General features: G+C 65.6%; 49 protein-coding genes (1 of these 49 running past the window's edge). 25 read left to right on the top strand and 24 right to left on the bottom strand.

Going from position 1 to position 57671, the window contains the following annotated elements; all coding sequences use genetic code 11:
• Positions 1-470: 470 nt before the first annotated feature.
• The 3 genes from mcrC to ACX80L_RS06985 all read right to left on the bottom strand — a co-directional run bounded on the left by mcrC (position 471) and on the right by ACX80L_RS06985 (position 4871).
• Complete coding sequence (gene mcrC, locus ACX80L_RS06995) at positions 471-1523, bottom strand: 5-methylcytosine-specific restriction endonuclease system specificity protein McrC (RefSeq protein WP_459288601.1); 1053 nt, start codon at positions 1521-1523, stop codon at positions 471-473.
• Positions 1520-3763, bottom strand: coding sequence for an AAA family ATPase (locus tag ACX80L_RS06990; RefSeq protein ID WP_459288599.1), 2244 nt, complete (start codon positions 3761-3763; stop codon positions 1520-1522). Before ACX80L_RS06990 ends, mcrC begins: the two co-directional genes overlap by 4 nt.
• A 160-nt stretch (positions 3764-3923) precedes the next feature.
• The gene (locus ACX80L_RS06985) at positions 3924-4871 is read right to left on the bottom strand and encodes an endonuclease NucS domain-containing protein (protein WP_459288597.1); all 948 of its coding nucleotides are present in this window, start codon (positions 4869-4871) and stop codon (positions 3924-3926) included.
• A gap of 165 nt (positions 4872-5036) precedes the next feature.
• Here ACX80L_RS06985 and ACX80L_RS06980 point away from each other — a divergent pair, with 165 nt between their 5' ends.
• From ACX80L_RS06980 to ACX80L_RS06970, 3 genes are all read left to right on the top strand, one after another.
• The gene (locus ACX80L_RS06980; RefSeq protein WP_459288595.1) at positions 5037-6629 is read left to right on the top strand and encodes an HNH endonuclease; all 1593 of its coding nucleotides are present in this window, start codon (positions 5037-5039) and stop codon (positions 6627-6629) included.
• Positions 6630-6775: 146 nt separating this feature from the next.
• Positions 6776-7450, top strand: a complete 675-nt coding sequence (locus ACX80L_RS06975; protein WP_459288593.1) for a DUF7255 family protein — start codon at positions 6776-6778, stop codon at positions 7448-7450.
• Positions 7451-7500: 50 nt separating this feature from the next.
• Entirely contained in the window at positions 7501-8214 is a 714-nt protein-coding gene (locus ACX80L_RS06970) for a DUF6308 family protein (RefSeq protein ID WP_459288591.1), read from the top strand.
• Between the two features lie 216 nt (positions 8215-8430).
• On the opposite strand, the gene ACX80L_RS06965 is transcribed toward ACX80L_RS06970, so the two are convergent.
• The 3 genes from ACX80L_RS06965 to ACX80L_RS06955 all read right to left on the bottom strand — a co-directional run bounded on the left by ACX80L_RS06965 (position 8431) and on the right by ACX80L_RS06955 (position 10883).
• Positions 8431-8856: a hypothetical protein gene (locus ACX80L_RS06965; RefSeq protein WP_459288589.1), complete on the bottom strand. Its 426-nt coding sequence runs from the start codon at positions 8854-8856 to the stop codon at positions 8431-8433.
• Between the two features lie 64 nt (positions 8857-8920).
• Complete coding sequence (locus ACX80L_RS06960) at positions 8921-9517, bottom strand: NYN domain-containing protein (protein ID WP_459288587.1); 597 nt, start codon at positions 9515-9517, stop codon at positions 8921-8923.
• Positions 9518-10721: 1204 nt separating this feature from the next.
• Complete coding sequence (locus ACX80L_RS06955; RefSeq protein WP_459288585.1) at positions 10722-10883, bottom strand: hypothetical protein; 162 nt, start codon at positions 10881-10883, stop codon at positions 10722-10724.
• Positions 10884-11328: 445 nt separating this feature from the next.
• Here ACX80L_RS06955 and ACX80L_RS06950 point away from each other — a divergent pair, with 445 nt between their 5' ends.
• On the top strand, positions 11329-12381 hold the full coding sequence (locus ACX80L_RS06950; protein WP_459288583.1) for a hypothetical protein: 1053 nt from the start codon (positions 11329-11331) through the stop codon (positions 12379-12381).
• 40 nt (positions 12382-12421) lie between these two features.
• Here the strand turns inward: ACX80L_RS06950 and ACX80L_RS06945 are convergent, their stop codons facing one another.
• Positions 12422-12661: a hypothetical protein gene (locus ACX80L_RS06945; protein WP_459288581.1), complete on the bottom strand. Its 240-nt coding sequence runs from the start codon at positions 12659-12661 to the stop codon at positions 12422-12424.
• 195 nt (positions 12662-12856) lie between these two features.
• Between ACX80L_RS06945 and ACX80L_RS06940 the strand changes: the two genes are divergently transcribed.
• Together ACX80L_RS06940 and ACX80L_RS06935 are read left to right on the top strand one after the other, a co-directional pair.
• A complete protein-coding gene (locus tag ACX80L_RS06940) occupies positions 12857-18349 on the top strand; it encodes an NACHT domain-containing protein (protein ID WP_459288579.1) in 5493 nt (1830 codons plus the stop codon).
• A gap of 793 nt (positions 18350-19142) precedes the next feature.
• Positions 19143-20972, top strand: a complete 1830-nt coding sequence (locus ACX80L_RS06935) for a hybrid sensor histidine kinase/response regulator transcription factor (RefSeq protein ID WP_459288577.1) — start codon at positions 19143-19145, stop codon at positions 20970-20972.
• A gap of 75 nt (positions 20973-21047) precedes the next feature.
• On the opposite strand, the gene ACX80L_RS06930 is transcribed toward ACX80L_RS06935, so the two are convergent.
• On the bottom strand, positions 21048-21839 hold the full coding sequence (locus ACX80L_RS06930) for an alpha/beta fold hydrolase (RefSeq protein ID WP_459288575.1): 792 nt from the start codon (positions 21837-21839) through the stop codon (positions 21048-21050).
• Between the two features lie 102 nt (positions 21840-21941).
• Between ACX80L_RS06930 and ACX80L_RS06925 the strand changes: the two genes are divergently transcribed.
• Positions 21942-22442, top strand: a complete 501-nt coding sequence (locus tag ACX80L_RS06925; RefSeq protein WP_459288573.1) for an SRPBCC family protein — start codon at positions 21942-21944, stop codon at positions 22440-22442.
• Positions 22443-22466: 24 nt separating this feature from the next.
• Here the strand turns inward: ACX80L_RS06925 and ACX80L_RS06920 are convergent, their stop codons facing one another.
• Both ACX80L_RS06920 and ACX80L_RS06915 read right to left on the bottom strand, forming a co-directional pair.
• Positions 22467-22634 (bottom strand): heme-binding protein, encoded by a 168-nt coding sequence (locus tag ACX80L_RS06920; RefSeq protein ID WP_459288812.1) that lies wholly within the window; start codon positions 22632-22634, stop codon positions 22467-22469.
• A gap of 1041 nt (positions 22635-23675) precedes the next feature.
• Positions 23676-24113 carry a GlcG/HbpS family heme-binding protein gene (locus ACX80L_RS06915; protein WP_459288571.1) on the bottom strand — a complete coding sequence of 146 codons (438 nt, stop codon included), beginning with the start codon at positions 24111-24113 and terminating at the stop codon, positions 23676-23678.
• Between the two features lie 172 nt (positions 24114-24285).
• Between ACX80L_RS06915 and ACX80L_RS06910 the strand changes: the two genes are divergently transcribed.
• From ACX80L_RS06910 to ACX80L_RS06890, 5 genes are all read left to right on the top strand, one after another.
• Positions 24286-25149: a class II fructose-bisphosphate aldolase gene (locus tag ACX80L_RS06910; protein ID WP_459288569.1), complete on the top strand. Its 864-nt coding sequence runs from the start codon at positions 24286-24288 to the stop codon at positions 25147-25149.
• Positions 25150-25151: 2 nt separating this feature from the next.
• Entirely contained in the window at positions 25152-25973 is an 822-nt protein-coding gene (locus tag ACX80L_RS06905; protein ID WP_459288567.1) for an HAD-IA family hydrolase, read from the top strand.
• On the top strand, positions 25970-26602 hold the full coding sequence (gene dhaL / locus ACX80L_RS06900; RefSeq protein ID WP_459288565.1) for a dihydroxyacetone kinase subunit DhaL: 633 nt from the start codon (positions 25970-25972) through the stop codon (positions 26600-26602). Before ACX80L_RS06905 ends, dhaL begins: the two co-directional genes overlap by 4 nt.
• A gap of 44 nt (positions 26603-26646) precedes the next feature.
• Positions 26647-27642, top strand: coding sequence for a dihydroxyacetone kinase subunit DhaK (gene dhaK, locus ACX80L_RS06895; protein WP_459288563.1), 996 nt, complete (start codon positions 26647-26649; stop codon positions 27640-27642).
• A gap of 192 nt (positions 27643-27834) precedes the next feature.
• Positions 27835-28410, top strand: coding sequence for a hypothetical protein (locus ACX80L_RS06890; RefSeq protein WP_459288561.1), 576 nt, complete (start codon positions 27835-27837; stop codon positions 28408-28410).
• 50 nt (positions 28411-28460) lie between these two features.
• Here ACX80L_RS06890 and ACX80L_RS06885 read toward each other — a convergent pair whose 3' ends face one another.
• The 6 genes from ACX80L_RS06885 to ACX80L_RS06860 all read right to left on the bottom strand — a co-directional run bounded on the left by ACX80L_RS06885 (position 28461) and on the right by ACX80L_RS06860 (position 34966).
• Positions 28461-29159 carry a phosphoribosyltransferase gene (locus ACX80L_RS06885; protein ID WP_459288559.1) on the bottom strand — a complete coding sequence of 233 codons (699 nt, stop codon included), beginning with the start codon at positions 29157-29159 and terminating at the stop codon, positions 28461-28463.
• Positions 29160-29215: 56 nt separating this feature from the next.
• Positions 29216-29941: a hemerythrin domain-containing protein gene (locus tag ACX80L_RS06880; RefSeq protein ID WP_459288557.1), complete on the bottom strand. Its 726-nt coding sequence runs from the start codon at positions 29939-29941 to the stop codon at positions 29216-29218.
• A 225-nt stretch (positions 29942-30166) separates the two neighbouring features.
• Positions 30167-30793 (bottom strand): DUF4230 domain-containing protein, encoded by a 627-nt coding sequence (locus tag ACX80L_RS06875; protein ID WP_459288555.1) that lies wholly within the window; start codon positions 30791-30793, stop codon positions 30167-30169.
• Positions 30794-31479: 686 nt separating this feature from the next.
• Positions 31480-32487: an EcsC family protein gene (locus ACX80L_RS06870; protein WP_459288553.1), complete on the bottom strand. Its 1008-nt coding sequence runs from the start codon at positions 32485-32487 to the stop codon at positions 31480-31482.
• A gap of 290 nt (positions 32488-32777) precedes the next feature.
• Positions 32778-33536, bottom strand: coding sequence for a hypothetical protein (locus tag ACX80L_RS06865; RefSeq protein ID WP_459288551.1), 759 nt, complete (start codon positions 33534-33536; stop codon positions 32778-32780).
• 260 nt (positions 33537-33796) lie between these two features.
• Positions 33797-34966 carry a thermonuclease family protein gene (locus ACX80L_RS06860; RefSeq protein WP_459288549.1) on the bottom strand — a complete coding sequence of 390 codons (1170 nt, stop codon included), beginning with the start codon at positions 34964-34966 and terminating at the stop codon, positions 33797-33799.
• A 281-nt stretch (positions 34967-35247) separates the two neighbouring features.
• Between ACX80L_RS06860 and ACX80L_RS06855 the strand changes: the two genes are divergently transcribed.
• A complete protein-coding gene (locus ACX80L_RS06855) occupies positions 35248-36750 on the top strand; it encodes a GmrSD restriction endonuclease domain-containing protein (protein WP_459288547.1) in 1503 nt (500 codons plus the stop codon).
• Between the two features lie 38 nt (positions 36751-36788).
• Here the strand turns inward: ACX80L_RS06855 and ACX80L_RS06850 are convergent, their stop codons facing one another.
• A complete protein-coding gene (locus tag ACX80L_RS06850; protein WP_459288545.1) occupies positions 36789-36983 on the bottom strand; it encodes a hypothetical protein in 195 nt (64 codons plus the stop codon).
• 111 nt (positions 36984-37094) lie between these two features.
• Between ACX80L_RS06850 and ACX80L_RS06845 the strand changes: the two genes are divergently transcribed.
• The 6 genes from ACX80L_RS06845 to ACX80L_RS06820 all read left to right on the top strand — a co-directional run bounded on the left by ACX80L_RS06845 (position 37095) and on the right by ACX80L_RS06820 (position 42967).
• A complete protein-coding gene (locus ACX80L_RS06845; RefSeq protein WP_459288544.1) occupies positions 37095-37712 on the top strand; it encodes an FMN-binding negative transcriptional regulator in 618 nt (205 codons plus the stop codon).
• Positions 37709-39220, top strand: coding sequence for an amidohydrolase (locus tag ACX80L_RS06840; protein WP_459288542.1), 1512 nt, complete (start codon positions 37709-37711; stop codon positions 39218-39220). Before ACX80L_RS06845 ends, ACX80L_RS06840 begins: the two co-directional genes overlap by 4 nt.
• 45 nt (positions 39221-39265) lie before the next feature.
• Positions 39266-40117 (top strand): helix-turn-helix transcriptional regulator, encoded by an 852-nt coding sequence (locus ACX80L_RS06835; protein ID WP_459288540.1) that lies wholly within the window; start codon positions 39266-39268, stop codon positions 40115-40117.
• 99 nt (positions 40118-40216) lie between these two features.
• Positions 40217-40837, top strand: a complete 621-nt coding sequence (gene hxlB / locus ACX80L_RS06830) for a 6-phospho-3-hexuloisomerase (protein WP_459288538.1) — start codon at positions 40217-40219, stop codon at positions 40835-40837.
• A 41-nt stretch (positions 40838-40878) separates the two neighbouring features.
• A complete protein-coding gene (hxlA, locus tag ACX80L_RS06825) occupies positions 40879-41502 on the top strand; it encodes a 3-hexulose-6-phosphate synthase (RefSeq protein ID WP_459288536.1) in 624 nt (207 codons plus the stop codon).
• Positions 41503-41677: 175 nt separating this feature from the next.
• Positions 41678-42967 carry a M20 family metallo-hydrolase gene (locus ACX80L_RS06820; protein WP_459288534.1) on the top strand — a complete coding sequence of 430 codons (1290 nt, stop codon included), beginning with the start codon at positions 41678-41680 and terminating at the stop codon, positions 42965-42967.
• A gap of 55 nt (positions 42968-43022) precedes the next feature.
• On the opposite strand, the gene ACX80L_RS06815 is transcribed toward ACX80L_RS06820, so the two are convergent.
• The 3 genes from ACX80L_RS06815 to ACX80L_RS06805 are packed head-to-tail and all read right to left on the bottom strand — an operon-like array spanning position 43023 to position 47321.
• A complete protein-coding gene (locus ACX80L_RS06815; protein ID WP_459288532.1) occupies positions 43023-44318 on the bottom strand; it encodes an ArgE/DapE family deacylase in 1296 nt (431 codons plus the stop codon).
• Positions 44308-45633, bottom strand: a complete 1326-nt coding sequence (locus ACX80L_RS06810) for an MFS transporter (RefSeq protein WP_459267632.1) — start codon at positions 45631-45633, stop codon at positions 44308-44310. The genes ACX80L_RS06815 and ACX80L_RS06810 overlap by 11 nt, the downstream gene beginning before the upstream one ends.
• A 2-nt stretch (positions 45634-45635) precedes the next feature.
• Positions 45636-47321 (bottom strand): amidohydrolase, encoded by a 1686-nt coding sequence (locus ACX80L_RS06805; protein ID WP_459288530.1) that lies wholly within the window; start codon positions 47319-47321, stop codon positions 45636-45638.
• A gap of 106 nt (positions 47322-47427) precedes the next feature.
• Between ACX80L_RS06805 and ACX80L_RS06800 the strand changes: the two genes are divergently transcribed.
• Positions 47428-48627, top strand: coding sequence for a PucR family transcriptional regulator (locus tag ACX80L_RS06800; protein WP_459288528.1), 1200 nt, complete (start codon positions 47428-47430; stop codon positions 48625-48627).
• Between the two features lie 53 nt (positions 48628-48680).
• On the opposite strand, the gene ACX80L_RS06795 is transcribed toward ACX80L_RS06800, so the two are convergent.
• The 3 genes from ACX80L_RS06795 to ACX80L_RS06785 form a co-directional block, all read right to left on the bottom strand.
• A complete protein-coding gene (locus tag ACX80L_RS06795) occupies positions 48681-49154 on the bottom strand; it encodes a cupin domain-containing protein (RefSeq protein WP_459288526.1) in 474 nt (157 codons plus the stop codon).
• Between the two features lie 120 nt (positions 49155-49274).
• Complete coding sequence (locus ACX80L_RS06790; protein WP_459288524.1) at positions 49275-50402, bottom strand: hypothetical protein; 1128 nt, start codon at positions 50400-50402, stop codon at positions 49275-49277.
• Between the two features lie 109 nt (positions 50403-50511).
• Complete coding sequence (locus ACX80L_RS06785) at positions 50512-51552, bottom strand: LacI family DNA-binding transcriptional regulator (protein WP_459288522.1); 1041 nt, start codon at positions 51550-51552, stop codon at positions 50512-50514.
• A gap of 205 nt (positions 51553-51757) precedes the next feature.
• Between ACX80L_RS06785 and ACX80L_RS06780 the strand changes: the two genes are divergently transcribed.
• The 5 genes from ACX80L_RS06780 to ACX80L_RS06760 are packed head-to-tail and all read left to right on the top strand — an operon-like array spanning position 51758 to position 57250.
• The gene (locus ACX80L_RS06780; RefSeq protein WP_459288520.1) at positions 51758-53023 is read left to right on the top strand and encodes a M20 family metallo-hydrolase; all 1266 of its coding nucleotides are present in this window, start codon (positions 51758-51760) and stop codon (positions 53021-53023) included.
• A gap of 42 nt (positions 53024-53065) precedes the next feature.
• A complete protein-coding gene (locus tag ACX80L_RS06775; protein WP_133082623.1) occupies positions 53066-53821 on the top strand; it encodes a DUF5058 family protein in 756 nt (251 codons plus the stop codon).
• Between the two features lie 27 nt (positions 53822-53848).
• The gene (locus ACX80L_RS06770) at positions 53849-54577 is read left to right on the top strand and encodes a hypothetical protein (RefSeq protein ID WP_459288518.1); all 729 of its coding nucleotides are present in this window, start codon (positions 53849-53851) and stop codon (positions 54575-54577) included.
• A gap of 31 nt (positions 54578-54608) precedes the next feature.
• Positions 54609-55844 (top strand): amidohydrolase, encoded by a 1236-nt coding sequence (locus ACX80L_RS06765; protein ID WP_459288516.1) that lies wholly within the window; start codon positions 54609-54611, stop codon positions 55842-55844.
• Complete coding sequence (locus tag ACX80L_RS06760) at positions 55841-57250, top strand: amidase (protein ID WP_459288514.1); 1410 nt, start codon at positions 55841-55843, stop codon at positions 57248-57250. The genes ACX80L_RS06765 and ACX80L_RS06760 overlap by 4 nt, the downstream gene beginning before the upstream one ends.
• Before the next feature lie 20 nt (positions 57251-57270).
• On the opposite strand, the gene ACX80L_RS06755 is transcribed toward ACX80L_RS06760, so the two are convergent.
• Positions 57271-57671, bottom strand: the 3' end of a protein-coding gene (locus ACX80L_RS06755; RefSeq protein ID WP_459288512.1) for a hypothetical protein. 805 nt of this gene lie beyond the right edge of the window; only the last 401 of its 1206 coding nucleotides appear in the window; its start codon lies beyond the right edge, outside the window; the stop codon is at positions 57271-57273.

Raw genomic sequence — 57671 nt, 5'->3', positions numbered from 1 at the left:
GATGAACGGGACGACGCCACCGCCAGCGGCTCCCTGTCCTCCGCGACGAAGCGGTCCAGCCGGAGCCCGCCTCTCGGGGTCGGGACGGCCATACCGCGACACATCGAAAACCCCCGGAAAGGGCGAGATGACTGTCGCAAGCAGCACCTCACCCGGAGGTGGTCTTCAGGTCGCCATGCCACGTCGGGCTTCCCTAACGTCCTTGGTCAATACAGCCAGACAGCGCTCGTCGCGCCGACTGAATTATTTGTGGAGTCCCGTCTCAAAGACATCACCTTCCCGAGACGGGGCGAGTTCACCGAGGCTCAGCCGCTGATCGTGTCTCCTAATCCGGTCTCACAGCGGAGGTCTCATGAACGAGGTTCCTGAGAATGGCGGCCACCTCTTCGGGAGATCGGCCTGCACGACGGCCGAACGATTACCGCCTGCTCTTGCTAAGAAGCCCGATGTGTCAGCGACGGACGCTGGAGTCAGTCATCAAGCCATCTGGCTGAGTCTTCGAGCTGGGCTCTGAGATCGACCCACGGTTGGTCGAGGTTGAGCGTCCGAGCGCCGATCCGGTTGCCCTGAATCACGACATCCAGGTCTGGCTGTATAGGAGCGTCGGTGAGTGCGTACAGCAGCAGGCCGCTTACCGATCCGTCGCGGTTCACGTCAGCGTTCCTCACATAGGTCAGTACCTGGTAGAGGTTCGCCGAATGGATTGTCGGCTTACCCCACATGCCGACCTGCATCGATTGGCTGTAGTACTTTGCGTCGATGATCAGCGTCCGCCGTCCACGCCGGAGCGTCACGTCGGTGCGCATTGCTGGGAGCTGCTCGGCCCCGAGCGCCCTCGTCTCATCGAAGTCCCAGGCAACGGAGGACGCGGCGGGGGAGAGCTCGGGGTGGTGGGCGGTGTAGTAGCTGCGCAGGAAGCGCTCGTACAGCCTGCTCATCGCGTCGTCCGACACCCATGAAGCGAGCTTTGCTGCACCGGCGGCCTGGGTGGGCAAGAGCCCGCGCACGACCAGCTCGCAGACACCGAGCAGCAGCCGGTACGAGGAGTTCGCACGGTGGTAGGTGAGCCCGTTCCAGCGGATCGAAGTTGGTGGGACCAACGTCACCGCGTCCAGGTATGGCAGGAGCCGACGCAGCGCGTCCCTGCGCGGCGTGGAGACTTCCCCGTGGCGGATGAGGAGGACCATGACCGACTTGAGTGCCTGATTGTAGGGCGTGTCGGGTTCGTACTCGTCGAACTCGCACACCAGCTTGCCCCGGACCTTGGAGCGGGTGGCGACGGTCCGGGCGATGTCGATGCGGCCGCGCACGGTGGCTAAGTCGTCGCTGCGCCGCAGGTAGTCGCGGTGGAGGCCGCGTTTGACCTGTGCGCCGACGCCGCGCACGAGAATCTCCGCGAGCAAGTCGTGGAGGTGGTCAAAGGTCTCGGCCGTGATCCGGTCGCTGCCGTCGCTTCGAATCGCCCGGAAGGCGTAAGCCATCATCACGTACAGATTGCGGATGGCAATCGAGCGGTCGGTCATGTGAGCGCGGCCCGGAGCCTGACTGCCCATTCCTCGGCCGTGGCCGGTTCGTCGAACCAATACTCGTCCAGGAGGGGAATGAGTTCGTCCTCGATGACCGAGTGGAGCCAGGTATCCCCGCTCTCGCCTGCCGGGGGTCTGGAGAGGTAGCTGTGCCCGATCGCGAAGCCCTGGCCCAGTGCGGGGTCGGCGGCGATCGCCTTGTTGAGGTCGACGACCGCCGCGACGACGCTGTCGAACGGAGGGCTTCCCGCGTCCTGCTGCCAATGGGTGAACCCCTCCGTGTCGAAGCCCGGCCTCATCTCGAAAAAGCCAAAGCGACGGCGCAGCGCGTAGTCAAGTACGGCGAGGCTGCGGTCGGCGGTGTTCATCATGCCGATGATGTGCACGTTGGATGGTACGGAGAACGTTTCGTTCTTGTACAGGAGGCGGAGGTCGTGCCCGCGCTTGTCGGCTTCGATGAGCATAAGCAGCTCGCCGAAGATCTTGGAGATGTTGCCGCGATTGATCTCGTCGACGATGAAGAAGTACGGCCGGTCGGCGTCGTCTGCGCGGGCTTCTTCGCAGAACCGGTAGAACGGTCCTTCGGCGAGGACGAAGCCGCCCGTTTCTGTGGGGCGGTACCCCATCATGAAGTCCTCGTACGAGTAGCTTTGGTGGAACTGGACCATCTGGACGCGGCGCGGGTCCTTCTCGCCCATGATCGAATACGCCAGTCTCTTGGCTGCGAAGGTCTTCCCGACGCCTGGCGGCCCCGCGAGGATGACGTTCTTCTTGCGCGCCAGCAGGGAGCGGAGACGCTCGTACCGTTCCTCGGGCAGGTAGACCTCCCTTAGGAATGCGGCCCGGTCGTAGGGCGGAAGCGGCGCCGCCGTGGCGGGCAGGGCGGGCTCGTTCTCGCCGGTGACGAGCGTTTCGAGCTGCTCGACATAGTCCTGATACGGAGTGATGTCGGTGAGCGTCTTGAGAGCGGCGTTTCCTGGGTGCTCCCAGGACCCCGTGTGCGTCCACTCCACAGAACGGACATGGATGTACGACCCACGGTCGGGCTCAAAACGGGCGGCGGAGGTGACCTCGCCGCGCCCCAGGATCTCCTTTCGTCCGCGCTTTGCGAAGACGATGTCGCCCGCGGCGATATCATTCTGGAACTGCCACACGGCGAGGACGTCGTTTCTCAGTGACCCGCCGGTCCCGTCGGGGTCGAGCGCTTGGCGAATCGCTTCACGGCTCGGGTAGGTGTTGAGGTCGTCGAGCTCGTCCCAGCCGATCGCCATGATGTCTTCGGATGAGAATGTCCCCCATTCCGATGCCTGCGCGCCGGGGGAATAGAGCCAGTAGTGCCGTGGACGGGGATCGCCCAACTCAGCAGTCCCGGCATCTGCCGAGGTAGGCTCAGCCCGGGATGGGTCCCAGAGCTGCGCCACCGCCGGCGTCCAGAAATGGAACGGCCCCTCAACCTCGACGGTGAGGGACGAGCGGATCGCGAGGAGATCGCGATCAATCGAGGCCGGGTCGTTCCCCGTCGCCCCGCCAACCCGATCGGCCAGGCCATCGCGGATCCTCGACTTCATTGGGGCCGACGAGATCGGTTCGAATGTGTCCGGGCGGACGAGAAACTGAAGCGCGTTGCGAATGTCGGACCGGTCGCTGCCGGAAGCGAGCATGACACGCTGCAGCTCCCACGGATCGGCGCGTGAAGCCTCGCGCTCCGTCTCCGCCAGGCCGTTCCAGTGGCGCACGAAGGTCGCGGCCCAGATGATGTGCCGCCACAGCGCCTGGTTGTACCCCATACCTCCATAGAATCCTGCAGTCCGGGCGGGGCGGGCCAGCCAAGACGACATCGGCTCCGGGATCGTCACGGGGGAGCGGAGGTGGGTCAGCACCCGCTCGACGTGAGCGCGCCGGGTCTGGGGCCGGGCCGAGAATAGCGGATGCTCGCGGAGGAACACGAGCTCGGCTGCGAGGAACACCACCTCCCGGGACGCGCCCTCAAGCTGCTGGTCGAACTTGTCCCATTGGCGCCGCTCGGCCCCGAGGATCGGGTTGTCCCCGAGCCTCGAGCGCAGGTCCTCCGCTGCCTCGGCCGTCCAGATTGTCGCCGTCGGGTCGATCACAGACCGTCCGTCGCCGAGCATATGCGCGATCACCTCACCGGCCTCGCTAGCGATCTTCATGTCAGGCGCCGGGCGTGATGTCGTGACCCGAGCTTTTGCGTCGGTGTCGAAGTGATTTTCGGGCATGTCTGCATTCTGCCGGATTGGTGCCTGTCCCGCGTGCAAGGCCGCGGCGGCTATCGCTCGTCATTGTCCCGTCGGGCCAACCTCCGTACCGACGCGGGGAGCTCTCGGCCGGCCTTCTTCATGGCCGGTTCCTCCCTGCTTGCTGCCGCTGACTGGGGCGTCAGTTGGCTTCGTAGGATCGACGGGTAAGTTCTTCCACGATCGGCCACCAGGTGGTGTCGCTGATTCTAAGCTCGAGGTCTCCGGTGCCGAAGTGTCCGATGTTGCTGACGTCCCGGCTGAACCCTTCTCGGAGCTCGACGGTTTTCGGGTCCAGTTTGAGGTAGATCAGCAGGTTCTTTGACGTGGGGTGCACCTCGACACAGGCGAAATTCTTGAGTCGGCGGAATGCGAAGTAGAGAGATCGTTCGTTCTTTACGACGTCGTCGCCCAGCGCGAGGGCGAAGGTTTCGAACTGGTCATACAGGGCCGAGAGCTTCTCGTCGGCTTGAGCGAGGAGTTCGCTCACCGTTTTGGAGCGCGTCGCCTTCTTCGCCGGAGCAGTCGCCTCAGAGGCTGCCACCGGTGGTTTGGACTGTTTCCTGCTGGCAGAGGTGGTTTCGGTGGTCACTGTTGTGACGAGTTCTATGGCGAGGAGATCCTGGCCGAAGTCCCGGTACCTGACAAGTTCAACGTTCCGGTCGATCTGGCGCACCGCGTACTCATCGTAGCGGGTGAAGTCGTTCGCGACGCAGATCAGTCGGGGCGCCGACCAGTCGATGCTCTCAGAGGCTCCCGATCCGAGCTGTGCCGCAACGAGGATCTGGAATTCTCCCCGATGGTCCATCAGCCAGTCGAGATAGAACAGGCCCTGGTTGATGACGTTCTCATTGACGGCTCGTTTGTATTCGAAGATCACGGGCGAGCCGTTCTCGTCGATGCCGAGCGAGTCAATCCGGCCGCGGTGGACCTTACCGGTGCTGTACTCGCGGGCGAGGAAACGGACACCGAACATAGTCTCCATGTTCGCCTCGATGAGCTTCTGCAGATCCTGTTCCAGGGCCACAGCGCGCGAGGTCAGCTCTGCGGCATGACCTTGGTCGATATGAAACAGTTTCAGATCCGGCATGCACCCACCCTGCCATATACATTCCGCCGGGAGGCGTAGCGGACAACAGGATACTCGCGCGCCCTATTGAGTAGTAACTGCCGGGTTTCAACAACTTCTCGGGAGGCTGCTGTCATCAGCTCTTTAGGCAGGAAGACTTGTGTACAGGAAGCCTAAGCTGGTGCAATGCCGGTATCAGGTCACAGGAAAAGGTTCGTCGATTCCGCTTTCTGGGTGAAGCAGATGCTTCCCACCATCGACTTCGCGGACGAAGAGATGACCTACAAGATGAAATCCGCGGCGAAACTGGCGGCCGCCCGCGACCTGCTTCAGGCCGACGATCCCGAGTGGGCAGCGGTGTTCGCGGGCGCGTTCGAGGGCTCCAACCTGTTGAACTGGCGCTACACCGACGAGCTCGTCCGTGCCGCGAAGACACGACCCGAGGTGCTCGTACCCCTGCTTCGGCTTCTGTGGGACGGCAGCCTCTCGGAAGCATCCTTCAACCGCTTCGTCAGGGACCTGCGGACCCATAGTGCGGGCTTGACCCCTGGGATCGGCACGGCCGTGGCCTCGGTGCTGCTGATGGCGCGTGGAGCCGCCGATCATCCTCCCTACCGCCCACAGGCAGTCCGCCGGTTCTGGCGGACCATCGGCTGGCCGGCCACCCGAAACGATGTGAACCCGTATCTGGACTACCAGAACTTCCGGAGGTCCCTGGACGAATTCAGGACGATCGCATCCGCCAATGCACTGCCCGTCGTGGATCTGCTCACCGCCCAGGGGTACATGTGGCTGATCACTGAGTGGGATCCACGGACGGTCCTCCCGGCCTCGGAGATCGCGACGTTCCGTGCCTGGCGGGGAGACCCCTACACGGGCGCTTCCTCGGAGGGCGTACAAGCTTCGGCCCGGCGGCTGCGGATCTTTGAGCGGATGGAGGAGAACGCAAGCCGGCTGTTCACCCGCGGTGACCTGGCCGGCCTCACCGTGGACGGTCAGCCGGCCGCGATCCTGCCCTCCTCAGACCCAGTGGTGATCCCCCCGAGGTTCGACATTCCGGTCTCCCTGAGACTGTCACCATCGGCCTCGCGCATTGGCCTTGCCCGCGCTGTTGATGACGCGGGGATGCTCCGATACCCTCACGAGAAGCGGGGCAAAACGAATAGGGCGGACCAGGGCCTGTTATCGGCCCTGGAGGCACGCGTCCCCCTGGTCGTATTCGCCCCCATGGATGGCAGCACGTATCAGGCCGTGTTCCCGGTGTATGTGCACCGATACCTGCATCGTGATCGGGTCTTCGCACTCGACGTCAGCGGAGCCTACCTTTCCCTCCGGGCTGGTATCGCGCCGGAGTACGAACGTCGATGGACCCTCGGGACGACACGGCAACGACTGCATCAGCCCGTGTTCCGCCGGGACGTCCTTCAGGCCTACAACAATCAGTGCGCGGTGTGCGGACTTGGTATCGCCGGTTTGCTGGATGCGGCCCATATCGTTCCCGACCGGGACGACCAGGGCATCGCCTCCGTCATCAACGGACTCGCTTTATGCAAGAACCACCACGCGGCCTTCGACGACGGCCTGCTCGCGGTGGCCGATGACCTGACCATCCACGTGTCACGCCGGGTCATGAACAGTGGCCCTGGTGAAGCCGTCGACCGCCTTCTGAAGGATTATGACGGGCGCAAGCTGGCAGTCATTCCCGATATTGCGGCGTGGCGCCCCGACCCCCAACTTCTCGCTAGAACATGGGCCGCAGCTGCGTCGAAGGGCCTCTGACGGATCGTCGCTTGCCCAGACCAGGATGTAGTAGGTACATCGAATCCTCCAGCACCTTCCCGGACACTCCGCCGCGGCCTGTCTGACCGCCCTCACACCTCAGCGCGGCCGATTTCTTGTCCCGGGATACGGATACACTCCCGCACATGGGGAAACGCGCAGACAACTTCAAACACGCCCTGATCGGTGCGGGCATCGGTCTTGCTACACCGGAGCAGCGTCAGGGTGAAACGAGGGCTAACACCCGCGACCTGCCACTAGTGGTGAGGACCGAGATCGCCGGCCTGTACCGCGGACTCGGGGGAGCGCGCGACGACGCGGACTTCGCCGCCGGGGCCTGGGACCTCGCTACCGTGGATGGGTTGTTCATCGAGTTCGATGAGGAACTGCACTTCAACCGCTACCGTGAGCGCACCCTTCGCATTCCCTGGGCGGACCGGCTTCCCTGGGCGGGTGTGTACCGGCACTACAGCACCAGCGGCGAAGCGCACTGCCTGCGGGCCTGCCAAGCTAACGGCTGGGCCAATTCGTCAACGGATCGGATGTTCGGCGGCTCCGACCGGAAGGGTTCCTTCCTGGATCTGGGGTCATCGAGGTGGAAACAACGCGCCCTGTACGACGCGGTGAGGGACGCCTACGCGCTGCACACACCGGGCATCCGGCTGGCGCGTGTGTCCATCTTCGACCGCATCGGCGGTCTGGAAGTCGGTAAGGCCATGAACAGCGGAACACCCCTGGACCCGGCAGCGCTCCGGGACTTCATCAGCGCCCGGACGACCGGACACCTGCAACCCGGCGGGAGCACGACCACGAGCTGGTAGATACACGGTAAACGGGAACCAATGACACTCACCGAGGCTGGAAGGAATTGATGACACACCCGATCCTGGACGCGGCCCATTTCGATGAGGCAGTAGAGCTGGTCAAGCGGTACTACGGGCCATTGAAGGGCACCGGTCGGCCCCGATCTGGTGCCCACTTTGATGAGTGGGCCGGCGGTGGAGACCGGGTGGAGGTTGCCAACGAGTTGACCGGTGACGATTTCGTTGCCGTCTCCATGCTCTCCGTCGATGTACCGCCGGAAGCGGCCATCGGATTGGCAGGACACCGAAGCGGCGACGTGCGGCGCCTGCTCGCTCAAATCCCAGCATCGCTCGACTTCACGACGTTGACCCCGGCACAATTCGGCGCCCATTTGGGGCCGGAAAGTGCTGCACAGCAGTTGTGGGACATCCTCCGCGGACGCCAGGACTACCCGTGGGGTATCGGTCCGACGACGGCCAGCAAAATCATGGCCCGGAAACGCCCGAAGCTCATTCCCGTCTTCGACAGCTACGTCGGCCCGATCATGGGACTTCCCAAGGGCAGCTCGGCGGACCAGTGGACGGTGTGGCACCAGGCGTTCCAGGAAGACCCCCGACTGGCCGGCAGATTGGATGGCATCCTGCTCGCTGCGGGTGCCCCACCGAGTGCATCCAGGCTGCGGATCATGGACATCGTGCTCTGGCTCCACGCCAAAGACCAGGAATGGTCCCTGAAGAACCGCCCGGCCGGCGACGCCGGGGTTGCTTTAGTAAATTCCTAACGGCAACGCATAATCCTTACTCGTTGTCCCAACCGGCACCACCCGGGTGCAGCGCCTACAGATCCCAAGGCCTGCCATCACCTCACTGGCCGGGCGCCCCAACGCCCCAGCGCTGCGGCGCTGAGATGCCCGAGACATTGGCGAAGGCAACCCATACGGCACAGCCCTGCGTTCCTCGCACGAGAAACGCAGGGCCGGAGGACGTACACCAACGGTTCAGATCGTTCCGTCGGCCGGAGCAGCGTCCTGCATCCTGCGGATCCACACCCGGGCCATTGCGTCCCATGCCTCGCTTGTACGCAGCCATTCCTCTGTGCCGTTCGTCGCCGGAAGACGATATTTGTTCATCCTTTCGGCTGTTGCCGCCACGTTTTCCTTATTTCCCAGGTAGGCCAAGAGGTGAGCCTGAATTTCTTCCGTGATCTGGTCAGGGCGGGAGGGATTGTCTGCGTTCTCCACGCCGCACCCGCGCATCACTCCTAGATGAGGAGTGGTTAGCGGTTTGACGAGGTCGGACCAGGACGTGCTGCAAGGCAGACCCATCTCGCAGATCATGCCGACGATTTGATCAAGGGCTCGGAGGGTTGGATCGGCTTCGAGGGCAAGGCGGTAGTGCTCTGATTCGTTTGAGTTGTCGATCATGTACGGGGTCTCCATCGTCAAGGTGTGCTTGTTTGGGATGTCTGAGGGCATAGCAGTGCGGTTGTCAGGCGGCTGCGGTCTTCGGCAGGTCCTGGCAGGCCCAGAAATCGGTGTCGTCGAGGCGGTGGCACCGCAGGCCCAGGCGATTTACTGCCAACGCCGTGGCGAGGTTGCCCTTGAAACCGGTTCCGCTCGTCCAGGCAGTGACCTCGATGTGTGTCTTTGTCTGGGAGGCGTCTTCGATGCCGGGGAAGCAGTCGCCGTCGCCGGTGAAGACAACGATCGTGTCGTAGACCCCCGACTGCGCGGCTTTGACCAGGTTCAGGCTCATCCTGACGTCCACGCCGGTTTCCTTCGGCGGTCGGCGGTTGTCCTGGTAGCGCAGCGGCAGGTAGGTGGCGGTGACAAGTGGGTCCACCGCCCAGCTGTACTTCTGCTTTCTGAAGATGCGAGTGGCCTCCGGGTCCCGGAACTTGCAGGGCTCACCGCGGAACACAAAGACGCCTGCGAGCTCTGAAGGGTCACGCCGCATCCTTAACACCCGGTCCGCGACGCGGCGAGGGTTCACGTAGGTTTCCCGCTTGTCTATGCTGTGTCCGAACAGGTCATGGCCGAGCATGTGGACGTTGCCGTAATCCATGAAGACCGCGATTCTTTCCATTACTTCTCTCCTCTTAAACGACGAAACCGCCACTCGGATGGTGGCGGTGCTTAGCTTGCACATCAATCAGCTGGCCGATGCTCCTGCTCCTTCATTCCCCAAACAATGCTAGTGGGAAGAATGAAGGGATATAAGGAAAAGTTCTAAAGAACAAAGCGACCCCTCACCAGTCGACGAGGGGTCTTACATCCGCTACTGTCGCTCAAAGCGTCGAGTTCGTCAAGAGGGAGACTCTATGGACTGCGCTCTGAGGTGCGTGTGACGAGAGACCTTCGTTGCGCTCGAGCTATTCCTTTCCATTTGCCGGTAGGGGAGCGGGGCGGCGTTGAGAGGAACTAGGTGGTGCAGATCTATCCGTGGAGATACGGGCGAGAGCGTAGGAGAGATGACCAGGCTCAAGCACATGCAGCAGGGGCGGACCCCCGACCTCCTTATCCCGACCCCCTTCTGGATGGCCTGCAATTGCGTGGCAGCTGTTCACGGCCTCCTAGCCCCGCCCCGCGCTTTTCGCTCCACCGGATACCGCGTCGACGTACTGCCGCAATGACGGCACCCATGCCACAAGTTGATCTACATCGCTCCACTTCACAATGAGCCGCAGCCCCAGCTGAGTTTGCGCATAATGTCGCACCGCACGTCTCTCAACGGCCACGGAGTAGGGGACGCCGAACGCATCAAGGCCCTCACGGAGTTCCGGGACGCCTCTCTGCCATGCCTCGCTGCCGTCCATTCTCCAGATCGACCAGCCAGTGGCCTGATCAAGTCGGAATGCGCCTACGCGCACGAGACCGACAAACACTCGCTGCGCGGTGCGCTGCTCCGGGCTCAGTGACATACCATCAACTCCTCTCGGTGATCCAGGCCTCAAGTGAAGTCCTGCTGCATCATGTCCCAGACTTCTTAGCGCGCCGCAGGGAAATCGAACTTGCCTCCTGATGTAAGCGACGTGACTCGCTCAAGAGGCCACTCGGTCAGCACTCCGTATCGGGCCGAGAATATGCCCACGCGCTCGATTTTGTACCGATTTGAGTAATCCAGCAGCGCATAACCAAGAAGCTGGTAGACATTGACGGGCTTCAGCACGTCCGGGCGGAGCCCCACTTTGTTCTTGGGGGCGAGAGTCGTCTTAATGTCGATGAGCAGTCCATCCGCTATGAGGTCAGCTTCCGCGGCATAACGTCGACCAGGTCCATGGTCGGAGAGGTCAAAGGTGGGGCCCAAGCTCCAGCTCGAACCTCAGCACCTGCAACCCTTCAAGCTCTGCCAGCACCGCACCATCAAGCAGAGCGTTGGCCACCGCCCCTACACCGATCGCTGACGCAACACCGATCAGGCTGCCGAGGAAGGCGATGATGATCGCCTCCATGCTGAACAGAGACAGTCTTCGCCGTGCGGCTGGGCCGTCAACGCACTTGGCGACAAAAGCGACGACTATGTGTTGATCGGCGCGAACAGCTCGATCGGACGCTACCGGGCTGGTTCTCATAGCTGTCACCGGATGAAAGCTGGGTCGCTGTCGACACTCGTCAAGACTCTAAGTCTCTTGCCAGCAGTTGCTTGTCGAAAACCTCGAGAGCCGACCGGCTCCGGCAACTCAACCAGACACTGCGAGGCTGGTGGGGGACACGCCAATCGGTCAAGGGTCCTGCTTACCTGGCTGAAAAACGCGATCGCGTGCCGATGCTCAGAAGACTGGAGAGCGGTATGGGTGGCGCCGAGCCCTGATGGAGCAACATCTCGAACTACGGCCGCGGCGCTCAGCTTTGACCGTGCTTGGCGAGTATTGTTGCGCTCACTGTGAAGGGGAGCGAATGACAGACAACGAGCCGAATGTTCGGCGGCAGTTCCGGGTCCGAAAAGATGACGGTCAGTTCTGGAACATGAACTTCACGAACGCCGGGCTGCGTTGGGAACGAGTAGACACGGGTTTTGATACTCCCGTTCCAGATGCGGGAATCTTTCCGCCGCCTAGCGGATCAACGAGCGCCGCGTCGATCATCAGCGAGGTAGCCAACACGGCGGCGAACATCGGCATGTGGTGGGAGACGCGGCAGCGGCGCCTTCTCAATGAGGCAATGAACGATGAGACGCGAAGGCTGCCTTGGCTGGCGGAGATGGTTGCGCGGTGGGGTGATGCTCACCGGGTCGGCGATCAACTGGACCTGCGCGTCTCAGAGTATCTGGCGCGAGAAACGCGAGAGATGATGGACGCAATCGTCGCGAACAAGCGCGTCGCGTTGCCGCAGTCGGTGCTTTACGAGCTCGAGATGATTCAGGACACGCTTCGTTCGTTCCGTTCGCTAATAGTCAGTCAATTCGAGGCACTGTCATGCTCCACTCGAATCGATCTCGCTGGGGCGGTGCGAAGTGCCCTGCCGAGTAGTCACCTCGATATGGAGTTCATTCGTTCTCTCGGTCAGGACCCTGCAGTTGAATGGGCCGAGCGAGTGCGAACGAAGACGACTGGAGAATTCGAGCTGGAACTCGCTCAGGCTTTACGTCACCCGCCTACGTTTTTCTCCCGGGTTTTCCCCAGCAGCGCGCATGAGACTTCGCAGACGAGTGAGCAAGAGAAGGCCCTTCGCGTCGTGGATCGTCTCGTCGGTCTTCTTGCACCCGCACTCCCGCGGCTGCTGGCGACTGACCCCCGATCAGACGGATCTGAGAGACGAGACGCCTTCCGCGAACTGTCGCTGTTCCCGGCCGAAGTTGCAAGAGTGAAAGCTCTCAATTCGGCTTGGCTTGCTACCAGTGCGATCGTAGAAGCGAATTCCGACAGGCGCATGCATGTACAGGTGAGCGATCGGGGAATACAGGTAGAGCTAGCGTCAGCGCATTCAATGCGGCAACTTTCATCATCTTAAGAGTTTGAAGACGACTAACAGCGTTGAATCGCTCTTCTACTCAGATGCTCACGTCGTCGTGGACGCCGACCGTGGCCAACAGGATCTTGCCGTCGGTGCCGCGCCAGAAGTGCAGCCGCCGGGCCGCGGCCGCCCCACTTTGCAGGGCCACCCGCCAGGCGGTGCCGTACTCCGGCTGTTCAATGTAGCCGGTGCTGCCCTTCGGTCCGCTGCGGAGCCGGTGCATGTCCCGCCCAGGGGAGGTATCGGCGATCCCAGTGAGGACGGATGAACACGCCATGGCAGAGCAGATCCATAGGTCTGTAGTGAATAATGAATTGTGCTCAAACCTGCAGATGGACCTGATGGCTCCGTGCCCGTCTGCCGTGATGATCTTGTCGCTGCAGAATCGGTGGATCGAGTAGGTTGGCTATGGTCACCGCCTAGCGACCAGATGCCCACTCCGCCGGTTGAAACACGGATCACAGAGCTCCCAGTGGGCGAACTGGAGTGGGAGAACGTCGAGAGACTGTTTATGCGCATGCTCGCCAGCGTGGGTGAAGTCCAGTGGGCGAAGCTGTACGGCACCCGTGGCCAGGACCAAGAAGGCATCGATGCATATGCACGAATGCAGACAACCGGTTCGAGCGATTCAACGGGGCGCCCGTACGTGGTGCTTCAGTCCCGACGAGTGAAGAAGCTGGGAGCGGCCGATATCGATGCCGCCATTGCAGATTTCCTTGACGGAACCTGGCCCACAGAAACAAGCAAGTACATCCTCGCGACCAGCTATGACCTGACGGATACAAAATTGGACGCCGCAGTGCGCCGAGCCGCCAAAGCGCTAGGCGCACGGAAGATCGAATTCGAACCGTGGGGTGCGGTCGAGATCAGCAACAGGTTAAAGAGACAGCCCGAGCTCGTCGATGACTTCTTTGGCCGGGCATGGGTTGAACCATTTTGCGGCCCGGAGGGGCTGCAACGCGTACAACGAAGGCTCGAGTGGTTTGATGCTCAGTCGCTGCGTGAGAAACTCTCGGCGCACTACCTAGCAATTTTTGCGGCACAGAATGCCGTCCCGCGACCGACTCTGCACACCACAGGCAGCTTCGGTGGCGCCACCAGCAGGCCCGCACCGCCCAGTAACGATTTCATCGTCGTCGATGTGACTCCACGCATTGTAACGGTTAGCCCTAGGGACGAAGGACTGTTATCTGGCAAAGGCGACCGAGCCGACGCGAATGTTCCGACGACCGCGATACCTTACACTTCGGGCCCAGAACCGGCTGACATTGCGGCTACGCGGAAGGGTGAGACCCGTGCGCAAACTGGCTTGGGTCGCCCGCGACGCTCGTTTCGAGCAGTCGAAGCGCTGCTCGGCGAGAACCGGATCAGCTCCGGTGACAACAGCTTCCGGCAGGCCGCTGACGATTGGCTCACTAGCAGCCGACGTGCGCTCCTAGTCGGGGCCCCAGGATCGGGAAAGTCGAGCCTCCTGCGGTTTGTAGCGGTCGACGTGCTGAGCCTGGTTCCGCAGTCGACCGTACTCCAGCAAGCCTACGGCGGTCGGCTGCCCGTTTGGTTGCCGTTCGGCTTCCTCACCCGTCACCTCGCCGACGAGGACGGAAACTCGCTCGTGTCGGCGGCCCAGGCCTGGATGCAGGCCCGAGGCATGTCCGAGACGTGGCCGCTGGTCGAACGGGCCCTTAGCGATGACCGACTCCTGCTGCTGGTCGACGGGATTGACGAGTGGAAGAGCCCAGCGGCTGCTAACGATGCGCTCGGCGCATTGGAATCGTTCCTTGGCCAGCGGCCCGAGGCGGCTGCCGTTTTATCTTCACGGCCCTACGGCGTCGAGCGGCTGACGTTCTCATTGCCGTGGTCACGGGCTGACATCGCCGACCTAGATGACCGACAGCAGCGCGCCATGTCTTCGCAGTACTTGGCGCCTCCGGAGGCCCCCGATCTGAACCTTGAGGGTGACGACAAGCCAGCAGTCGAGGATGTTGCTGCCGTGTGGGACCGTGCGCACGTAACCCCGTTCCTCGACGAGCTCGCAGGTGTGCCTGAGCTCGCGGTCCTGGCACGGAAACCGTTGTTCCTTGCCCTCCTGGCAACAAGCTGGCACGGGGAGCCGCTGCCGCCAAAACGTTTTGCGCTTTACGATGAGATTGTCGACCTGATGGTTCGTCGCCACCCGGCAATGCGCCGCAGATTCTCAATAATGGTCGACCTTCCGCTAGACGAACGTGAATTCAAAACGTTGATGGAAGCCGTGGCTTACGCTTTAGTGAGCGCCGGCAGCACCTATGCAGTCCCCGTTCTTGAGATGCAACAGCTCCTGATGCAGGCGCTCTGCGACGGCGATGTCTTGGGCTACCCGGCTGCGGAGTCCCACAGGATGGCTAAGGCGGCCCTTCGGATGGCCGAAGACGAGTTCGGTCTCCTTGTTCCCCAAGGCGCTGACCACGTCGGATTCGTTCACCGAGTGCTTCTCGACCACCTCGCAGGCAGGCGACTGGCCCGAATGGCGCAAGCTGAGCAGGAAAGGGTCTTCAAGGAACGACTCACCGACCCTGCCTGGCTAGACGTTCTTCTGGCAGCGCTCACAGCGCAGTCCAATCCGCACACGGTCGCCGACTTGCTGGACAGGATGTCGGTGCCCACCGAGGGCACCTACTGGCCGCTTAAGGAGTTCCAAGCTGAGTCGGCGACCGAGCTAGTTGCTCATGCACTCGCCTCAGAAGTCGAGCTTCCCCCGCGGAAGGCCGCTGCCTATATTGACGAGTTGGTTCGCGAGGTGGAGACGTCACCAACTGTGGAGCACAGGGTCAATGTCGTTGCCGCTCTGGTTCGGGCGTGTGCCAACCCCTCAGTGCGTCGGAGACTCCTTCCGACCTTCATTCGTTGGCTCGACGCAACTCGCCCGTATCCAGCGCCTGCTGTATATGCACTGCGGGACCTCGATGTCCCGGATGACTCCGCAGCTGCCGTTCTGTTGCACGCAATGAGGGTGGAATCGGGCGATGTGCGCGGGAACGCAGCTCTTGCATACGCAGGTCGTTTCGGGTCTCCGAGGCGCGACCAGGACACCAATGCGGCCGTCCTTCCTGAGGTTAGGGAGGACGCAGACCCAAAGCACCTTGATCCACTGCTTCGCTCCGTGCTGGAAGGCCCAACGGTCAAAGCGCAGGCGACTGCGATCCTTGCCCTGGTAACCGGCTGGCCAGATGAAGAGTCAACGCGAGAGCACCTGAAATGGGGACGGCGACAGAGTCGCGTCACACTGCGCATCACATCGATGTACCTGCTCATGAAGAATGAACCTGATACCAGGGTTTCTTCTTTGCTTCGCAAGGATGAAATCGACTGGATACTCGGGCACATCTACGAAGAGAGGTGGATCTCCGAGCATGAGTGGTTTGAGATGACCACTGATCTCGTCCTGCGTCTTACCGCAGAAGCACCAGTGGAATACCGCACCGATCTCGCTGATTTCGTATTGGAGACCCTGAAGACAAACGGCGCCACGGGCGGCAATCGAAGCCTGTGCTGGAGACTGGCATGTGAGCCGCTTGCTGACGATGACCGATTGCGCGACTGGGTCCGGGGTGAGCTCAGTTCACCGGATGAACACAGACTAGTCCTTTACAACGTCGCTCTGGTGCCCAGCAAGTGGAGCAAAAACCCTGCTTTCGCACAAGCCTTGGCAGGTTACGCCGATAGGCAGATTAAAGGCATTTCTGGCGAGGCACAAGTAGTCGCTCAACATCTTCCGGAGGAACAGCGCAAGGCCGTGTTGCTGAAGGGGCTGACAGGGTTTCGCCCTCAGGGCGTCGCTTGGACTCTGATGCAGGAGTTTTCCGACGATGAAGAGGTTGGCGAGGCCCTGCGAAAAATCCTCGCTGACGAAGACAAGGCCGGCAATATTGCTTCGGTCGCTGTCTCGGTTCTGGGAACCGAAGCTGGTTTTATTCGCATCCTTGGTCTCCTGAAGAACACCTTGACCCCGAATAGGAAAGTCGATAGCGAGCAGCAGGTCCTCCTTGCCAAAGCCGTCGCAACTGCATGGCGACACATGCGGAACGCAGTCGCCGCCAACGAAGCCGGGAAAGAGCCTGAGGAAAAGCTGCTCGGCACGGCGGACTCAACCCCGGCGGAGCGACTGGTTCAGGCCCGTCGAGTCTTGGTCGAGCACGCTGAAGTAGATGTTTGCGGTGCGTGCACCGCCGTAGACTCTTACCTCGGATGGCATGTCGCTGACATTATCTACACTTGGCCGAAACTGACCGTCGACTATGCGATTGCGGCGCTACTGAACAATCGGCACGTAACCGAAGGCATCGCCGACACGATTCACTCCGCAGCTCTAAGAGCTCACGTCGAGCAGCCCGGCGCCGATTCCGCCCGTGTCGTAGATCTCGCTATGAGACTAATGCTGTTTCTCGACCCCGAAGTCCGAGAGGTCCTGGCGCACGAACTGTGCATAAGCAGCATCCCGGGGGACGACCTTCTGAATATCTTCAGCTCGTGGAAGAACGACCCGGACGACGGCGTACGACGGACCATCGCAGTAGGACTTACACAGGCCCTCATTCGCGAGCAGGCGAGCCGCGCCCTCGTAACCCCCGAGATGGAGAAATGGCGCGCATCGGTCCGCCAAGACCTCGGTGGGTACGGACCGCACATGGATTCGAACCGTCGCGATGCTTGGTTGAGTATGCTGCTCCTCAACGACCTCACCCTGATTGACGGGCTGAGAGAGACGATCGGCGACCCTGAAGAGCCAGGCGTCGACTTAGCAGACATCTATGGGTCACCAGACTCACTCCTCGTGACCTTGGTCGCCGACCGATGGGAAGAGCTGAAGGTTCACTTCGGAGACTCGCTCCTCCAACGCCTGTCCGGTAGTCGGCTCAAGCCATCTGAGCAGGACAGGGGCGCACTTCGAGCGGTAAAGGCATTAGCAACTAGCGCCGGCCGCAACCCTGCCATCGGGGACTTGGTCGACGAACATTTAGCAGCACAGACTGAAAGTGGCAGCGAGTCGCTCAATCTTTCGATACCCGTCATTCAGGAGAAAAAACGGCGTCTCAGAGCGGACCGGTCAAGTCTCGAATTGGTTGTCCGGTCCGCGGACGAGAACTGTGACAACCACGACCTATTCGACAGAGTTACCAAATGGGCGCTTACCGAACTGCTTGACGCCGAGCAGTGGCAGGTCACTACCGCGGACGTACGCGAAGTGCTCGCCGCCGGTGTGGTTGGACAGCCGTGGCCCACGAGGCGCAACGTACGAGCACGAAGCACCGTACCGCCACCCGACTCCCAGTCGGCCAGTGAGCCGAGTGTCTGGGATTCAGATCGTGCATGGCAAGACTCGCGGTTCGTGTTCCGTCGCTCAGTTTGGGCCCTCCTCTATCCACAGGACGTCCTCACTCAGAAGTGGCTGACTGGCCTTGAATCATGGTTTGCAGACGGCGTGAATCCCGCAGGTGCACCTGCTTCCTGGCTGGAAATATCTGCATTATCGTTCGGAGCATCACCCACTGAGGTACTGCCCTCGATTGTTGAGCGGGTCTTCCAACCAATGCGCCTGGAGATGATGGGCGATTCACTCTGGGAGCTGACGGCGCCACTGCTCCACCGAGTGCGACACGACCGAGCCGCTGCCGAGTCCCTACGAGCATCTCTCGGAGTCGAGGCCGTGAACGAAGACTCTCCACTGTTCGCGAAAGACTCGAGGAACGCTTTGTGGCCGCGGGAGCCCGGAGAGGATACGCAAGTCAAATCGTTGGAGAGCAATGCGCAGCGAACATTCGTGAGTGCTCTCGCGTTGCAACGTAGTGGCCAGCTCGAGCGAGCCGACCTCGAGGCGTGTCTGGGGGCCTTGCGTCGGGTTGACCCTCGAACTGTGGTGGTCGACCCCTTCTTGAACATAGCTGGGCCGGTTTGGCCTGCCGGCATCTCGCTGCTGCGTGGGCAATAGCGCCTCATCTTGGGGATGAGCGTGCATGGGCGCCGGTGCCTGCCGGTATGACCAGGATTCCTGACCCGTGCGCGGCAGATGATTGTGTGCTGACCTATGGGGCGGTCGAGCGGGAGAAGGCGAGAAAGGCGCGCGAACTGGATGAGGTAGAGGGCAATGGCGACGACTCTGGACTCATGGAGTGCCGGGATTACTCGGTGATGTGATGGCGCTCATCGGTGGCATGCTGACTGCGTTCTGGCGTCCTAGCTGTGTCCCCTGAGAGGGTGGGGTCCACGCCCGCGGACGGCCGACTTTTTCTTCTGATCTGACTGGCCACGCGAGAAGTTAGTGCCTGGAACCGGCTGAGATAAGCGGACCTCGTTCCTGGAGTACACGCGGGACCTTTCCTCTGCCATAATCCTGTGGTTCGTGGCAGTAGAAGTTATTCGGCTACGGAACGTGGTGAAGTTCCGGTTCAATGTCTCAGGATATTCTTCAATCTTGGATGACTTCAACCAAAGCGGAGCTGGAGAGCGCTGTCTGCAAGGACCACTTGGGTTCTCTGCTGGTATTCCGTCGGCGGCCCGGTATCCTGCACCCCGAGCCCAGCGTCGCGCCCGGCCGCAGGAGACAGGTGCCGTAGATTCAGTAGCTTCAGAAACCCGACTTAGCTCGATAACGCATTGCGGACCCATGAACGGTCCCGAACGGTAGAGGACGCAGTCGTAGCCGGTTGAAGCTCATAACCGGTTCGCTATCCTGAAGGCCCGTGCGCAGCGTCGCGCCGGGTTGCAGGAGACAGGTGCCGTACATGCAGCAGCTTCCCACGCCGAGCATCACCCAGAACCAGCAGAACCCTCCGCCCTCCCAGCTCGACCGCATCACTCAACTCGCCGGGGACCTCGCCGGCCAGTTCGAATTGGTGCCGCTCCTCGAGCGCGTCCTCGGGCACGCCGTCGCACTCCTCGGCTGCGGAAGCGGCTCCATCTCGATAGTCCATGAAGCCGCGGGGTACTACCGCAAGGAAGTGGACCAGGGCGTCGGCTGCCACCAGGGCCAGACCTTCCCCTTGACCGAGGGTCTGACCGGTCAGATCGTCGCCACACGCGGAACGGTCATTCTCGACCACTATGCGTCCGTGCCCAACGGCCACATTGACCCGGCGGACCCTCGCTGGGGGAGCGCCGTCATCGGCGTCCCCATCTCCTGGGCCGGCACCATCATCGGCACGTTCGCCATCTTCAGTGACGGTCCCGGGCGGGTCTTCACCCCCGCCGACGCCTCCCTCGTGGAACTCTTCGCCAACCACGCCGCGATCGCCATCATGAACTCCCGGCTCCACCAAGCCGCCGCCGCAAAGGAACGCGAGGCTGCCGTCGCGGGCGAACGAGAGCGTGCCGTTCAGGAGGTGCACGAGACCATTGGCCGGTCCCTCGGCTCGCTCCTGCTGCACCTCGACCGGGCGGACAAGGCGACACCGGGCGGGTCGCCCTCCACCCAGCACATCGACTCCGCCAGGGTGCTCGCCCACGAGGCGCTCTTCGAGACCCGCCGCACCGTGCTGGGACTCGGTCCCTCCAGCCTGGCGGACCGCTCGCTCGAGGAGGCGGTCCGTCACGAACTCGACCGGGTGAGCGCCAACGATCCGATGGACGTGACGCTTCTCGTGACCGGCAATCGTCACGAGCTGGCGCCCGTCGTCGCCCATCAGCTCTTCATGATCATCCAGGAGGCCGTGGCCAACGCGGTGGCGCATGCCTCTGCCACCGCGTGCCGGGTGGGTATCTTCTACGACACCACCGGCATCACAGCCGTCGTCGAGGACAACGGCCGCGGGTTCGAGGGCCGGGAGAGCACGGATCTGAAGGGCAGTCGGCTCGGTCTGCACGGCATGGCAGCGCGGGCCCACTACCTCCGGGGCGAACTCCACGTGGAGTCGACACTGGGTTGGGGGACGAGCATCCGGGCGCAGGTGCCGTACTCCTCGAACGGCGACGCCTCCCGCGAACGGTGGAAGGTCCTCGTCGCCTGCACCCAGCCCCTTCTCCGCGCCGGGCTCGTCCGGCTGCTCGAGACGTCCGAGCCGTCGGTGCAGGTCCTCGGCGAGTTCGGGACGCTCGAGGACCTCACCGAGTCGGTGTCCCTGCTGCAGCCGGACATGATCGTCCTCGACGAGCACCTCCTGTCCCGGTACGCCGAGGCCCGAGTGATGAACTCGGACACCGTTGAGCGGCCGGTGGTCGCCGTCGTTGACCATTTCGCGGACGAACTGCTGGCGGCCGCCGCGTCGTCGGGCGTGCGGGGCTTCCTTTCACTTTCTTCCACGCCCGCGGAGGTGGCGCGCGTCGTCGTCGCGGCCGCCCGCGGCGATGCCCTGCTGGACGGGGCGATGTTCACGCGGCTCACGGAGAGTCGCGCGGCGGACACAGGCGAGGCGATATCGCTGACGGCCCGCGAACTCGAGGTGCGGGACCTCTTGGCCGAGGGGCTGGCGGACAAGCAGATCGCCACGCGGCTCGCCATCTCGGTGAAGACGGTCGAGAAACACGTGAGCGCCATGCTGCGGAAGACCGGCGCACGTAACCGCACCATGCTGGTGGGCCTGCAGCACCAGGGTCAGGCAATCGCGAACTCCAGATAGGCCCCGGAGCCCGTCCTCAGCCAACGTACTGAGGCGCCACCAGCACGCTTGCCGAATGTGCGGCTCAGAGGATAGTTACGAAGACCCAGCGGCGGTGGCGTCGAGGATGAACCGGGCTGTCTCCTGCGGCTGGTCCCAGTGCGGGAAGTGCCCGCAGTCCTCGAAGACGTGCAGGGTGGCGTCCGGATAGAGAGACATGGCGACGGCGGCCTCACTGAGCGGGGTGACCCTGTCCGACCGGCCCCAGCCGAACGCCAGCGTGCCCTTGATCGTCCCCTGGGGCGCGCCTGCCTGGCGCGGCCCGTGCGCGAGTGACATACGCGCTTCGTCGAGACTGGGCGAGGTGGCAAACCCGCGGAGCTCCGTCAGGACGAGGTCCGGGTCGAGCTTCCAGGGGGCCACGGAGAACTGGGCGAGCAGCGCCGTCCGGCCCGCAGCCTGCTGGACGAGTGACGGCAGGACGGGCTGAAGGCGCCGCACCAGCGCAATGGACGCGGTGATGCTGCCGTTGAAGATGCGCACCTGAGTGTCGTTCCAGAATCCTCCGGGATCGAGGGCGACGACATTGCCGGCGTGACCCCGCCGCGCCAGCTCGACCACGATCCGCGCACCCATCGAGCTGCCGACGATATCCGCGTCGCGCAGATCTTCCTGCGAGAGGAACTGCCCGACGGCGTCCGTGAGGGTCGCGACGGTCACCTCACCCGCGAGCGGCTCGCTGCCGCCGAATCCGGGGAGGTCGATGGTGATGACCTCGCGCTGTTCCTGCAGCAGGGGGAGGACGGGATCCCAGGTGCGGACGCTCGAGCCGAGCCCATGTACGAGGACGAGTGGCTTTCCGGTGCCGGTTCGTTCGGTATTCAACATGTGGGACCCTCCGTAGCCGGCGCGAAAACCCAGTCTATGCGGGCACGAATCGCTGCAGCCGATCCCCGCAGGTCGGAAGGATTCTTCTGTGAGAATGGGCGCATGAGCCAGACAGAGATCCGCCACCACCAGGAGTCCGTCACGGTCACCGCTTCGGCGGAAAGCGTCTACGATCTGGTCTCCGACATCACCCGCACCGGCGAGTGGAGCCCGGTGTGTACGCGGTGCTGGTGGGAGGACGACAAGAGTGCAGGCCAGGTCGGTGCCTGGTTCACAGGGCGCAATGAGCTTCCGCATCGCACCTGGGAGACCCGCTCGCAGGTCGTGGCCGCAGAACGCGGCCGCGAGTTCGCCTGGGTGGTCGGCGGCGACAGAGTGCGCTGGGGCTACACGCTGGCGCCGGCCGGCACCGGGACCACTCTGACGGAATCCTGGGATTTCCTGCCGGGCGGCATCGCCATGTTCCAGGAGAAGTTCGGGGATGATGCACCCGCGCAGATCATCGATCGGACCCGGCAGGCGCTTGACGGTATCCCGAAGACGCTCGCCGCCATCAAGCGGATCGCCGAGTCCGGCACGACACGTGAGGACGACCGGTTCTAGCGCGCTAACCCTGCAGCACCGGGGTCAGGCGATCGCGAACTCCAGATAGGCGGCTGCGCCGGCGGAGGCGACTTCCTGGTCCTGCTCGATGGTGCCGGTGGAGACGCCGATGGCGCCCACGATGCTGCCGTCGCGCACCAGCGGGATGCCACCGGGGAACACCACGAGGCGTCCGCCATGCGCATCGCTCAGCCCGTAGATAGGTGGTGCGACCCGCTATCCAAATGGTTGGCCGAGAAGCAGATCGCCATCTCCGTAAAGACCGTCAATAAGCACGCGAATGTGATGCTTCGGAAGACCGCCCCCTTCAATTACGCCATCCCGGTGGCTGAACGCGTGGCTTCTCGCCGAATAAGCGTCGGAGGACCGGCAGTGGGCTGTACAGTGTTTTCGACAGTTGTGTCGAGCGCAGGAGCCCGAGCAATAAAGGAACAGTCAATGGATGAGTACAGCGTCACAGCCAATGAAGCGGCCGCCGCCATTGGCGTCACAGGTTTAGAATTGCGCAATCGCTTGCGGGCGGAACGGCCCGTTGGAGCGATTCAGATTCCTAATCAAAAAAATGGGCGGTGGTATCTCGCGCCCTGGTATGTGACGCAACTTGTGACGGACTACCGCCAAGGGGCCCAGCAACCCCAGGAAGCAGCGAGTGCGGCACCTCCGCACCCGAAAGAAGCAACGCCCGCGGAGCCCTTGCGGCCGGAACCCATAGCCAATGCTCGGGATGAATCTACGGAGCATTGGGTATGGTCCGACTGGGTACCTTTCGAGCTGGCGTTGAAGCTGGCTCCCCGATTCCCTGGCGTCTACATGTTCCGAGTGGCAAATGAGCCAACCAGGCCCCCGATCTACATCGGGATGGCCGGTGAGCGCAAAGGGAGTGGAGTCCGGGGAAGACTAGCCATTTATGCTCGCGGGCGTGGAGCAACATCTGGTCTTGGTGAGCACGCGCTGGATAGAGCGCTAGCCGACCCGGTTTGGCTCAAGGCCCGCTTGGAAGAGGCTCTCGAGGGTCGTCCCTTGCGTGCGACCTTGGCAGCCCGCTCGGCCATTGATCACGCCGGACTAGAAGTTCGATGGCAGACGGTCCCCTCTCGGGCTGAGGCCCTCAAGCTGGAGGTTCAGTTGATAGATAGTCATCCCGGCGGGTTGTGGAATCGCTAATGTTTGGAGCCTATTAGGTGACGGAGCCTGTGCCGAAGTGAGTGGCAGACCAGAATCACAGCACCAGGGTCAGGCGATCGCGAACTCCAGGTAGGCGGCGGCGCCGGCGGAGGCGACTTCCTGGTCCTGCTCGATGGTGCCGGTGGAGACGCCGATAGCGCCGACGATGCTGCCGTCGCGCACCAGCGGGATGCCACCGGGGAACACGACGAGCCGTCCGCCATGCGCATCGCTCAGCCCGTAGATCGGACCGTCGGGGCGGGTGACGCCCTGCAGATCGCCGGTCTCGCACTGGAACGCGATGGACGTGTAGGCCTTGTTGATGGCGATGCTGATGCTGCCGATGTTCGCGCCGTCCATCCGCACGTGCGCCTTCAGGTTCCCGCCGGCGTCGACCACGGCGATGTCCATGGGCTGACCGATCTCCTCGGCCTTCGCCGCCGCGGCATCGATGACGAGGCGGGCCTCTTTGGACGTGATGGTTTCGAGTACTGATCCGGGAGTCATGGGGGTCCTTCGTCGTCGAAGTGGGTGGCCGGGCAGCCGCAGCCCACTCAACCACGCGCATCCGCCGCTGACGAGGTGGTGATTACCCCCAGGGGGAGGGCGGGAGAACCCCCATACCCAGCGCGGCGTCGCCCACCTAGCGTGGGGGTCAGCCTGACCAGGAGGAATCACCATGGCCGTTGTACCGCTGAAGGACATCGTCGACCCGGCATTCGAGGCACGCTACGGGGTGCCTGCCATCAATATCTTCAATGACCTGACCATGGAGGGCGTGCTCGCCGGCGCCGTGGAGGCGAACTCGCCGGTGATCCTGCAGACCTCGGTGAAGACCGTGCGCAGCATCGGCTCCCGCGTGCTGTTCGACATGTGGCAGTCCATGACGCGCGGAATCGAGGTGCCCGTCACCCTGCACCTGGACCACTGCCCGGACCGCGACGTGGTCACCGAATGCCTGAAGGCCGGCTGGAACTCCGTACTCTTCGATGCGTCCAACCTCCCGGTCGAGGAGAACCAGCGACAGACCGTCGAGGTCGTCGCGGAGGCCCGCAGTTACGGCGCCCAGGTGGAGGGCGAGATCGAGGCGATCACCGGCGTCGAGGACGACCACGGGTCCGACGACGTCTCCAAGCAGCAGAGCCTCGAGGTGGCGCTCGCGTTCATCGACGCCACCGGGATCGACGTCTTCGCCCCCTCGATCGGCAACGCCCACGGCAGCTACAAGGCAGCTCCCGTGCTCGACGCCGGACGCGTCACGCAGATCGTCGAGGCACGCAACGTCCCCATCGCCCTGCACGGCGGCAGCGGCCTGAGCGCCGAGCAGTTCGCCGACCTCATCGCCCGCGGCTGCGCGAAGGTCAATATCTCCACGGCGCTCAAGGAGACGTACATGCAGTCCAGCCTGGCGTTCCTCAAGCAGGCCGAGCAGAACAGCAAGTGGGACCCGCCGTCGCTGTTCAAGCACACCCGGGCCGACGTCGTCGCCCTCGTGACGGACCTCTGCAAGCAGTTCGGCAGCGCGGGCAAGGGCGGCCGCTGACCATGCCGGCCCTCATCTTCGACTGCGACGGCGTGCTCGCCGACACCGAGCAGTACGGCCACCTCCCCGCGTTCAACCAGACCTTCTCCGACTTTGGCGTGCCCGTGCAGTGGAGCGTCGACGAGTACGCCGAGAAGGTAAAGATCGGCGGCGGCAAGGAGCGCATGCGGAGCATCCTGACCCCTGCGCTGGTCGCCGAGCTCAGCCTGAACGACGACTCCTCCACCGACGCCGCGATCCTCTCCTGGCACAAGCGGAAGACCGAGGTCTACAAGGGGCTCGTCGAGAGCGGTGTCATGCCGGCGCGACCAGGTATCGCCCGCATCGTGCGGGAAGCGCACGACGCCGGGTGGACACTCGCCGTCGCCTCGACCTCCGCGGAACCCGCGGTCCGCGCGGTCCTGACGCACGCGGTCGGGGATGACCTGGCCGCGCACTTCGCTGTGTTCGCCGGCGACATCGTGCCGGCCAAGAAGCCGGCACCGGACATCTACCTGCTCGCTCTGCGGGAACTCGGCGTTTCACCGCAGGAGGCGATCGTCGTCGAGGACAGCGGGAACGGGTTGCGTGCCGCCGTCGGAGCCGGCCTAGCCACCGTGGTGACTGTCAGTGGCTTCACCCGCGAGGAGGACTTCACCGGCGCGGCGCTCGTGGTCAGCTCACTCGGAGACCCGGACAGTGAACAGGCCGAGGTGCTCGAGGATCCGCACGGCGTCGGGGTCCGCGGCGTCGTCACCCTCGCCACCCTGCAGGCCCTGCTCGACGCTTCTTCCATGGCGCCGTCCGCCTCCCACGCATCGTCCACCGGAACGGAGATCCCATGAGCACCACCAAACTCGCCGACGTCGAACACGTCGTCCACTCCCTGGCACAGACCGCCGTCGAGAAGGAAAAGGAATTCGGCGATCTCGACTCCGTAGTGGGCGACGGCGACCTCGGCTACTCCCTCGCCCGCGGCTTCGAGAAGGTGCTGGCGGACTGGGACTCGTTCAAGCGCGACGACGTCGCCACGTTCCTGCAGCAGATCGCGCTCGCCATCTCCAGCAGGATCGGCGGCACCTCGGGGCCGCTGTGGGGGACGGCGTTCCTGCGCGCCTCCGCTGCCGCGAAGACCACCGAGACGATCGACGGGGCCGCCGTCGTCGCCATGCTCCGCGGTGCCACCGACGGCATCAAGAAGCGCGGCAACGCCGACCTCGGCGACAAGACGCTGCTCGACGCCCTCATCCCCGCGACCGACGAGCTCGAACGCCAGCTCGCCGCGGGCGCCTCGCCGGAGGAGTGCCGGACGGCGTTCGCCGCGAAGGTGCGCGAGTGCGCGGACGCGACGTCGAGCATGCAGGCGAAGCGCGGCCGCGCCAGCTACAGCGGGGAACGCAGCATCGGCTCGCCCGACGCCGGTGCGGTGGCCGTCGCCGTCATCATCGAGCGCATCGTGGCCGACTGGCCCTGACTCTTCCTTCAACCCGTCCCAACTCACAACGATGTGGAGCCCCCATGAAGAAGTTCGTCAATGATCCGCAGCAGTTCGTCCCGGAGATGCTCGAGGGCCTGGCGCTCGCCAATCCGGACACCCTGAAGTACGTGCCGGAGTACAACCTGATCATGCGCGCCGACGGCCCGGACGAGAGCAAGGTGTCCATCATCCAGGGCTCGGGTTCCGGGCACGAGCCGGCCCACGTGATGATCGTGGGCAAGGGCATGCTCGACGCCGCATGCCCGGGCGACGTGTTCGCGGCCCCGCCGTTCGACTACGTGTACGAGACCACCAAGCTCATGGCGTCGCCCAAGGGCGTCCTCCTGCTGGTGAACAACTACACGGGCGACAAGATGGTGTTCGAGATGGCCGAGGAGATGTCCTCGGCGGACGGCATCGAGGTGAAGACGCTGTTCATCAACGACGACGTCTCCGTGGAGGACTCCACGTACACGATCGGGCGGCGCGGGGTGGCGGGCAACTTCTTCGTCATCAAGGCCGTGGCCGCCGCGTCCGAGCGGGGAGCCGACCTCGGCGAGATCATCCGCATCGGCGAGAAGGTGAACTCGGTGACCCGCACCATGGGCGTCGCGCTCACAGCGTGTACGCCGCCGGCCAAGGGCAGCCCGCTGTTCGAACTCGGCGAGGACGAGATCGAGATCGGCGTGGGCATCCATGGTGAACCAGGCCGTCATCGGGGGAAGATGATGCCGGCCAACGAGATCGTCGAGGAGATGCTCGGCCCTGTGGTGAAGGATCTGCCGTTCAAGGAGGGCGACCGCGTCGCGCTCATGATCAACGGCCTCGGCGGCACCCCGATCAGCGAGCTGTACCTGCTGTACGGGCAGGCGCACAAGCGCCTCGCGGAGCAGGGCATCAGCGTGGGCCGCAGCTATGTGGGGGAGTACTGCACCTCCCTGGACATGGCCGGCGCGTCCATCACCCTGGTGAGGCTCGACGACGAGATCGAGTCGCTGCTCATGGACCCGGCGGAGATTCCCATTCGCGTGTTCTAGATTCACGGCGTACGACGGCGGGCCGGTCACCTCTCGGTGGGCGGCCCGCCGTTCTTCAGCAGGCATCCGAGGTGTCGTTGACCATCACGACCGATGAAAAGATGTAGCCTGACGGCGAGCTCCCAGGGTCTGCCGGTTGGAGCGAACATCGAATCATCTCTATGGGGGCACTCCTTGGATCCACTCGGCGGCATGAGCCTCGGCGCCCTGCACATCTTCACCTGGATAGCACCTGCCGTCGTCGTGCTGGTGGCGGGTGGCCTGCTTCGGCGCAGTTTCCACTGGATCGCGGTCGGTGCCGTTCTGCTCTTCGCCGCACTCAATGCGGCTGCTGGGATCTACGTGCTGAACCACTTCAGTGAGCCGAGGTGGTCGCCGGAAGGAAATGCACCCCTGAGTGCTCCGTCGCTCTCCGAGACACCGATGGTGGGGGAGTTCCTGGTGCCACTGGACTCCGCACTGGAAGGAGTAGTCGGCGGGGTGAACGACTTCCGGGCGTTCCAGCAGGCCCTCCCCGTAGCGCTGGACTTCCTTGCTGCGTCCGGCTGGGCCTTGCTGATGTCATTTCCCCTGGTCATCCTCGCCGCGTGTGTCAGCTTCGCCAAGGCTCGACGTCGGAAGGCTGAATTTACGAAGTATTGTGCCACTGTCGATTCGCTCAAGGACGAGCTCGAGCAGGTCAAGCGTCAGATCGCGGCGGGGTACCCCACCCATCCGGCACGTTCCGTGGACGCAGAGGCTTACCGTCTGACAAGCCCGGAGGCCTGAGCCTGATTGTGTGTGTTCAGGCCGGCCCGGTTGTCGGTGGCTTCGGCCTGCTACTGCCCCTCCCGCGGATCAGGACAACCACCGTCGGGACCAGTCCGTGAGCGGGCCGCGGCGTCGAGCAGCGTGACCACTTCGTCGTCCTCGGTGGCTGAGAAGTCGTTGTAGTAGCTGCCCACGGCCTCGAACCTCCGCGGTGAAACCAGGCTCACGATTTCGTCCGCCTCCATGAACGAGGCCACAGTCGATGCCGGCGCGACTGGTACCGCCAAGACCACCCGTGCCGCGCCGAGTTGCTTGGCCACCTGGCACGCTACGCGCGCAGTGGAGCCGGTGGCCATGCCGTCGTCCACGACGACGACGATTCGCCCGTGGACATCTGTCCGTATTCTTCCCTGCCGGTACCGGGTCCGGCGCTCCTCCATGAGTTGGCGTTCTTTCCTCTCGAGCGTTTGCAGGTCCTCTTCCGTGACCTGGGCCTGCGAGAGGACGTGCGCATCGAGGACCTGGGTGCCGCCCTCCCCAATGGCACCCATGGCAACCTCTGGCCGGAAGGGAACCCCCAGCTTCCGCACCACGATCACATCCAGTGGCGCACCGAGGGCTTCCGCCACCTCGAAGGCAACCGGAACACCGCCACGGGGCAGACCGAGCACCACCACGTCCTGACCCCGTAGTCCTGCCAGCCTTTGCCCCAACCGCCGTCCGGCATCGGTCCTGTCCACGAAGGTTCTGGACTTTTTGCTCGGCACGCTGCACTCCTCGGGTGGTTGGTGCTTTTATCCGGGCCTGCACCCTTCACCGTGGTTCACAGCGTGTCGGGAATGACACGTCCTGGGAAGAGCGTGGCGTACTGCTTCCGATAGAGCCTGCGCCCTACGAGGCGGTAGACGAGACGGACCGGCGGCGGGATTTCCTTGAAGAACTCCTCGCGCTCGCCGGGCGGATTCGTGGCCAGCACCATCCCCAGGTATCCGACCAGGAACTTCTTGTCGAACGTCTCCACCCCGTGCTTCCCGATCTCCTTCCCCTCCTTCTCGGTCATCACCCTGTCCACAGCGGGCATCACTTCGGTGACCTCACGGCGCAGGTGCACCTGGAGGACGGTCGAGAGTTCCTCGTACCTATCAGCAAGGTCCGTTCTCACGCCTACTTCGGCCGTCTCCATCCAGCGCAAGCGAACGGGCTCGATGCTCTCGAGCCGTTGGGTGACCTGCCTGTGGTGCTCGAGCATCAGCTCTATGTGCAACGCGCACCCCGGTGCTCTTTCCGCCAGCCGCGGGTACATGAGAAGGTCCTCGCCCTCATGATGCACATGGAGCACCTTGTCGAAGTTCCCCAGTACTTCGCCGACGTAGGCGGCGCGGTCGGTGTCGCCTGGTTCGACTGATCGCACCAGACCGGGCGCCTCGTCGTATGCCCACAGGAAGAAGCGGTGGACGCGTCGCATGCTCGCCGATCCGTTGCAGAGAATGGGCCCTGGCGGCACGGGCGCTGCAGTCTCGCCCGGTCTCATGGTGAAGAAGTCGGTCATGGGATTGCCCCTCATGGAATTGGTCGAGACCAAGCTCCTCCCCGGGAGGATCATAGGCTTCGACCCCGCTCTCGACAATGGTTGGGCAGCACTCTGCGGCACCCAGGGCCCGGGGGCATTGCGCATCGGGCGGCGGATACTCTCCACTCGCTATGACAATCTTGCCCTCGCTCACCGGCAGCCGCCGTCAGAGCCATAACCGGCTCTGGGCATTGGAGATAAGCCCTAGCTGGCGGCTCGGTCGAGGAAGGTTACGTCAATCCCGAGTGACCCGAACATACTGGTAAGCATGGCCTCGGTATTATCGGCGGCCTGCGCCCGAAGCCCTGACTCCTCCGCCGCGGCCGCTATCTTCGCTTCGGCGTCCTGGTAGTACCGCGACTGTTCGGGCAATTCGATTGCGTCGGCTATACGATCCAACGCGCCGCGGTCCTCGTCGGCTACGGAGGTCAGCTTCTGGTCCAAGTTGGGCTTGTCGAGCTGCGGCTCTGGCAGCCGCAGCTTCGCGGACTTGCCATCCGGAGACAGAATCAAGTCTTGCTCTGTGATGCCCGACAGATCCACATAGGCGTTGACGGTGCCCACCGCGATGAAGGTCGTCTCCCGTCCCGCGATGATATCGGGCACCCACGGGACGTCGTCCTCAACCTGAAGTACCTGTTGGAAGGTGCCTACCGAGGCGTGGTACTGGCTGATGTCCTTGACTGATGTCAGCAGAGCTGGCTGGCTCCGGTTCGTCTGGTTCCCCTGAAATAGGCTGAATCCGTTTAGGTTGGCTATACCAAGCCCGGCCAGTGCCACAACGAGGCCAACCACCATGAACGCGATGTTCTTAAAAAGCTTTGCGATCATCGGTGCCCTTTCGGCGTTCAAGTGGCCCAAAGGCCAATTCATTGGTTTGCGTGTCCGGCGCTGGAGTGGGATGGACGTATTTGGCCTCAGTGTAGCGCGGACTTGAGGATTTCTCGGCGAACGAACGCTGAGCTTCTGTGAGGAGTAGCGGGCGCATGCCCGAATTGTTTCTTCATGACGACAGCTTGCATTACCCGACTATCCGCCTGCGGACACCCTGGCTTCGCAACGGATCGCCTCGAGAATGCGCGAGGTGCGATGACGAGGGGGGGCTCAGCAGTACACCATGTGGCTCAGGAGCAGCAAATAAAACGCTTCAAGGCAATCGATTGCAAAACAAAGCGGCTAAAAGGTCGCCGAATTGAATGACGGACCTACCTGCGAGGATAGGCAAGACCGGTCCCCCACCTGTCTCGGCGGACACTATCGTAAGAAGCGAATCAACCCGCCCGTAAGACAACTTGTCTCCCTGTCGTAGTCCCTTTAAATCGCAGCTTCGGCAACGCGAAATACGGCTGCAAGAGCGAAGGCAACCTGCCATCGGCGTGCGGTGGCCCTGTGCCCAGCACCGTCGCCGAGCGCGCCTTCACGAATCTGCAGCTTGTTGAAGCCCAAGCGCACGTTCAAGGCTGAGCGGTGGCGTGTGTCGTTAGCCGCCACGCACCCGAAACTTGAGCAGCAATTACTCATGCAATGTCAGGATCGTCTTCGGGCTCGGACACCAGTGCCGCGGGCAACGGCAGTCCATACCGGTCGCACAGGAACCGCGTTTGGCAGTACCTTTGAGCATCAGCCGCCACATTTCCTAGAATTACAGAATTCGTTCCAGCTCCAATGAGGATCCCTACGAATGGAACAACCTTGGCGACGTTTCGAACTGGGACTCTGGCGCCTTTGGGACCAAGCTGCTGCATCAGTTCCTCAAGAACGGCTAAAAGTCGATGATCTGTTCGAAGTTTGGACGACCAATTTACGCGTCCTTTGGCCGCACCCGCTGCCTGTGCGACTTTATGCAACGGTTCAGCTTTAGATGCCTGCGCAATGAACGATCGGCGCACCAGCCGCTGGATGAAGAGCTGCTCTTCGGGATCTTTCGCATCATATCCATAGGAGTACGCGATGCGAGTAGCAATGGAGGTGCTTAGGACCTGAATGACGAGGATGTCCGCTGTCATGGCGACTGGAATGCCAGCAACAGGCACTAGGGCGAGGAGGGCCATCGCTCCGCCTTCGAGTGCACCAGCGGTGCGCCACCTCAGAGTGTGACGGGTCAGCAAGCGATCACAAACCTTCAAATCCTGCTGGCGCAGCTCAGAAAATGATTTGAGCGTAATGCCCCGTTTGCGTGCGAGCTTCTCGACGGTTTTCGGGTCATTCAGTTCAACCGCCCAGTTGTTGACCAATTCAAGTAAGGCTATTGCAGCTTCGGCCACGGGTCGACCAGCCTTATCAGCGACCGCTTCGCCGGCGCGATTGATAGGTTCACGGACCGCGTCTGGTACAGAGTCTGCGATACGACTGATTGCGTTGCCCGCGACCTGACTGCTGCGATCTAGTGCGGTGCTTGCCCAATTCGGAAGACCACGGCGATTATTGCGGCGCTGCCAATGCCCGTTGAGCGTGTCCCAAACCTGCTCGTCGTATGCGCTCATCGAGTACTCGCCGTTGAAAGAAGAGCCTGTGTTGGTGCTCATGGAATTTCCATCCTGCTTGGGGAGGCTAGCTGCACAATTACGCTACCAGCAGGAGGTCAGATCGCAATCAACGACTTTTGTTGGGGGTAAGTGATATTGCGAGATGCTCCCATAGGACGAAAAATTTGGAAGCCACGCCTAGGTCGATTGAGGCGCATAGGACTCCTAGAGCTTGGCCTCCAACTCAGTTGATATGGCTGCACGGGGTCGTTACGTGATCTGGTTACTGTTCAGTCGGGTGTTTTGGTTAGGTAGTCCGACGAACGCACGCTGTCATTGGGTGCAGCGATTCAGCCGCCCAGCACGTCCACGTGCACGTGGTCGAGGTGGCGCAGAATCTCGTTGGCCGGTGCAGGAGCGTCGTAGGGATGCCACCCGCCCCTGGCCAGGCGTGCGCTCCAGAACTGGTCGTCGAAGATGACGTACTGGATGTTCAGATCCTCGGCGTGAGCAACCAGCCAATGAGCGAGTACCCACCCCTCCCGCCGGTTCTCCTCGGTCACGGGTCGGAAGAAGATGTCGATGGCCCGCCCGTCATAGTGGGTCGATGCCCCGCCGTGCCCGGAACCGACACCGCCGGGCTCGAAACCGCCGAGGCTCTGGTCGCCGAACACCTCAGCCATAGCCGTCCGCACCTGCTCGGCGCGCGGAGTCAGGCCCGACGGGGTCAGCTCCTCCACTCGGAGTTCCGAATCTACGGAGCCCTTACAGGTCAGGACCGGCCCGGCGTCGCTTGCTGGACCGTCAGTCAGGGCCTGAATCGCGGCTTCGTCGAGGCTCGAGCTTTCTGTGGGCTCTACGCCACGGGCCCCCAGCGCTACTTCCGTCGTGGCTCGTTTCGCCTCATCCCGGCTGAGCCCGATCTCTCCGTCCGGAGTGCGCACCACGCACTCCGGACGGGTGAGAAGCGACCCGCCTTCGGTGGACAAATTGCTGAGGAAAGTCGGCCCCAGGAACACGAGCGCAGAGCCGAGCACGGCGAGGATCAGGACGCCCACAAGCACCTGAATCGGGCGCCGCTGACCGACACGCGCGACGGTGCCGGTCATGGGTAGCCCGTGCCAGCGGACAGCTGGGGGACGAGGGACGTGAGTTCACCGGTCACCGTCGATTCGCCGACGGCGGCCGGCGCGAAGCTGCTCGTCATGACCGATCCTCCTGGTGTGATGCAGCGCAGCTCCTGGTGCGGAGCGACCTACTGCTCAGGAAGTTAATCGACGGCATTCATCAGTAGTTCCCCCAGAAGAGGAGCTCGGGACCACGGAGCGGTCGCCGCGTCGATGAGCTGTTGGCTCGATGGCCTGCACGTTCAGCAGGGTCGCCAGCTCTTGCCACCCGGTGCGTAGCACCGAGGACCGTTGTAGCCGGGGTAGGGATTCTGAGCCGCAGGGGGAGCAGGAGGAACATACTGCTGCGCAGGCGGGACATAGGGCTCGGGTGCGGGCGGGAGGTTCCGGATGCGCTCCTGCTCAGCGGCTGCTGCCGCTTCGGCGGCCAGTCGGTCGGCCTCGGCACGAGCATTGGCTTCCGCCTGGACCCGCTCGGCCTCGATACGGGCGGCCTCCGCTGCTTCCGCCTGAAGCCGTTCGGCCTCGACCCGTGCTGCTTCTGCGGCCCTGGCGGCTTCTGCTTCAGCTGCTGCAACCTGCGCGGCGGCTTCGGCTTCCTTGAGTGCTGTGGCTTTGGTGTCAGCAGCGGCCAGTGACCGCTCGCCCTCGGCGATCTGGGAGTCGAGGTCGCTCACCATTGCTGCCGTGCGATCGGCTCCGACCGCGAGAACCCGGACGGTGTCCTTGCCCGCCTCGAGGGCTTCCCGTGCGGCCTTCGCTGTCGTCAGGGCGGCGAGGATTCCGGCAGCGGTTGCAGCGACAGCTGCCCCTGTCTCGCCGACAGGAGCCTCGGTCGCCGCGGCGAGAGTCTCCACGGCATCGGTCACCTCAGCCGGAAGGGTGCAGCCTTCCGCGACGTCCAGCAACCCGGCGCCCTGTGCTGTGGCCTCGTCGTAGGCCGCTTGCACCTCGTCGTAGTACTTCCTGTTCGGCTCGATGAGAACCGGGACGCCCAAGCCCACCCGCGCGAGTTCCGCGTTGACCAGGGTCTGGTCCTCGATGAAGACGGCAGCCAACACGCGGTCGTACTTGTCCGTTCGCTCGATATCGAAATCCAGCGCAACCTTCGTTCCTGGCGGCGTCAGCGATTCGAGCTTCTGGGTGGCCTCCGGGCCGAGGCATTCGACGGGCTTGTCGGGGTGCTTCGTCTCGGGCGTGTCCACGTTCAGCAGGCGTACGGTCTGGTCCTCGCCGTCGAAATTGATGACGAGGGTATCGCCGTCGACCACCCGCACGACAGTGCCCGGCTGGTAGTCGGATGCTGCCTCACCTGACGACGCAGGGTCGGTGCAGGCTGTCAGGGTCGAGGCGAGAACCGCCGCGGTCAGGAGGGTCGCCGGTGCGAGGCGGTGAAAACGAGCAGGGTTCATCGGTCTTCTTCTACGGGTACGAATACGAGAGCTGGGCGGTGGTGGCTCGATGGACTCACCCGACACCGCAGGGATTGGAGTGTCAGCTGATGCGGACCATCAACCGGGCCGGCGTGGGCGCCTTCGGACGGGTCTCAGCGAAGCAGGTGACAGAGAAGTTCTAGCACAGGCCGATGCTCCTGATCCCGGATCGGGAAGGGAAGCGCGAATCGGCTCCAGTCCTGAGCGGAAACTGAGCCAATCCAAAGCCGAGGGACGATGAATGAGCAGCCAATGCTGATATGTTCATCATTTCGCAGAACCGCGGGTACGCTGCCCCAAGACATCGCATCAACGCTGGGGAGCATCTCATCAAATCGCCATTCCGTCCGCCTGCCCGCACGCCGTCGTCGACCTCGTCGTCCACGATCAAGCTGGAGATACGGACCTCCACCGCTATCCTCGCCGGACTTGCACTGATCCTCGTGGTCATCGGGCTCATCACCGGCGGTATCGGCGGAGCGCTCATGATGGCGGCGTCGTTCGCCTTCTTCACGGGCCTCTACACGCTGCTCACCAACCGCCCGTCGTGGGCACGCCTCGCCGGGCGCAAGGCCGGAGCAATCACCGCAGGTGCAGCCGTCGTCGCGCTCCTCATCGGTGGTGCCATCGCGCCCGCGTCCGACACGGTCCCGACAGCCGTCGCCGAACAGGTGACCGATCAGGCCACGGAGGAGGCCGAGCAGGCCGAACCTACCGAGGAGCCGAGCACGAGCCGGCCCTCCGCCACAGCGACGCCGTCTGCCACGCCGACGCCGTCACCCACTCCCAGCGCGACGTCGTCGGACGTCGCCCCGCTCGACCCGGACACCGTCCCCGACGCCACCGGCACGCCCCGGGCGCCGTCGGACCAGCCGGCCTTCGACACCACGGCGCTCGCCGTCCTGGAAACGCTGCCGATCAAGGGACGCGCGCCGAACACCGGGTACGACCGCGAGCAGTTCGGGCAGGCCTGGCTCGACGTCGACCACAACGGCTGCGATACCCGCAACGACATGCTGAACAGGGACCTGACGGAGATCGTCCACGCGAACTCCGTGCCCTGCAAGGTGCAGTCGGGCGTCCTGGACGATCCGTACACGGCCTCCACCATCTCGTTCCTGCGCGGACAGGCGACGAGCACCAAGGTGCAGATCGACCACGTCGTCGCCCTCTCCGACGCCTGGCAGAAGGGCGCGCAGCAGCTCACGTTCGACCAGCGCGTCGCCTTCGCGAACGACCCGCTCAACCTTCAGTCCACGGACGGACCCACCAATCAGCAGAAGGGTGCGGGCGACGCCGCCACCTGGCTGCCGCCGAACAAGGGCTACCGCTGCGAGTACGTGGCACGGCAGGTGTCGGTCAAGGCGACGTATGCCCTGTGGGTGACACAGGCCGAACACGACGCCATGGCGCGCATCCTGTCCGACTGCAACGGCATCCTCGCGCCGACCAACCAGATGGCACCCTCCGTGGCACCGCCGGTGACGCCCGCCGAAACCGAGGCGCCGGCACCCGTCGTGCCGGAGCCCGTTGCCCCTCCCATGGCTCCTGCCCCCGCGCCCGTTGTCCCGGCGCCGGCGCCCGCCCCGGTGGCACCGGCACCTGCGCCCGTTGCACCCGCACCGGTAGCTCCGGCTCCCGCGCCCTACTACCAGAACTGCGATGCAGTCCGTGCTGCAGGTGCCGCACCGATCGCCGCCGGCTCACCCGGCTTCCAGCCGAAATTCGACCGCGACGGCGACGGGATCGGTTGCGACAGCTAGCAACTCTCGCCGGAACGAATGACGGCGGGGCAGTCACCTCAGGTGGCTGCCCCGCCGTCGTTGTTCAGCGCCAAGCCCTCCCTGCTGCAAAGCTCCGCATCGGTGTCCGTCTCGTCCGACCAGCGGCGCCGCAGGACGAAGAGTTCGTCAACGATGTCCTGCGGCAGCGGCGTGTAGTCCTGGCTGAAGGAGAGCAGTTCCCTCAGGTTCTCCTCGCGGCTCGTCGAGCCCACGTGGAGAGCAACTGCGGGGTGTTGTGGGTGAGGCGAATGCGGGCGTGGTCGTACTGGCGTGAGGTGTGGAGCCACAGCCCGGCGGGATGCCGGTGTGGCAGAGTGACGAGCATGCGCCACACGCCACACTTCGTCCTGTCCGACGTCGGCGAGGTCAAGCGACTCGTCCGCGAGAATGCCTGGGCGACGATCGTGTCCTCACCGGCCGGCGGACTCGTGGCCTCGCACTATCCGGTGATGCTCGAGGAGACGTCCGATGACAGCATCAGCATCATCAGTCATGTGGGGCGCCCCGACGAGCAGCTGCACGACCTCGGGAACCACGAGGTGCTGGTGATCATCCAGGGCCCGCACGGCTACATCTCACCCGGCTGGTACCCCGCGGACCAGATCATCCCGACCTGGAACCACGTCACAGCGCACCTGTACGGGAAGCCGGAGATCCTCTCCGACGAGGAGAACTTCCGAGTGCTCGGGAAGCTGGTCGACACCTTCGAGGGCGTGATGCCGGAGCCCAGCGCTCTGGCCCTGGACCCCGAGGGATCACGTCGCGTCGCCCGGGGAACGGTGGGGATCCGCCTGCGCGTGACCCGCTTCGACGCGCGACTCAAGCTCAGCCAGGACAAGGCTCCCGCCGTGGTGGAACGGATCGTGGACGAGCTCGAGCACGGCGAGCACTACGCGAACCCGGCCCTCGCCCGCGAGATGCGGCGTACGTGGCACGGATGAACAGCTCCGTGGGTGGCGTCCTTCTCCGCTCCGCGCGCCTGGTCGGGACGCCCGGTGAACCGGTGGACCTCCTCGTCGAGGACGGGATCGTCACTGCTGTGGGCGAGGGCCTGGAACCCGGTTCGGCCCGGACGGTGGATCTCGGCGGACGGTGGGTGTCACCGGGTCTCTGGGATTCGCACGTGCACATGGGCCAGTGGGCGCTTATGCGCCAGCGCCTCGACCTGTCCCCGGCGACATCGGCCTCCGGCGCCGCGGCGCTGGTCGCCGGACGCCTGGGCTCGGTGCCACCGGCGGCCGGACAGCCCCTGATCGGCTACGGCTTCCAGGACGGACTGTGGCCGGACGCCCCGACGCGGGAACTGCTCGACGCCGTCGGGCCCGACGTGCCCGTCGTGCTCGTCAGCAAGGACCTGCACGCGGCATGGCTCAACACCAGGGCCCTCGCCCTCCACGGGCACGCCGACCACCCCACGGGTCTGCTGCGCGAACAGGCCGCCTTCGACGTCAACGCCCGCATCAGCTCGGTGCCCGACGAGCACCTCGACAGCTGGGTGGGGGAGGCGGTCGATGCCGCGGCCGCCCGGGGCGTCGTGGGCATCGTGGACCTCGAGATGACCCTCTCCCTCGACCGGTGGGCCCACCGTGTGGCCGGTGGCATCCGGGGTATGCGGGTCCGGGCCGGCGTGTACCCGCACGATCTCGACACCGTCATCGCGAGGGGCCTGCGCACCGGGGACGTCATCGAGAGTACGGAGGGCCTGGTGACGATGGGCCCGTTCAAGGTCATCACCGACGGTTCGCTGAACACCCGCACCGCGTTCTGCCACGACCCGTACCCCGGACTCGAGAACACAGCCGAAGAGCGCGGGATCTCCACCGTGGGCGGGAGCGACCTCGTCGACTACCTCCGCCGTGCGTCGTCGGCAGGCCTCGTCCCGGCGGTCCACGCCATCGGGGACGCGGCGAACTCCCTCGCCCTCGACGCGTTCGAGGAGGTGGGCTGCGGCGGAAGCATCGAGCATGCCCAGCTCGTCGACGAGGCCGACTTCGGACGCTTCGCGCGCCTCGGCGTCACTGCCAGCGTCCAGCCGGAGCACGCGATGGACGATCGCGACGTCGCGGACCGTTACTGGCCGGGGCGCACGCACCGGGCCTTCGCCTTCGGGAGCCTGGTGGCAGCGGGCGCGGAGGTCAGGCTCGGCTCGGACGCGCCGGTCGCGCAGCTGGACCCGTGGGTGTCGATGGCCGCCGCCGTGTCCCGAGCACGGGACGGGCGGTCACCGTGGCACCCCGAGCAGCGCGTGCTGTCGTCGGTGGCACTCGCCGCGTCCACCGACGGGCGTACGATGCTGCGGCCGGGGTCGGTAGCAGACCTCGTGGTCACCGAACTGGACCCGCTCCGCGCCGACGACCACCAGCTGCGGGACTTCGCCGTGTCGGCGACCATGCTCGGGGGCCGGTGGACGCATTCCACCCTCGACGGGGACACAACCGTCCAGGGGTAGCTGTCGGGGTCCGGCGGACGTCCCGGGTGCGGCAAGATGGAAGGCATGGACCGGGCCGCAGAGATCTCCGCTTTCCTGCGCTCGCGACGCGCACGGATCTCGCCGACCACGCTCGGAGCGCCCTTCGACGGCAGGGTGCGGCGCGTGCCCGGGCTCCGGCGCGAGGAAGTGGCCCGGCTCGCCGGCATGAGCCCCGACTACTACACGCGGATCGAGCAGGGCCGCGGTGGCGCGGTGTCGCTGGAGATCATCGACTCCATCGCCCTGGCCCTCCGCCTCGACACGGTGGAACGGAACCACCTGCTCAACCTCTGTGGCACTCCGCTGCCGCACCACACGCCCGGCCTGGAGCCCCAGCGCGTTCGCCCCGGGCTGTACGACCTGCTCGCCGTCATGGAATCGGTACCCGCGATCATCCTCGGACGCCGCACCGACGTGCTGGCCAGCAACCGCCTGGCGAGGGCCCTGATGACCGACTTCGAGGCGCTTCCGGCTCCGCACCGCAACTACGCCCGCTTCATCCTGCTCGATCCGACGGCCCGTGAGCTCTACCGGGACTGGGAGCAGGTGGGTGAGCAGACCACCGCGATGCTGCACCTCGACGTCGGGCGCTTCCCGGAGGACCGCCAGCTGGCCGAACTCATCGCCGATCTCCGTGCGGGTTGCCCTGAGTTCACCCGGTTCTGGGAGGACCAGAACGTCCACGAGAAGGACCAGGGCGAGATCCGCTTCAACCACCCGGTGGGCGGCGAGTTCGTGCTGCACTACCAGACCCTCCTGGTCCCGGGAGAAGCGGACCAGAGCGTCTGCACCTACTACGGGGCGCCGGGATCCAGCAGCGAAGCCGCGCTCGCGAGGCTCGCCGGGATGACGACGTCGTCTCCTGCCTCCGCCTGATCCTCCCGCCGCTGTGGCGCGGGCCACAGGTCAGGCTAGCCCTGCGCGAACTAGGTCCAGCGGGGTAGGTCTTGGGCGGTCGGGCGCTCCGGGGGAGTGATGGACTGGAGTCTGTACCAACCCCTCCAGGCAGGAGCACCACCCGTGACGAGAGCATCGGACACACCGTCGGTTGCAGCCAGTCTGAGCCTGATCCAGGACGAGCTCGCAGGAGCAGCCGGCAGCCTGCAGGACGACCAGCTCGCAGCGCTCGTGGCCGAGATCCAGCAGGCCCGGAAGATCTTCGTCGCCGGTGGAGGCCGTAGCGGCCTCGCCCTGCGCATGCACGCCATGCGCCTCATGCACCTCGGACTTCCGGTGCACGTGGTGGGCGAGACGACGACGCCGGCCATCGGCTCCGGCGACCTCCTGATCGTCGCCTCCGGCTCCGGAACCACCGCCGGTGCCGTCGCTGCTGCAGAGACCGCGGTCTCCGTGGACGCTCGGGTGGCGGCCCTGACCACCGACGGCGAGTCGACGCTCGCCGGACTGGCCCACCGCGTGGTGGTCATCCCCGCCGCGCAGAAGACGGACCACGGCGGCACGGCGTCCCGCCAGTACTCGGGCAGCCTCTTCGAGCAGGCACTGCTCCTGGTGCTCGACGCCACGTTCCACACCCTCTGGAAGGCCGACGGCACCCCCGCCGAAGACCTCTGGCCCCGGCACGCCAACCTCGAATAGCGCGCCACCCCTGATCCCCCCCAGACAGCAAAGGAAACATCATGAAACTGCAACTCGCCATGGACGTACTGACCGTCGAGGACGCCCTCGAGCTCTCCGGGAAGGTCGCCGAGTACGTCGACATCATCGAACTGGGCACCCCCTTGGTCAAGAACGCCGGACTCTCCGCCGTCACGGCCATCAAGGAAGCCCACCCGGACAAGATCGTCTTCGCGGATCTCAAGACCATGGACGCCGGCGAGCTCGAGGCCGACATCGCCTTCACGGCCGGCGCCGACCTCGTGACCGTGCTCGGCGTCGCCGATGACTCCACCATCGCCGGAGCCATCAAGGCCGGCAAGGCTCACGGCAAGGGCGTGGTCGTGGACCTCATCGGCGTCGACGACAAGGCAGCCCGCGCCAGGGAGGTCACCGACCTCGGTGCGGAGTTCGTCGAGTTCCACGCCGGACTCGACGAGCAGGCCCAGGACGGCTACGACCTCGACACCCTGCTGACCGCAGGCAAGGAAGCCGGCGTCGCCTTCTCCGTCGCCGGAGGCGTGAAGCTCGCCACCCTCCAGGACGTCCAGGCCTCGGGTGCCGATGTCGCCGTCGTCGGCGGCGGTATCTACAGCGCCGATGATCCCGCACAGGCCGCGAAGGAACTGCGCGCAGCGATCAGCTGATCTGCCCGTAGCAGGAAGGAAAGGCCGGTCCTTCGGGGCCGGCCTTACCGTTTCCCCGGGCGCTGTGCGAAAGCACACCGGGGTTCCGCTGATCGGTGGAGAACAGCCAGTACCGCGTGGTGCTGCCGCTGGGACGATTGGATGGACAGCCGATTCCGCCACAGAATGGACCGCCATGGGCAACGACGCCTTACCCACCCCTGACCCGTCGACGTACGAGGGGAGGGACGCCGCCTTTCTGCAGGACTTCGCCACCCTCAGTACCTTCGGAGCCACGCCCGGGGGAGGAGTGGAACGCCAGGCGGGCTCGCCGGCCGATGGCGAGCAGCGTACCTGGCTCACGGACCTGCTGACGGCGCAGGGCTTCACCGTCCATTTCGACCGGGCCGGCAACCAGTTCGGGCTCCTCGAGCTCGTTCCCGGCGCACCCTTCGTGCTCGTCGGTTCACACCTCGACTCGCAGCCGACCGCCGGCAGGTACGACGGCGCCTTCGGCGTCCTGGCCGCAGCCCACGCGGCGTTCACGCTCGCGGAGGAGTGGCGCGCGGCCGGTGCTGTTCCGCGCTACAACCTCGCGGTGGTGAACTGGTTCAACGAGGAGGGCTCGCGGTTCAAGCCGTCCATGATGGGCAGCTCCGTCTTCACGGGGAAGCTCGCCCTCGAGGATGCGCTCGCCACGACGGATCCGGCAGGGGTCGCCGTGCGCGAAGCACTGGCAGCGACGGCGAGCTCCGGCACGTTGGACGGACCCGTCCCGGCCTACTACGCCGAGATCCACATCGAGCAGGGTCGCGGAATGGAGCGCGACGGCATCGCGATCGGCGCCGTCGCATCGAACTGGGCGGCGAACAAGTACGAGTTCGTCATCCACGGCGAGCAGTCCCACACCGGCTCGACGGTCATGGCGGACCGGCAGGACGCACTGCTGGGGGCTTCGCTGCTGGTCGTGGCCGCGCGGGACGTCGCCGATGCGTTCCCGGCGGGCGCCGTCCACACCTCGGTGGGCGAGCTGCACGTCTACCCGAACTCCCCGGTGGTCGTCGCGTCCCGCGTGAGCCTGCTGCTGGATCTCCGCTCCGCCGACGAGGAACTGCTCGCCGCCGCCGACCGGCAACTGCACGAGCAGCTCCGGGTGATCGAGGAGCGGGCCCGGGTGCGCATCGAGGAGACCGGGTCGCACTGCTGGCCGGTCACGCCCTACCAGCCGCAGGGCGTCGAGCTGGCGGAGAAGATCGCCGCGAACCGCGGCCTGAAGCACGCCCGCGTCCAGACGATCGCCGGACACGATTCCACCAACATGAAGGACGTGGTCCCGACCGTCATGCTGTTCGTCCCCTCCGTCGAGGGCATCTCGCACAACGAGCACGAGTACACCACCGACGAGGACATCGTGAACGGCCTGCACGTGCTCACCGACACCGTCCGCGCGCTGTGCCTCGGGGAGCTCGACGAACCGACACAGTGACTCCCAGACAGAAGGAGCCCCGCCACCCGGCGGGGCTCCTTCTGTGTCGTACGGCTCAGTCCGTCTCGGCGACTCCGCACCAGCCGGCAATGAACAGGGCGATCGTCTTGGTGACGTTGCGGACCGACTCGACGGACACGCGTTCGTCGAAGCCGTGGATGGCCTCCGACGTCGGCCCGTAGACCAGTGCCGGGATGCCGGCGTAGAGCGAGAACACGCGGCCGTCGAGGTAGCCCGGCGTGGTGAAGCTCTGCAACGCGGCCCCGGTGACGTGCTGGTGGGCCGCCGCCAACGCCTGCTCGGCCGCCGACCCCTCCTCGAGGACGTAGCCCTCGGAGAAGAAGCCCGTACGCACGGCCGAGATGTCCGCCTCGCTGTCGATGCCTGCCAGGCAGTCCTCGATCTCACGCCAGGCATCCGCCGCCGAGATACCGGGGTAGAGGGAGGCGCGGACGTCGAACTCGCACCAGGAGGGGACGCTCGAGGGCCAGTCACCACCGGCGATTCTGCCGATGTTGAAGTTGATCGGATGGTCGAGGTCCTCGAAGTACCGGTGCTCGCCCTTCTCGGCATTCCAGCGGTCCTGCACCGTGCGGAGCTCCTCCATGACCGGATAGGCGGCGTCGATCGCATTGAATCCCGACGCCATCTCGCGGACGTGTGTCGGCTGCCCGGACACCCGGACGCGGAACCAGATGACACCCACGTTCGCGCGGACGAGCATGTCCTCCTCCGGCTCGGGAATGACGACGGCGTCGGCCGTGTAGCCGCGCTGCAGCGCCGCGAGCGACCCGTTGCCCGTGCATTCCTCCTCGACGACGGACTGCACGTGGATGCGTCCCTGGGGCGACAGACCGGCGGCGCGCACGGCGTCGAACGCGAACAGGTTCGCGGCCAGCCCGGCCTTCATGTCGCCGACCCCGCGCCCGTACATCCAGCCGTCGAGGATCGGGGCATCCCAGGGGCTGCGGGACCAGGTCTCCACCGGCCCGGTGGGAACGACGTCGATGTGCCCGTTGAGGATCAGCGACCGCCCGGCTGCCGGCGCCGACGGCGTGTACGTCCCCACCACGTTGGTCAGGTCCTCGAAGTCCACCGTCGTCGGGCCGTACCCGACATGCCCGGACAGGGACTCCTCCTCCAGCTGCCACCGGTCCAGCTCGAACCCGCGTTCCTGGAGGGCGCCGACCATCAGGTCCTGGGCACTGGCCTCCTGCGCCCGCAGCGACGGGTGGCGGACGAGCTCGGCCGTGAACGCGAGCTGGCGGTCGAAGGCGGCATCGACGGCGTCGAGGATCCGGGTGCGCTGTCCGTCGTCGAGCCCGGACCCGGGCGTGACATCACTGGACAATGGCCTTGTCCTTCACGCGGAGGCGCTCGCCGAAGAAGCCGCCGGCCGCGGTGATGAGCGAGACGGCCATGAGCAGCAGGGCCGCGGTCCAGGATCCGCCGCCGGTGGCGCCCTGGAGCGCGACGGCGATGAAGGGGAGGAACCCGCTCAGAGCGCCGGCGAGGTTGTAACCCAGCGCGACACCGCTGTAGCGGAGGTGGGGCGGGAACAGCTCGGTGAGCAGGGCGCCGGTCACCGCGTAGGCGATGGACAGGAACGCGATGCCGAGCGTCACGGCGAGGATGATGGCCGCGGGGTTCCTCGTGTCGATGAGCCAGAACAGCGGGAACGCCGCTGCGGCGGTGACGAGGCCACCGAGAAGGGTCATGCGTCCCGGCCCGACGCGCTCGCTGAGGCGTCCCATGACGAGCACGACGCCGATCTGAAAGACGGCGGCGACCAGCGTCGCGTTGACCATGAGCCCACGCTCGAGGCCGAGCGTGACGGTGCCGTAGCTGATGACGAAGGTGGTCATCACGTAGAACCCGCCGACGCCGAGGAACGCGGCGGCGACAGCGACGAGCAGGCGGCCCCACGCGTTGCGGAAGACCTCCAGCGCAGGGATCTTGGCGCGCTCCTCGAGCTTGACGAGCTCCCGGAAGATCGGGGACTCCTCGACCTTGAGCCGGATGTAGAGGGCGATCAGCAGCAGCGGGAAGGCGGCCAGGAACGGCAGGCGCCAGCCCCAGGAGTCGAAGGCCTCCGAGGGCAGCAGCAGGACGAGGGCGAAGGCGCCGGAGGACATCAGGGTGCCGACGGGAGAACCGACCTGCACGAGCGCCGCGTACCGGCCGCGCTTCTCGATGGGTGCGTGCTCGACGGCGATCGTCATGGCTCCACCCCATTCGCCGCCCACGGCCAGGCCCTGCATCAGGCGCAGGATGGCGAGCATGATCGGCGCTGCCAACCCGATGCTGCCGAAGTCCGGCAGGACGCCGATGAGCCCGGTGGCACAGCCGATCATCACGATGGTGATGAGCAGGGCGGGTCGGCGCCCCACGCGGTCGCCGATGAAGCCGAAGAGGACGGCGCCGAGCGGGCGGGCCGCGAAGCCGACGCCGAAGGTCGCAAAGGCGGCGAGGGTAGCTGCTGTGGGATCCAGCGTGGTGAAGAACAGGCGGTTGAACACGATCGCCGCGGCGGTGCCGAAGAGGAAGTAGTCGTACCATTCCAGGGCCGTGCCGACGAACGCGGCGCGCGCGATCTTGCCGGCGTCGGCCCCGCTCACTGTCGGGATCTCTGGTGGGGGTGCGGGTGTTGCCTCGGAGGGTTGCATGGTCATACTTCCTGGTCGGAGGGGAGCGGGGTGGTGGCAGGGACGGGGACGACCGTCCGGGGGATGAGGAATCCGTCGCCGAAGACGCACTCGCCGCCCACGAGGGTGGCGAGGACGGTGATGGCGCCGATCCGGTCCGGGTCGACGCGGGCGGGGTGGTCGGAGAGGACGACGAGGTCGGCGAGCTTGCCCGCCTCGAGGGTGCCCCGGCGGTCCTCCTCGCCGGCGGCCCACGCGGCGTCCACGGTGTACGCGCGCAGGGCGGTCTCGGCGTCGACGCGCTCCTCGGGAGCGATGACGGCACCCGACGACGTGGTCCGCTGCACCATGGACTGCATGCCGAGCAGGGGAGCGCCGGTCGCGACCGGGCGGTCGGAGCTGCCCGGCACACGCACGCCCCGCTCGAGGAAGGATCGATGGCGGTAGACCCACGGCTCGCGGTCGCGTCCGACGGCGGTGGCCATGGTGTCGCCGACCTCGTACAGGAAGCGCGGTTGCGGGACGGGCGTGATGCCGAGCTCCACGAACCGGTCGAGCTGGTCGGGGCGCACCATGCCCGCGTGTTCGATCCGGTGGCGGACGCCGGGCCGGGGTTGCTGCTGCTGGGCTGCCGCGAAGGCGTCGAGGGCGACGTCGACGGCGGAGTCCCCGATGGCGTGCGCGGCGACGGTCCAGCCCGAGCAGTGTGCCGAGACGATCCGGCGGGTCAGTTCCTCGATCGAGAGCTGGAAGTCGCCGGTGCCGTGCGCGTGGTCGCAGAACGGTTCGGTCACGGCAGCGGTGCGCCCAATCAGGGACCCGTCCACGAAGATCTTCATCGGGCCGATCCGGACTGTGTCGTCCCCGAAGCCCGTCGCGATGCCGAGGTCCAGGCCGAAAGTCATGCCGTCGTCGTCGTGCGCCGTGACCGGGTGGAGGGCGTCACTGGCGACCATGAGCTGGACGCGCGTCCGCAGTCCGCCCTGCCGGCGGGCGAGCGCGTAGGCGGCGAGTTCGACGGGGCTGCGTCCGATCAGTCCGCCGCCGATGCCCGCTTCCACCACATGCGTCAGGCCCTCGGACGCGTACACCTCGCTGGCCCCCGCGACGGCGTCGGCCAGATCCGTGACGGGATACGGCAGCACGAGTGCGGTGACGAGCTGCTGGGCCCGTTCCTCCAGCAGGCCCGTCGGGCCGTCGGCGTCCGTCACCACCTTCCCGCCTTCCGGCGTCGCGGCCGTGCCGTCGAGGACGCCGGCCAGCTCGAGGGCGAGGGAGTTCACCGAGCACATGTGGCCGGATCGGTGCTTCAGCCAGACCGGGCGTCCCGGGGCTGCGGCGTCCAGCAGCGTGCGGTGCGGGTGGGCGCCGAGGACGGTGTCGTCGTACCCGGACCCGACGAGCCACTGACCCTCGTGGAGGATCGCTGCGGCATCCCGCACCGCTGCGGACACCTCGTCGAGGGTGCGGCAGCCGCTGAGGTCGAGCTCCTGCAGTGACTGCCCGAACCACGCCATGTGGTTGTGGGAATCTCCAAACCCGGGGACGACGACGGCCTGGTCCGCGTCGATCGTCCGCCGGGCCGGGAGGCCGGAGACGTCGTCGTCGAACCCGACGATGAGCCCGTTGAGGATGCCCATCGACTGCGCGGTCGGGCGGGTATCGCTCAGCGTGAAGAGCTGGGCGTTGATGATCTTGACGTCGAGCATGGTGTTCCCTCGAGTGGGTGGAGCTGTTCGATTCCTATCAGTGTGGTCTCCGTCACCGGCGCCCACAATGGAGGGATGGCACGGACTCCAGCCCTAGGATGGGCAAATGCCCAAGAACAGTGACTCCTCGGCAACCGGGCGGTCGGTCCTGTCCGACGTGGTGACCAGCTGCCTTGCGGACATCGACGGCATCGCCGAACGGTTCCTGATCGACGTGCAGGACATCGAGGGCTACGCGGGCTCGCCCGTCCAGGACCAGGACCTGCGGGACACGGCCGTCGCCTCGATGGAGCTGCTGCTGAGGATGGTCGGCGGACTGCCGGTTCCGGAGCGCCTGGCGCTCATGTCGGACGCGCTCGGCCACCGCAGGGCGAGCCAGGGTGTACCCCTCGAATCACTGCTGCGGGCCGTGCGGATGGACTTCCGCATCCTGTGGACCGAGATGCTCGGCAGGGTCCCGGCCGAGTCCCTGTCCGATTTCACGCACGATGCGGTGCGGGTGTGGGAAGCCGTCGAGTTCCATGTGACCCGTGTGCACGCCGGCTACATGGACGAACTCGCGTCGATGGCCCACGAGAAGGAACAGCAGCGGGCCTTCCTGCTGTCGAGGCTGCTGTCCTCCGACGGTCGGGACCCGCAACTGCTCGGGCAGGCCGCCCGGGCGCTGGGCGTGTCTCCGCAGGGATCGTTCGTCGTCGCGGTCGGGGCGGAGAGTGCGCGCAGGGAGTTCAGGGCCGGCGTCGCCCGGGCGCAGGCGGAGGACTACCTGCACGAGCGCGACGGAGCGCTCATCCTCGTCCTCGAGGACCGGCGTCCGCCGTCGGGTCGGGCGACGGTCGCCGTGCCGGCCTGGCTGACCGGCCTCCGGTGCTTCGTCGCGCCCGTCGCGGGGTCCCTGGCGGAGGTCCCGACGGTGGTCCGCGTGGCCCTCGAGGCCGTGGCGGTGCTGGACTTCACGGCGCCGGGCCACCAGTCGATCCGGCAGGCCTGGGGCCCGGTGGCTGCCGCCCGGCTGGGCGGGTTCGGCGCGGTGCTCGCCGACGAGGTCCTCGGGCCGCTGGCGCGCATCCCGGCGGCGGAGGGGGAACGCCTCGTCGAGACCCTCCTCGCCTACGTGAACTCCGGATCGGTCTCCCTGGCTGCGCAGCAGCTGTACTGCCACCGCAACACGGTGCTCAACCGGCTGGCACGGGTCCATCAGCTCACCGGGTACGACCCGGCGGTCCCTGCCGACGCGGCCACGCTGATCGCCGTCCTGAACTGCCGCGTCCAGGCGCAGGCAGGAATCGACGCTCCCCGTTCCTGATCCCCGTCGTCGTACCCGGTCCGGTTGCGGACCCGGACCGGGAGCGACGGTGGTCAGGCGCTCTCTTCGCCCTTGTCGTCGACTTCCTCGACCCACGACGGCGGCTCGTCGCGGCCCTGCTCTTCGTCCTTCTCGGCGTCGTCCGCCGTCGCCTGCACGATGCCCTGCGCGTGGTGCGTGGGTGCGTAGACGGCGTAGAGACGCAGGGGTTCGTCCCCGGTGTTCTCGACGTCGTGCCATGTGCCGGCGGGCACCTGGATGCTCCAGCCGTCCTCGACGTCCTGCTGGTACGAGAGGTCGTCCTTCGAGGGCCCCATCGTGACGCGGCCCTTCCCGGCATCGACGCGCAGGAACTGGTCGGTGCCGTGGTGCACCTCGAGGCCGATCGCATTGCCCGGCTCGATCGACATGAGCGTCACTTGCAGGTGCTTTCCCGTCCAGGCGACGCGACGGTAATCGGTGTTCGCCGTCGTTGCACTCTCGATGTCGAACGCGTTCGGGTTCGGTCCGTTGTCAGTGATGTCCATGATCGCATTCTGTACTATTTCGGCCCGGGGTCGCCAGATCGAGGACCACGTCGTCGAGCCGGGAAAGCGCGGTATGCAGTGGAAAGGGTGCTCGTGGACCGGTGCCCGGCCGGACCCGACCTACCGGGCCACGGGTTCGAAGGGCGACGACGGCGCGCCGGTCCAGCGGAACAGGTCGAGCACGGCGGTCTGCCGGGTGACACCGTCCTCGGTGATCCGGCCCTGGGTGGCGATGTAGAAGTAGCCGTTGCCGAGGGACTCGAGTCCGACGTCGGCGGTGAAGTTCCAGCCCCGGATTCCGGTGGGCTCGTGGGAGAGGCCCTGCTGGAGGAGGGGGAGGAGCAGGCCTTCCTCGCGGGTCGGCTGGCCCTCGATGATGCCTCGTACAGGTCGTGACGAGCCGTCGATGGCGTAGAGCGAGTAGTTGGGGAAGTGCTCCTTCACGCCCCTGTAGACGCCGAGGAGCCAGGTGTGGGTGAAGGCGTCGTAGTTCAGGTTCTGCACGCCGTAGGTGGTGTTGCCGGTGTGGACGAAGTACTTGCCGTCGGTGGTCGCCGGGCCGGAGGTGTGGGGGGCGGCCTGGGTGAGCGGCTGCTCGTACTTCCTCCAGCGCGTGACGTCGTACTGCAGGAGCACCTGGTGGTCGTTGTCCGTGCGTTCGGTGTTCGAGTACACGCCGTAGGCGACCGTGAGCAGCTGCCTGCCGTTCTTGCGGCCGAATGCCGGGCCGAAGGAGACACCGTCGATCCCGCTGCTGCCGTAGCGGTGGTCCGGGGTGTCGGCGATGTCGCCGTCGAAGACGCCGTTGCCGTCCAGATCCGCGGTGAAGTCCTGCACCACCTCGTCGAGGTAGACGGCCGTGACGATGCCGTCCGTCTCGGCGTCCATGTCCATCCCGGTGATGCGGTCGACGTCGAAGATGGCGATGTAGAAGGACTCGGCCGCCTTGTACTCCAGCGATCCGTAGACGCGGCCGTCCTTCTCGTTGAAGTCGAGGTCCCCGAGGTGGCCGGTGAATCCCGTGACAGTGCCGAGGACTGTGCCGTCGAGGTCGGTTTTCACCAGCATCGAGGTGAAGGAGTAGTAGACGACCTCGTTCTCGGTGTCGACGGCGATCCCCTGGACGTGCCCGGCGGGCCAGGCGCCGCCGTCGACCGTGGCGGGGAAGTCCTCGACGGCTGGCTTCGCGGCGCCGGTGACCAGGACGGCGGACAGCAGGACGGAGATGGCGCGGACGATTGCTTTCACGGATGGCTCCTCGTCGGGCAGCGGTGGTGTCGGTTCCACGCTGCCGAGGCAGAGTCACGGGCGGGTTGCCTCCGCTGGGCAGGGAGGTGAACAGGCCGCCAAGGCTCGCCTAGGAACGCAACGGCGGCGTGGTGGCCCGGACGATCAGCTCCGGCTGCAACAGGACGCTCAAAGCGGTCTCCCCCTTGAACCCCCGCAGCAGTGCGTCGACGCTGAGGGTGCCCATCCGCTGCAGGTCGGAGCGGATGGAGGTCAGCGGGACCGGGAGCGTCGCTGCGAGGTCGAGATCGTTGTAGCCGACCAGCGCGACGTCGTCGCCGACCCGTTTCCCGGCGTCGCGGATGGCTCCCATCGCGCCGAGGGCGAGGAGGTCGTGCACGGCGAAGATGGCCGTGGGTGACTCCGGCAACTGCATGAGCTGCCGACCCGCCTCCAGCCCCGAGGGCGTGCTGAACGCCGACTCGACGACGTAGGCGTCCGGCAGCGGATAGCCGGCGGACTCGAAGGCCCTGCGAAATCCGAGGGTCCGCTCGCGGCCCGTGCTCGCCAACTGGTCACCGGCGATGACTCCCACCCGACGGTGACCGAGAGCCAGGAGGTGCTCGGCCGCGAGGTGCCCACCGCGGTGGTCGTCCGTGGTGACGGACAGGTGGCCCTCGAGTTTCCGCATGACGAGGACGTAGGGGACGCCCCGGCGCCGCAACTCATGCGCTGCCGTGTCACCGATGTGGGAATCGCCGATGATGACGCCGTCGATCCTCCGCGAGAGCATCGCGTCGAGACGGGTCCGTCGGTGATCCGGGTCGTCGAGGGTGTTGGCGACGACCGTCCCGTAGCCGGCAGCGCTGGCCGCGGCGTCGATGCTCTCGTAGATGGACGCGAGCACGAGATCGGTGAGGCGAGGGACGAGGACGCCGATCAGGCGGGACGATCCGGTCCTCAGTCCCGCCGCGCCGACGTCGCGCCGGTACCCGAGCACGGCAGCCAGCTCCCGAACGCGCCGGACCGTATCCGCACCCACCCCGGCCGGATCGTCGCTCAGCGCCCGTGATGCCGTGGACACATGCACCTGCGCATGCCGCGCCACGGTCGCGAGCGTCACGGGGCGCGATCGACCGGATGTCGGGGCGGTGATGGGTTCGTCCTTCATTGCCTCGAGTCTAGGGGCCCGGGGCTCCCCGGACAGCAGGTGCAGGGGACACGCAAAGGTTTGCGCGAGTGGTACGCCGTCCCGCAGCTTTCACAGTGCGGAAACATTGACGAAACCACCCACCCGTAGTGTGATGTACACCATACTTCCGCGATCGTCCTTCCCCGATGCGGAACGCAATCGTTTGCGCGAATGACAGGATCCCATGCTCCAGTCCACCTCACTCGAGACCCTCGAACGACTCGGCATCGGCGTCACCGCACTGTCCGATTTCGCCGACGGCGACCGTCCCGGCTGGACCCGGGAGGTGTTCAGCGAGCCCTACCGGGACTCCCGGAGCTGGACCGCCGACCGCATGCGCGAGGTCGGCCTGGAGGTGCATGTCGATGCCGCCGGCAACATCGTGGGCCGTCTCGCAGGCCGCGAACCGTCCGCCCCGGCGCTGGTCACGGGATCGCACACGGATACGGTCGACGGCGGTGGACGGTTCGACGGCATCGTCGGTGTCCTCGGGTCCATCGAGGCCGCACGGCTCCTGCAGGAATCCGGGACGCAGCTGGAGCGGGACCTGCTGGTCGTCGATTTCCTCGGGGAGGAATCCAACGTCTTCGGCCTGAGCTGCCTGGGCAGCCGGTGCGCAGCCCAGGAGATGACGCCGGAGGACCTCGAACGGCGGGACTACCGCGGCGTGAGCCTCGGCCGGGCATACACGGACTTCGGTCTCGATCCGTCGACGCTCTCCGACGTGCCCTGGGCGAAGCGACCGCTGCACGCCTTCGTCGAACTGCACATCGAACAGGGCCCCACCCTCGAGAAGCGCGGGTTGCCGCTGGGCGTCGTCACCGCGATCACCGGGATCGAGCGCTTCATCGCCACCTTCGCGGGCTCCGCGGACCACGCCGGAACCACCTCCATGGAGGACCGCCGGGACGCGATGATCGCCGCCGCCGAGGCCGTCCTCGCGGTGCGCGCCGAAGGCTGCGGGGCGCCCACCCATGGCGTCGCGACGTCGACGCGCGTGGAATCGGAATCCCGGTCACCGAACGTGGTGCCGTCCCTCGTCCGCATGTACAGCGAGGTCCGCAGCGTCGACTCCTCCTGGCTGTCCGGCGTCAAGGGACGCCTCACCGCCGAGATCGCCGCGAAGGCGACCGACCTCGGCGTCGACGTCGGCTTCGAGTGGTCGACCGACAACGCCGTGGTCCAGGCGGACCGGGGCGTGCAGGACGTGGCCGGCGCGGCCGCCGACGCCCTCGGACTGCCGTGGATGCCGATCCCCAGCGGTGCGACGCACGACGCCGTGCACATGGCCTCCCTCGCACCCATGGGCATGCTCTTCATCCCCTCCAAGAACGGCAAGAGCCATTGCCCGGAGGAGTGGAGCAGTACGGAGGACATCGCCACCGGCGTGAGCGCGCTCGCCGCAACCCTCCGCCGGCTCGACGGCACCGACACCCGACCGACCGACTGACCGGCTCTTCGACCCCCACCCGCCCTGCCGACCGGAGTTCCTATGAAAACTGCACTGACTCCCGAGGGACTGTCCACGGACATCCTTGCGATCGCCAACCTGCCCGTCCTCTGGATCCTCGCCCTCGGGGTATTCGCGGCCATCATCGTCCAGTCGCTGATCTACATGAAGGCCGCGAAGAAGGCCGGACCCGCGGCAGACATCTCCGCTGACGAACTGCGGACGTCCTTCCGGGCCGGTGCCATCGCCGCGATCGGGCCGTCGCTGGCCGTGGTACTGGTCAGCATCGCCCTCCTCACGCTGTTCGGCACACCGGCCGTGCTGGTGCGGATCGGCCTCGTCGGCTCGGCCGCCACCGAATCGGCCTCCGCGAGCCTTGCCGCCGGCACCATGGGCGCCACCCTCGGCGGGCCGGACTACACGCAGGCGGTGTTCGTGGTGGCATTCATGGCCATGAGTCTCTCCGGTGCCGGCTGGATGCTGGCGACCCTCGTGCTGACGCCCATCCTGCGCAGGGGTGACACGAAGCTGCGGCGGGTCAATCCCGCCCTGATGGCCATCGTGCCGGCGGCCGCCCTCATCGGTGCCTTCGCAAGCCTCGGTATCGCCGAACTCGGCAAGACACCGGTTCACATCCTCTCGGTCATCGTCTCGGCCATCACCATGGCCGTGTGCATCGTCCTCGCGAACAGGACCTCCGCGACCTGGCTGAGGGAGTGGGGGCTCGGCATCTCGATCATCGTCGGGTTGTTCGCCGCGTACATCGCCCACACCTCCGGCATGGCCCCCGCCGCCTAGGCAGTACCTCACCCGAAAGGAACCACCATGTCTGCTGCAGATACTGCCGTCACCTCCTCCGCATCGCTCGCCGAATTCGACCGCACCACCTCCCGCTGGGGCCAGCTCACCATGGGCACCGCCCTCCTCCTCTCCCTCGCCGCGCCCCTGTACCTCGTCTTCTTCACGGACCTGGGCATCACCGCCGGGATGATCTGGACGGCCTATCTCGCCGTCGCCGCAGCGTTCTTCGTGCTCTGGTTCGTGGAACCCATCACCTACTACCCGGTGCTCGGGCCGGCCGCGATGTACCAGGCCTTCATGATCGGCAACATCGCCAACAAGCTCCTGCCCTCGGCCCTGGTGGCACAGGCGGCCGTCGGAGCGAAAGCCGGCACCAAGCGCGGCGAGTTCGCTGCCCTCATGGCCATCTGCGGCGCGGCGATGGTCCACGTCGTCTCGATGCTGCTGTTCGTCGGGATCCTCGGGACCTGGCTGGTCAGCATCATCCCCACCGACATCGTCGACGTGGCGCGCCTCTACATCTTCCCGGCGATCATCGGCGGCGTCCTCGTCCAGCTGATCGTCACCATGAAACAGCCCCGCGTGACCGTGATCGCCGTCGTCGTCGCGGTGGTGGTGCTCTTCGTCCTGGTGCCTGCGGTTCCCGCACTCGCCAAGCCGGCCACCGGCGTCGTCGTCCTGATCACCGCCGTGCTGGCCTGGTTCCTGCGCTCGCGCAAGGCGACCGCCACGCCCACCACCCTCGTCAACTAGGCTCCCAGACAGACCCGCCCGAAAGGACACCATGACCATCGACACCGCCGTCTTCGACCTCTCCGACGCCGACACCACCGCCATGCACGAGCTGTACCAGCACCTCCACGCCCACCCCGAGCTCTCCATGCAGGAGACGCACACGGCGGCGTTCATCCTCGAGAAACTGAACCACCTCGGCCTGGAGACCTTCATGTGCGGGGGCACCGGCGTCGTCGGGATCCTGCGCAACGGCGACGGCCCGGTGGTCGGCTACCGCGCGGACACGGACGGCCTGCCCATCGCCGAGGACACCGGCCTCGCCTACGCCAGCACGACGGCGGGCAACCTCGCCGACGGCACCGATGTCCCCGTGATGCACGGCTGCGGCCACGACACCCACATGACCGTGGGCCTCACCGCCGCCCAGCTGCTGGCAGAGAGCCGCGAGGCGTGGTCCGGCACCGTGGTCTTCATCTTCCAGCCCGGCGAGGAGACCGGCGAGGGCGCGGAGGCGATGGTCGAGGACGGCCTGTGGGACAAGGCGCCGAAGCCGTCGATCATCTACGGGCAGCATGTGTGGCCGGGACTCGCCGGCACCGTGAACATCAGCAAGGGCACCGCCATGGCGATGGCCGACTCCTGGAAGGTGACCGTGCACGGCAAGCAGGCGCACGGCTCGCAGCCCGAGCAGTCGATCGACCCGATCGTGCTCGGCGCCCACATGGTGGTGCGCATCCAGACGATCGTCTCGCGCGAGGTGCACCCCATGAAGTCCGCGGTCGTCACGATCGGCACCTTCCACGGCGGGCTGAAGGAGAACATCATCCCGGCGTCGGCGGAGTTCACGCTCAACGTGCGGACGTTCGACGTCGACGTGCGCGAGCGCGTCCTCGGCTCGCTGCGGCGGATCATCAGCGCGGAGGCCGCGGCGTCGGGAGCGCCGGAGCCGGTGATCGAGCAGATCACGAATTTCCCCCAGTGCTACAACGACCCTGCGTCGACGGAGGATCTGATGGCGGTTCTCGGCGAGGTGCTCGGGGAGGACGCCGTCATCGAGGCCCCGCCGGTGATGGGCAGCGAGGACTTCGGACTCCTGGCCGAGGCCATCGGTGTACCGAGCGTCTACTGGTTCTTCGGCGGACACCCGCAGGAGCTTCTCGACGGCGACGACCCCGTTCCCGGCAACCACTCGCCGTACTTCGCGCCGGCGATCGAGCCCACGCTCTCCACCGGAGTCCGGGCCGCCATGACGGCCCTGCTGTCGAAGGTCGGGACCACCGCGTGACCGGTGCACTCTCCGACCTGTCCGCTGTCGAACTCACGGGGGCCATCCGTCGTCGGGAGGTGTCCGCACGCGAGGCGCTCGAGGCGCACTTCGACCGCATCGACGCCGCCAACGGCCCGATCAACGCCGTCATCACCGAGGACCGCGAGGGCGCCGCAGCGCTCGCGGACGCAGCCGATGACCTGACGGCGTCGAGCGCCGACCTCCCGCCGCTGCACGGTCTGCCGATGACGCACAAGGACACGCACAACACCAGGGGACTGCGCACGACGCAGGGGTCACCGATCTTCCGGGATTTCGTGCCGACGTTCGACGACCTGATCATCGGCCGCCTGAAGAGCGCCGGTGTGGTGACGACGGGCAAGACGAACGTGCCGGAGTTCGCCGCCGGCTCACATACCTTCAACGAGGTCTTCGGGACGACGGTCAATCCGTACGACACCACGCGCAGTGCCGGCGGCAGCAGCGGGGGAGTGGCGGCATCGATCGCGGCACGCATCCAGCCGCTCGGCGACGGCAGCGACATGGGCGGCTCGCTGCGGATCCCCGCGTCGTTCTGCAACGTGGTCGGGTACCGCCCGTCGATCGGCGTCGTCCCCGCCGTGCCGACGCGCAACGCCTGGGCATGGCTCGGCCGCAACGGGCTGATGGCTCGTGATGTCGTGGACATCGCGCTGGGGATGACGGCGATCGCCGGTGCCGACCCGGCGGTTCCGTACGCCTACCCCGTGTCGGGCTCGTTCGCCGCCCCGCTGCAGCGGGACCTGACCGGGCTACGCATCGGCTGGTCGCCCGATTTCGGGGTGGGTGTGCCGGTGGATCGCGAGGTACTGCGGGTCCTCGAGGGACAGCTGCAGGTCTTCGCCGACCTCGGCGCGATCGTCGAGGAGGCCGCGCCGGACCTGCGCGACGCCGACCAGGTGTTCGGTACGACGCGCGCCTTCGACTTCGTGCTCGGCCTCGGTGAGCTCGTGCAGAAGCACGGCGACGTGATCAAACCCGAGATCCGCTGGAATGTTGAGCAGGGGTTGCAGCTGACGGCGCAGGACATGGTCGATGCCGCCCTCGCCCGGACCCGGCTCGACACGAGCGTGCGGCGCTACTTCGGGAAGTACGACGTCTTCGCCAGTCCGACGGCGCAGGTGCTTCCGTTCGACGCCACTGAGCGGTATCCGACGTCGGTCAACGGCGTGGAGTTCGAGACGTACCTGGACTGGATGCGTTCGGCCTGCCTGATCTCGGCGACCGGGCTGCCCGCGGTGTCGGTGCCGGCCGGCTTCAGCGAGGACGGCCTGCCGGTCGGGCTGCAGCTCGCGATGCCGCACGGCAGCGACGTCGAACTGCTGCAGGTCGCGTATGCGTTCGAGCAGGCGACGGGGTGGGCGAAGCGGGCGCCGGAGCTGTAGGGCACCCGCAGGGCGCTCGTTTATGTCTGTGCCGGTTTTCCCAGTCGGACGATGGACGGAGCAGTCGGGTCCTTCACTGCAGCTATGCCGGCCGCAGTTGCCTGGGTCAGGCACCACTTCTCGAGGCTGCCCAGCCGTAGGTCTGCCAGTTTCCTGCCACCGTCGAGGAGCAACCCCACATAGCCGCCGAACTGACCGACGTGCACCCCGCTCTTGCGCAGGTGACCGTCCTGAAGCGCCGCGAGGAAGGCCGCCCGCACGTGTTCGGGACCGGCTGACGGCGGGACGTGCCTCAGGACGTGACGCTGCAGGTGTCCATCGACCGACGGAGTCTTCTTGGCCGGCTCGGCGACAGGTGGTGCTGCTTTCTGAGTGACGGGTCCAGCGGCCATCGCTACCGCCCGCGACTCGGGTGCAGCGA

Source organism: Arthrobacter sp. MDT1-48-3, from assembly GCF_054511015.1.
This window is presented reverse-complemented; position numbering and strand designations above follow the sequence as displayed.

Excerpts from the sequence above, each read along its gene's own strand:
- ACX80L_RS06970 (WP_459288591.1), top strand. The coding sequence starts at position 7,501 with ATGACACACCCGATCCTGGACGCGGCCCATTTCGATGAGGCAGTAGAG.
- ACX80L_RS06930 (WP_459288575.1), bottom strand. The coding sequence starts at position 21,839 with ATGTTGAATACCGAACGAACCGGCACCGGAAAGCCACTCGTCCTCGTA.
- ACX80L_RS06905 (WP_459288567.1), top strand. The coding sequence starts at position 25,152 with ATGCCGGCCCTCATCTTCGACTGCGACGGCGTGCTCGCCGACACCGAG.
- ACX80L_RS06975 (WP_459288593.1), top strand. The coding sequence starts at position 6,776 with ATGGGGAAACGCGCAGACAACTTCAAACACGCCCTGATCGGTGCGGGC.
- ACX80L_RS06840 (WP_459288542.1), top strand. The coding sequence starts at position 37,709 with ATGAACAGCTCCGTGGGTGGCGTCCTTCTCCGCTCCGCGCGCCTGGTC.
- ACX80L_RS06820 (WP_459288534.1), top strand. The coding sequence starts at position 41,678 with ATGGGCAACGACGCCTTACCCACCCCTGACCCGTCGACGTACGAGGGG.
- ACX80L_RS06985 (WP_459288597.1), bottom strand. The coding sequence starts at position 4,871 with ATGCCGGATCTGAAACTGTTTCATATCGACCAAGGTCATGCCGCAGAG.
- ACX80L_RS06770 (WP_459288518.1), top strand. The coding sequence starts at position 53,849 with ATGTCTGCTGCAGATACTGCCGTCACCTCCTCCGCATCGCTCGCCGAA.
- ACX80L_RS06860 (WP_459288549.1), bottom strand. The coding sequence starts at position 34,966 with ATGAACCCTGCTCGTTTTCACCGCCTCGCACCGGCGACCCTCCTGACC.
- dhaK (WP_459288563.1), top strand. The coding sequence starts at position 26,647 with ATGAAGAAGTTCGTCAATGATCCGCAGCAGTTCGTCCCGGAGATGCTC.
- ACX80L_RS06800 (WP_459288528.1), top strand. The coding sequence starts at position 47,428 with ATGCCCAAGAACAGTGACTCCTCGGCAACCGGGCGGTCGGTCCTGTCC.
- ACX80L_RS06890 (WP_459288561.1), top strand. The coding sequence starts at position 27,835 with ATGAGCCTCGGCGCCCTGCACATCTTCACCTGGATAGCACCTGCCGTC.
- ACX80L_RS06875 (WP_459288555.1), bottom strand. The coding sequence starts at position 30,793 with ATGATCGCAAAGCTTTTTAAGAACATCGCGTTCATGGTGGTTGGCCTC.
- ACX80L_RS06775 (WP_133082623.1), top strand. The coding sequence starts at position 53,066 with ATGAAAACTGCACTGACTCCCGAGGGACTGTCCACGGACATCCTTGCG.
- hxlB (WP_459288538.1), top strand. The coding sequence starts at position 40,217 with ATGGACTGGAGTCTGTACCAACCCCTCCAGGCAGGAGCACCACCCGTG.
- hxlA (WP_459288536.1), top strand. The coding sequence starts at position 40,879 with ATGAAACTGCAACTCGCCATGGACGTACTGACCGTCGAGGACGCCCTC.
- ACX80L_RS06950 (WP_459288583.1), top strand. The coding sequence starts at position 11,329 with ATGACAGACAACGAGCCGAATGTTCGGCGGCAGTTCCGGGTCCGAAAA.
- ACX80L_RS06910 (WP_459288569.1), top strand. The coding sequence starts at position 24,286 with ATGGCCGTTGTACCGCTGAAGGACATCGTCGACCCGGCATTCGAGGCA.
- ACX80L_RS06870 (WP_459288553.1), bottom strand. The coding sequence starts at position 32,487 with ATGAGCACCAACACAGGCTCTTCTTTCAACGGCGAGTACTCGATGAGC.
- ACX80L_RS06865 (WP_459288551.1), bottom strand. The coding sequence starts at position 33,536 with ATGACCGGCACCGTCGCGCGTGTCGGTCAGCGGCGCCCGATTCAGGTG.
- dhaL (WP_459288565.1), top strand. The coding sequence starts at position 25,970 with ATGAGCACCACCAAACTCGCCGACGTCGAACACGTCGTCCACTCCCTG.
- ACX80L_RS06845 (WP_459288544.1), top strand. The coding sequence starts at position 37,095 with ATGCGCCACACGCCACACTTCGTCCTGTCCGACGTCGGCGAGGTCAAG.
- ACX80L_RS06785 (WP_459288522.1), bottom strand. The coding sequence starts at position 51,552 with ATGAAGGACGAACCCATCACCGCCCCGACATCCGGTCGATCGCGCCCC.
- ACX80L_RS06780 (WP_459288520.1), top strand. The coding sequence starts at position 51,758 with ATGCTCCAGTCCACCTCACTCGAGACCCTCGAACGACTCGGCATCGGC.
- ACX80L_RS06795 (WP_459288526.1), bottom strand. The coding sequence starts at position 49,154 with ATGGACATCACTGACAACGGACCGAACCCGAACGCGTTCGACATCGAG.
- ACX80L_RS06980 (WP_459288595.1), top strand. The coding sequence starts at position 5,037 with ATGCCGGTATCAGGTCACAGGAAAAGGTTCGTCGATTCCGCTTTCTGG.
- ACX80L_RS06990 (WP_459288599.1), bottom strand. The coding sequence starts at position 3,763 with ATGCCCGAAAATCACTTCGACACCGACGCAAAAGCTCGGGTCACGACA.
- ACX80L_RS06965 (WP_459288589.1), bottom strand. The coding sequence starts at position 8,856 with ATGATCGACAACTCAAACGAATCAGAGCACTACCGCCTTGCCCTCGAA.
- ACX80L_RS06855 (WP_459288547.1), top strand. The coding sequence starts at position 35,248 with ATGTTCATCATTTCGCAGAACCGCGGGTACGCTGCCCCAAGACATCGC.
- ACX80L_RS06765 (WP_459288516.1), top strand. The coding sequence starts at position 54,609 with ATGACCATCGACACCGCCGTCTTCGACCTCTCCGACGCCGACACCACC.
- ACX80L_RS06810 (WP_459267632.1), bottom strand. The coding sequence starts at position 45,633 with ATGCAACCCTCCGAGGCAACACCCGCACCCCCACCAGAGATCCCGACA.
- ACX80L_RS06955 (WP_459288585.1), bottom strand. The coding sequence starts at position 10,883 with ATGGAGGCGATCATCATCGCCTTCCTCGGCAGCCTGATCGGTGTTGCG.
- ACX80L_RS06915 (WP_459288571.1), bottom strand. The coding sequence starts at position 24,113 with ATGACTCCCGGATCAGTACTCGAAACCATCACGTCCAAAGAGGCCCGC.
- ACX80L_RS06925 (WP_459288573.1), top strand. The coding sequence starts at position 21,942 with ATGAGCCAGACAGAGATCCGCCACCACCAGGAGTCCGTCACGGTCACC.
- ACX80L_RS06935 (WP_459288577.1), top strand. The coding sequence starts at position 19,143 with ATGCAGCAGCTTCCCACGCCGAGCATCACCCAGAACCAGCAGAACCCT.
- ACX80L_RS06805 (WP_459288530.1), bottom strand. The coding sequence starts at position 47,321 with ATGCTCGACGTCAAGATCATCAACGCCCAGCTCTTCACGCTGAGCGAT.
- ACX80L_RS06835 (WP_459288540.1), top strand. The coding sequence starts at position 39,266 with ATGGACCGGGCCGCAGAGATCTCCGCTTTCCTGCGCTCGCGACGCGCA.
- ACX80L_RS06880 (WP_459288557.1), bottom strand. The coding sequence starts at position 29,941 with ATGACCGACTTCTTCACCATGAGACCGGGCGAGACTGCAGCGCCCGTG.
- mcrC (WP_459288601.1), bottom strand. The coding sequence starts at position 1,523 with ATGACCGACCGCTCGATTGCCATCCGCAATCTGTACGTGATGATGGCT.
- ACX80L_RS06945 (WP_459288581.1), bottom strand. The coding sequence starts at position 12,661 with ATGGCGTGTTCATCCGTCCTCACTGGGATCGCCGATACCTCCCCTGGG.
- ACX80L_RS06960 (WP_459288587.1), bottom strand. The coding sequence starts at position 9,517 with ATGGAAAGAATCGCGGTCTTCATGGATTACGGCAACGTCCACATGCTC.